The organism is Pseudoselenomonas caprae (assembly GCF_008271345.1).
GTDB lineage: Bacteria > Bacillota > Negativicutes > Selenomonadales > Selenomonadaceae > Selenomonas_A > Selenomonas_A caprae.
Genome location: NZ_VTOZ01000027.1, coordinates 1 through 43,244, shown reverse-complemented (window position 1 = coordinate 43,244; position 43,244 = coordinate 1). Strand labels below are relative to the sequence as shown.

Below are 43,244 nucleotides of genomic sequence, written 5' to 3'. Positions count from 1 at the left end.
GTCGTAGGTATAGGCCAGCAGTATCCTGCCGCTGGCTTTCTTATTGAGCGGCAAGCCGTCTTTGTCGTATGTGTTACCTTTTTGATGAGGTTCCTTTCCGCATCGTAGAAAAGCCGTTCCACGCCGCCATCGGGATAGTGGGTACGGATTTTGCGGCCATCGGCATCGTAGTCATAGGTGGTGTCAGCCCCAGTCTTTGTTTCTTCTTCCCAGGATTTCGGATGGATCTCTTTGGTCAGGCGGCTTTCGCCGTCATATTCTTTGGCATAGATATATCTACTACAATATGGTCAAATATATCACAGCAGAAACTGCGCTCTCCAAATTTACTTTTGATGTCCCTAAGTAATGTAATTGCTCCGCGTCTCATGGGCCGATTGAAATAAAAATACTTGCTGCCTGTTATTGGATAATATCCTAATATTATAAAAAGGCCACAAGTCTTCTTATGGCCTTTTATAACATTTTTCAAGAACTATTTATTCATTTTCATTTGTCCTAATATAAAGTCAATGCTTCGGCTAAACATATCATAATCTTCATCTTTTATTTCTTCCAGCAAATCAATTATATACTTTCTATTTTTTTGTGGTAAAGCATCCATTACACTTGGAACCTTTTTTATTTCCTCCTCATCATTAAGTATTCTGTATAAAATAATCTTACTCCAATTTCTAGCTTCCTTCATATGCTCTATCCCCACAAATGTCCAATATAAATTATCTCCTCCTATACTTTCAATCGCATGAACCAACCCAAACATTACTTCCTCATCTTCAGTATCATCATAAAATCCAATGCACATATTAACAATATATTTAGGATTATTATATGAACATATTTCTGCTATTGTTTTTTCATATAATGCAACATCACTCTCTGTCATCAGTTCTCGAGTTTTATATAATATCGTTTCCATTTCTTTAATATCCAAAAACATCATCCCTATTTCTTTTAACATCTTATACGCGACGGATTTCTACACGTTAATATTACATGCAATTCCCTTTATCATTTTAAATTATATTAGAATTTAAATCTTTACACCAAGTAGGCGTAATGCTATCAAGTCTTACTTTATCAGCAACAATTATCAAGCCATTACCTGCTTCTAATAAAACACAACTTCCTTTTGTTTCAATCTTAAAAGACTGTATTACATAAGTTTCCATTATTTCCACCTTTCTTATATTCTCCAAGCAAAGCCAATAATATACATATGTATCATTCAAATAACCATCTCGGGACATATCAACTGATTTTTTTATATATCCTCCAACCATAGCATTTCTATTTGAATATTTCACCGAATCTATTAGGCAATCTTCAATTAAAACTGGATTGATAAAAATGTCATGCAATGTTTTAACATCTTTACGCCCTGCTATTTGTTCCAATTCACGTATCAATCATAACACCTCTTATTTCTTTTATTGCCAAATAATTATTATCAATTTTTTCTCTTCTATTTTCCACATAATAAGAATACTCAACTGGGCATATTATCTCTCCATCCATCTCGCCATCTAGTTTTATAGTTATCTGACTTTCAGATTGTCCTATAGTTATATTACTTTCACATTCATCCGACGAAACAATATGAATACCTGATATTTTTAATATTTCTAATACAAGCTCTACCCCATTAACTTCCCTTGCTACCCACTTAGGCGGTATATTCTTGGGAACACCTTTTATAATCACACTCAACTGTGCAGATGAAATATATTTTTCATCTTTCCTAAGATTTACATTTAATGATTGTATTTTTATTCCTTTTAACTCAGGTATTTCTCCTCCATAAAGTTTTTCGATAAAAAAGTGTTTTTCAGTGATTTTATACCATAAGATTTCATCTTTTTTTATATCCATAATGTTTTAAAGCCCCCTCAACTGTACCTGTATGTGGATTATTTTCCGGCCTTACATTAAAATGAGGTCCTTGACTTCCCTTACCATCCACAAATACATGACCATCTTGATGTTCTTGTATTATAATCGTTTCACCACGATTGTTTTTATAATAATATTGGCGTGACCAAATAAGTTGACCATTCTTACCTTTTCTAGCTTCTCCAAATTCATCATAATATTTTACACGCTCAACTTTAACAGGCTGACTAGAAACATTAATCCCGGCATCTCGTTTAGCATGTCTGAACGCTGCTCTCCTTGATTCTTCAACAGGATTCTTATAATACCCACTCGGATCATAATAATCCACGGGGTTATTTGCGCAATACGCGTAGAGATTCAGCCCATCGCCGTGATATTCGTCTTCCTGCGTGAATCTGGCGATTGCGGGATTATAGAATCTTGCGCGCAGGTAGTATTGCTGGGTTATTGGGTCTAGCTGCTGGCCGGTGTATTGGTAGCGGTTTGGGATTCGTTCTTCCGCTTCTATTGTATTACCGAAAGCATCGTAGGTGTAGCGATTTTTTACTTTTCCTTCTGCATCCGTGAGGAAGATGGTACTTCCCTGTTCATCACTTGCATAGTGATACCATGTTTTCTCCGGTTCGGATTCCATAGCCCAAAGGTCACTTGTCCGAATCAGGCGGGTGATATTGCCGTCCTCTTTTTCTGCGATTACTTCCTTGTTCTCATTGAAGATAAACTGTACGAGTTTGCCGTTTTCTTCCATTTCGCAGCGCAGGCCTTCGGCATCGTAGCGGTTTATTTGCGTTATACCAGCTTTCGTCGTTACCTTGCTGGTTCTGCGGAAGGCGTCGTATTCGTAGATGTTGTTGCCGTCTTGGAGCAAATTACCGGCGTTATCGTAGCGATAGGTTTCAACCTGTCCGTTGACAGTTTGACTTGTCAATCGGTTGTTGACATCGTAGATATACTGCTCCTCGATGTCTTTCGCCGTTCTAGTCAGCCGATTCCCCGCTTGGTCGTAGCTGAATCGCTCCGTATAGGTCGGATATTCAGCCTGTTGTAAGCGGTTCAGGCTGTCATAGGTGTAGAGCGTCTTACCCGCAAGCTCACTTTTCTCGATGCGCTGGCCGTTGCCGTCGTAGCGGTAGGTGTTCTGCGCAAGGACTTTATCGGGCGTGGCTACCGTCAGGCTCGTTATATTCTTATCCGCATCGTAGCTTATATCCTGCCACATGCCGTTGGCGTGAGTTATCTTTTGGATGGCGCCATCGGCATCGCGGGTAAATTTGACAATTGACTTGTCAAGTTCGTTGCATATGTCAACGAGTTGATTTGACTTGTCAAATCGGTAGTTGACTTTTCGGCCCGTGATGTCTGTCTGACTGGTCTTGCGGCCCAGTTCGTCATAAGTATAGGCCAAAAGCGTTTTGCCGCTGGCTTTTTTGGCAAGCAGCAGACCGTCTTTGTCGTAGGTGTAGCGGTAGTCCATACCATTGGAGATAGCGGCGGTCAATTGCCCATTGGGTGCATATTCATAGCTATTGCGCAGATTGCCTGCCTTGCGCTCGATAAGACTGCCGTAGACATTCCACTGGTACTCATTCGTTATACCATTTCGGTCTTGGAATTGGATTAGTTTTCCGTCGGCAGTGAAAAGATACTGCTCCTGACTGCCATCTGGATAGGTTATGGCTTTCAGCTGGTTGTTGTCATCGTATGCATAGATGCGTTTATTGCCATTGCCATCCACGGCTTCGATGATATTACCCGCAAAGTCATAGGCGTAGTTTTCTTTGCTGCCATCCGCTTTGCGGATTTCCGTGATGCGGCCCCAGCTGTCGAGAACGTAGCTCGTTTCATTGCCGTTGCCGTCAACGATGCCTGTGACATTGCCCTGGGCATCGTAGTGATAGGCCTGGCTGGCACCGCCCTTAGTTTCGATTCTTGTCTGCCAGCCTGCGGCGGTGTAGGCGTAGCTTGCGCCACTGCCACCAGCGGTCTCCACCTTGATGCGGCGGCCCGCACGGTCGTAGGCGACGGTTTCGAGCAGCTTGCCATCCGTACCGATGACTGCTGTCAGCCTGCCAGCGCTATCGTATTGATAGCGGTACGACATATCTTGCGGCAGCTGCCGCTCCGTGATATTTCCTTCTTTATCGTAGACAATTTTCTGCGTGCGGCCTTCACTGCTGATTTCTTCGGTCCGCTGGTTCATCAGGTTGTAGGCGAATTTTTCGTCGCGGCCGCAATCATCTGTAATGCGGATGATGTTGCCTGCCTTGTCGTAGGCAAACCGCGTCGTATTTTGCTGCCCCGAGGCGTTATCCACTACCGTTTCGGAAATCAGCCTGTCCATAGCATCATAGGCGCGTTGGATTTTGCTGCCGTCGGGTAATTCTATCTCCGTGATGTTGCCATCGGCATCGTAGGCATAGCTGGTTATCGCCCACCACTTGCGGTTACGCTTGGGATTGCGTTTTTCTGCCCGCTCCAGCAGGCGGCCAGCGGCATCGTACGCGTACTTGATGTACTGCGTTTCTTCGCCGTTGATTTTCCTTTTCTCCTCCGTCCGCTTGCCGATGCTGTTGTAGGTGTATTTGACCTCCGCGCCAAGGTTGTCAGTCACGCGAACCAGCCGGTTCTGTGCGTCGTATTCCTTCCGGATAGTCCGCGTCAGGCCGCTGGCACTTGTTTCGCTTTGGGGCATCAGCCAGGTCTTTTCCTCCGTGATGTTGTTGTTCGCATCATAGAGCCAGCGCCGCAGGCTGTACTGGATGGCACCGTCTTTTTCGGTTACGGCTTTGCGCTCCTCCAGCTTGTTGCCGGCTAAGTCATAACGATACGTCGTAGCATAGACCATGCCCTCCCGGCTCGCCATAAGCTGGCCAGCATCCTGATGGTAGATACAGCGGCCTTTGGCATCATAGCGGGCCACCTCGATGCGATTGCCATCCGCATCGGTCACGGAGGTACGGTTGTTGCCTGCATCATACGTATAGGTGATACCGGCGCCATCATCTGTTTGCGCGTCATAGTGATTCGGCGTTACCTTTTTGATGAGGTTCCCTGTCGCATCGTAGAAAAGCCGTTCCACGCCGCCATCGGGATAGTGGGTACGGATTTTGCGGCCATCGGCATCGTAGTCATAGGTGCTGCCAGCCCCGGTCTTTGTTTCCTCATCCCAGGATTCCGGATGGATCTCTTTGGTCAGGCGGCTTTCGCCGTCATATTCTTTGATATAAACAATCCCCAGCGGACTTTCCGTGCGGATGGGGTTATCCATGCCGTCATAGGCATAGCGCCAGCAGCGCGAATCCTTGCGGGCATTTTCATTGGGACTGTATTCCCGGCACAGATTCCCCATCAGGTCGTAAACTGCCTCGTAGCTATTCCCCAGCGCATCGATATCCGCTACGATATGGTCGAACATATCATAGCCGAAACTGCGCTCTCCAAATTTGCTTTGGATTGCCATCAGCCGGTTGACGGCATCATACTCATAGCGGAATTCATCACCGCAGGGTGTCACCATGACATACGGCACAGGCAGGCTATCCTGATACTCATAGATTGTTTCCTGACCGTTTACCTTTTTGCTGCACATACGTCCCCTATAGTCGTATGTGTAGCTTTCCACCTGCCAGCTGCCGGCCGACTGCTTCGTGCGCTTCTCTTCCAGCCAGCCCTGCTTCGTATAGCGGCAGCAGATTTCCCCGCCCAGATTATCCTTTATATGCAGGCACTCTCCCTGTTCGCCATAGGTATATGTCGTAATCAGGCCATCCGGACGTTCCTCTTGGAGCAACTGTCCCTGCGCATTGTACGCGCGCCGCGTCTCACGGCCCAAGCGGTCTTTCTGATAAATCTGGTTCTCCCAGGCATCGTAGCCAAAGGCCTCAGTCGTACCATCGGGATAATCGATGGCCTCCACGAGCTGCTGCCGGTTATAGTGGATGGTCAGCCGCTGGCCCGTATGCACCTCAGTATAGGTATTCTGCCGGTTCTGCGGGTCGTAGAAATAGACATATTCACCGCCCGTTATCATGGCCTGACGCGTCACGCGGCCATCGCGGTCATAGGTGTTTTTTACATACGTCTTACCATTAAGATCCGTTACCGTCAAAATCCGCCCGGCGTCATCGTAGGTATAAACGAAACTGCCCCATTCGGAATAGATGACCTTCGTCAGCAAATCGCCAGCGTATTCATAGCGGAGCACGCGCCCCAAGGGATCTTTTATGGTATGTATCTTATCCTGCGCATAGGTAAACTGGACTTCCTGCCCGCAAGCCAGCGTGATATGGTCGATAAAATCGCCCCGATAGCTGATGGTCACCGGTGCCTGCTGATTCGTCTGCATCGACATCAGCTTGCCCTTTTCATCAAAGGTATAGCGTTTGCGCTTGGCAGGAACAGCCAGCTGATATCCCGCCTCAGTCTCTGTCAGCTGCAGGGCCTCACTGCCGCCGCGCTGATTCTGCCAGCTGCCGTCCGCCTGACAACGGAACTTCTCCAGATGCAGATCAGGCATCAGCACGGTAATATGGTCATCGCTTCTTGACAGGCACATGCCGACACTAATCAGCCAGCGGCTGCCGAGATGCTGGCCCTTATTCTCATATAGCGACTCATAGCAGCGGTTCAGGACGAAATCCTCGCCGAGATCTTTGAGCACCATATCGGTCATTTCTAAAACAAAGCTGCCAGTAACCAAATCAACAGGGTCGCCCCCCACCTTTTTAGCTATTGCCTTGGTTCCATTCCACACTTTCCCGGCTCCTTTTTTCACGCCGTTCCACGCTGACTTGGCGGCCTTTGCTACCTTTCCACCTTCCAATGCCCCTCGCAATTTCCCAGCTTCTGGCATAGATTTGACCGCATCTTTTACTGATTTCAACACATCATCCGCAGCTCTTTCCATCAGTTTACCAGTGTCTACAACAATTCCCTCAGCTCCCTTCATGACATGTTCAACGCTTTTCAAAATCCCCTTGACCGCATCATCGACCTTATTCATCACTTCGGCAGCTTTGACAAGCCCTTCGCCTACTTTCACCGCAGCTTTGCCGACCTTGCCGAATTTTTCTGCGGCCTTGAGTCCCTTCGCACCAGCCTTAAGGCCCTTGGCCATATTGCCCGGTCCCGGGATAGCACAAAAGGCGTCCAATGCAGCCATTGCCCAATCACCTTTTTTTATATCCTGATAGGCATCATAAACACTCATAAGATTGCCTACTACCGGAATCATACTGGCACCAGCCCACAGCAACTCCTTACCGACATCCAAAGCAACTTGATTTGCCTGCTCCGCATCCATATGGTCAGCGGCGATCTCATGCGCGCCTTTGATATAGCCACTCTGCTCGAATACCGGCGTATTGATTTCGATAACGCCTTCTTTGGCAATCACGATGCTGCTTGCTCCGACCTGCATAGCCACGGCGTCCTTGCCTGTCGCCTGGATGATGCCAGCAGCGGGAGTATCGGCTGCCTCGGGACTTGGTTCAGCCGCAGCATGTGTCGTACCCGTAGCGGCATCACATGCCTGCGCCTGCCCAGAGGCCACGACCGGCTCAGCAGCGGCACTGCTGGCTTTCAGCGCATCGACGTCGGCACCGATTTCGGCATCACTGCCCATATCGACGGGGATATTGTCCCCGCCATGAGCCGTATAGTCTGCCATGCCCTGCTCATAGTCTGCGGCTGGCTGGCCGTGCTGCTCCGGCGTCTTGCTTTGCGCTGCCTGTACCGTGATATCGCGGTCGGCCCAAAAGCTAATGTCCTGCGTCGAGTGAATGCTTATACCCGCTGAATCGCTCATATCGATTTCCGATGTATTGACACCCTGACGGCCAGCTTGCAGGATGACACTGCCTGGCTGGAATTGCAGCAGATTATTCGTGCTCGTCAGCGAGCGGTTCTCCGGCGTATCATAGTCGCTGTTGCCCTCCGTCGAGGCCCTATGACTGCCCTGCGCCATCTTTTTGCCATTTTCCTCAAAGTAGACAAATACCTTATCGCCCACATCGGGCATAGAGTACATATAGTTATTGACAACATTCTCATAGGGAATCCAGCAGGCCTCCTCCTCAGCCTGCTCTGCATCCACATCGAAATGCACCTTGACGTTCGTGCCATCCACGGCTAGAATCCTGCCGCCCAGGTACCTTCCCCGCTGTGCATCCCGTTGCTGCTCGTCGGCCGCCACACGGCAGCCTTCTTTATTGACGACCTCCAAATGGTTGACGAGCATTCCTGCCAAGGCCTCGATATGACTGCGCATGACGATTTGATCGCGCGGGCCATTTTTGATGCCATAGCCTGCCCCCAGCGTCAAATCTGGCGAATCAATCGTCGTCACCGTATAGTAGCATGGCGCGGTAAAATCATCGATATTTTGCTTTACGCCGCTGCATTTTCCCAGCAGCACCTGCTTACCCAGAACATGATCTTCGATAGACAGCTCCCTCTGCCGGAAGGGGATATAGCCCAGACTGATCCGTATCCCGCAGCTCTTGGCATCCGCAAAGGTATAGCGGCCTGTGCTCTCCGCCAAGCGGCACAGGAACTCCCAATCCGTCTGCTCTTCCTGATAGACCAAACGGGACACGGTTTCATCTGCCTGCACCTGCACGTCGGCTTTATACGGCGCAGCGATGTTGCCTGCAATGCTGCCCAGCGTCTTGCTCTCCGACTGGAAGGTACGCGACTGCTTCCCGATATCGAGCAGATACGAGCTCGTGTACAAGACCAGCAGCAAGCGATTCTCCCCCGCTTGACTGGTCAACTGGCAGCTGACGATGACACCATGAAAAAGCACCGCATCCCCAGCAGTGACCGTTACCGCTTGCTGCTCTAAACGCAAAACATCCTGATTCCCAAACGCTTCATCCATGCACAAAAGCAGCCGGCACTTGCCATGCTGCCCCGCCTGCTCGCAAATCTCTAACTCCTCAATTCTCCGATACGAAATACCTGAAAGCCTAACCCACCCCAGCGGAGTTTGCTCCATAATGAACCTTCTTTCTTGTGTACACGAAAATCTAATCCAAATAAACTACATTCCTTCTAGTCTTCTTCATCCTCATCTTCTAAATAAGGCGAAATGATATGTTCTATAAACAATCCGTTCTTATCGATAGATTTATAAATATCAATTATTGTACGAATGGTATAGTTTTGTTTGAACACGATATACATATAATAGTCATAGCCAAAGTGCACCTCGACATTATCATCGATTAATTTGCACCACAATTCTTCCCTTAGGATTGCTCTTGCCAGCCTGTCCACTCCGTCCTGGGTAATCGCATCATTTTCATGCCATCTATCATCATCTTCATCAAAAAGTTCCAAACCATTTATATGCAAAACCAATGAAGGATATATTTCATATAGCATCCTAATAACATTTAAGTAGCTATTTTCAACTGCCAGATACTGTTCCTCCGTCAGCACCTCGCCCCAAAACTCTCTACCAATGTCATAGTACGATATCCATTCCTCTCGCTGGTAAAACCCGTTTTCATCCCGATATTTCAAGTCATATTTTGATACTCTTATACTAATCATTACAATCCCTTATCAGCACCAACATACAATAAACTAACTTCCACAAATGGCATGTCATATTCTATAAAAATAGCCAAATTATCCCGTCGATAGTGAACACCATCTTTATTTTCTATCCGTTCCCATCCTGTCGATGTTAATTTCTCTTGATAATATTTTTCTATTTGCTCTTTCGCTTGACTGACTTTATATTTCTTTATTATCGCGATAGTTTTGTACTTTTCATAGCTCTTATCGCCTACTTCTATCACATCAGGCGGTATTGCACATTCTTGAAACATACGTCTCTCTTCTTGTTTGCGTGCATCATAAATATCATGATTAATAAATACTTGTCCTATCCCCGTCAAAGCCAAAAACAATAACACAGCAACTATATATTTCATTTTTCGACACCATCATTAAATCAACATACAAAAGGCAACCAACTCAAAGCCTCACATATACAAGCTTTACATTTTTCTATATATCTTTATCTTCTCCAACATACAGTACTCTAACTGTAACCTTTGGAATTTTGATATAAATCTTTATTCTTAAATCCCCACGCGTGTACACAATTCCTTTTTCTGTCACTTCTTTATTCCATCCATTAGGCTTGAACTTTTTGTCATAGTATTCTTCCAATGATTCTTTTGTGTTTTTTACGTGATATTCCTTTATAATATAAACTGACTTAAATCTATCAAAGCTATCATCTTTAATTTCCTCACTATCGGGAGGTATCGCATATTTTTGAAACGCTGACCATTCCTCTTGTTTACGAGCGTCATAAACATCACTATGAAATATTATCGTCCCCATGCCTTCAAATATGAACAGAATGAATATCAATGTGATAATATATTTCATTTTCTCAACTACCTCTTTCTGTATTCACACTATCCATCCTATCAACCTATCCGGCCACTCTTCCAATTTTACGTATTATATATCATTGTCATCTCCTATATAAACCAACCTTACCATTGCTTCTGAATTCTCGATATAAACTTTTATCTTTAACTCATCACGTACAAACCCTATACCTTTTTCTACCTTTACCTGTCGCCACCCCGCAGCTTGTAATTTCGTTTTGTAATATTTTTCCAATTCTTCTCTCGTAGCCTTTACACGATATTTTTTTACAATAAATACTGTCTTCAGCCTTTTTATACTGTTATCACTTATTTCCTCGCTATCCGGCGGAATTGCATATTCCTGAAACACTTGCCATTCTGCTTGTTTACGAGCCTCATATGTATCATAATGCAAAAGGACCGGTCCTATCCCTGTAAGCGCAAAAAAAACTAAAACTGTTAGTAAAATTTTCATATTTATTTCTCCCACTGCGACAATACATCATCATATTGAGTTCTTTCATATAAATTTCCAATGTATTCAACTTTTCTTACACTCCCATTTACTCCAATACTAGGTAAAGATATTTTCACTTCCCCTCCCTCAGGCCCTTCTGGCCAGGTTCCTGATATTCCCACTTGAATACCATTTGATTGGTCTATACCTATCGATGTCCCCTTTATTGTCGATATATAATCCTCAGTATCTACACATTTTTTTAATTCAGGTATGTTCCCCTCGCCAACCGATATTTGAACTTTTCCAAACGATACACCACGTCCTACACCTACTTCCCCCAAATCATATATATTACCTTTGCAATCATACATAACCCCCACACCAGCAGAAACATTGCCAAATACATTAGCACCAACTGTTGCCACACAATAATCGCCTGTCATTTCTTCAGGTTTAGGCGCCAGCCCCATTCCTATCATTTTTTTCAACGATTCTTTGACAAAATCCGCATGTCCCGTACCAGTTCTATCATTGTCTTCCCACTCACCAGTATCCGAGTCCATAGAATCCCCCATGCCGTCTTCGCCCATATAGCTGGAGTTTGAGTTTTCCTGTGCTTCTTGCAGTTCCTGCGCTTTTTTCTCGGCGTCTTCCTGTTCCTGCATTTTCTTCTGTACGTCTGCTGGCGGATCGCAGAACGATATGGTGCCACCGTACATGCATTTGAGCTTGCTGTTTTCGGTCAGCGCCGGGGCCCCTTCAATCAAATGCTTCTTAGCCGTCGATTCCCATACCTTTGGGGTCAGCGGCCGGCATTGGCCGATTACCTTGCAGGAGCAGTAGCCACGGATATTCTTGTTCTCGCCCTCGTATCTATGGTCGTTGGCATTGAGCAGCGGATAGCCTGTCGTCATGGAAATCACGCCGTGATCGACGGGCAGGTTGATGTACTCCTCCCGCGAGCCTTTGTCGCACTTGGTAAAGTGATACGCCGTCATATATTCCTCAGCCATTTTTTCACCTGCTTTCTACAGAAGTAATTGTCAGCCCCATTGCCCCCTGACGCAGAATGGCCTCCACGGCGGTCAGCGAGGCCAACCATAGCTGGCCGCCCGCCAGCGTGATATGCAGGAAGTGCCGGTTAGCGAGTTTCTCGCGCCGCAGGATGGGCGTAACCACCCGCCCCAGTTCCTGCTTGGTCTCCGCATGCAAGGCATCTTCCTCGGAGGGCAAAAACGGCACCCAGTAAAGCGGCATCGGCGCATCCAACCGGTTCTGCTCCTCAAAAAACTGCACCGACTTGCCGCGCAGCTCAGGCTGGAGCTGCTGCCATAGTTCAAACATTGCATTTTCCAGCATAAAAGTCGGTGCAAACAGGAAGTCGGGCATAAACATCGGTTCTTTGCGCGCATAATGCGTGACCGTATCCTCCAGGCGCAGAAAGCAATCGCCCCGCATGATGGGCGGATATTTCCTGCCCGTAAGTTCCGTTGCCTGTATCACATGATGGACAGACGTATCCTCTTGCAGCCAATACCACGGTTCAATCATCCTCTGCCTCCTGTTCTACCTGGATAAATCCTGCCTGCTCAAGCTGGCACTCGCGCAGGGTTACCTCATCCTGCCAATCATCGCTGAACCGCGCCCACTGCAAGTCACACCGGTCAAACACGCATTTTTTCCACTGGCACTGCTGCCAGCGTGCCCCTGGATATAGCCGTACCAAAGGCAGCGCCTTCGACTCCGGATTGGCGTTGCAGCCCGTAAAGGTGCAGTTATAGAACTGGCAGTCCTCAAACCGCACCGCAGCCAGACAGCAGTCCGTAAACGTTACATGATAAAACCGGCAGCCCACGAAAAGAGCATCCGTCAGATTCACCTGCTCCAGCTGTACCGTCTCCCAGCGGCATTCCCAGAATCTCGCCTCGGTCAAATCCTCCTGACGGATTTCCCGGCCGCGGTAGATGCACCGGCGAAAATCCACAGCCACCAGGCTTTTGGCCCCATGCAGGAAAATATCCTGAACCGGCACGGTGCGGTATAGCGGCTCCTGCCAGCCACGGTACTGGCCTAAAGACAGCTCGAAATTCTCCGGCCGTTCCAGCTCCGCCAGCTTCCCCTGCAGCAAAAGCTCTCTTGCCCAATAGTGCCAGTGACGGGTCAATAGATATACCACCTTTTCGATGGTCTTTGGGAACAACCGCTGTATCGCCGCAGCGGAATAATAGCGAGCAATCCAGCCCTCCCTAGCCAGTGCCTGCTGCACAAACGGCGTCCAATGCACCAGCAGTTCACTGACATCGATTGACGCCGTCAGCCATGGAGCATGCGAATACCAGGCCTCATCGCCAAAGAACTCCACGCGTACCTGGGGCTTTTCCAGATAGATAGAGCTATATAGCAACGAACAGGTCAGGTAGCGGCAGGGCAGGCTTTTGCCCGCCTGTTTTGCCTGCTGCTGCACGGCTGCTGCCTGATGCAAAATATCCGTCATGGCCGCCTGCCATTTCTGCCTGCACTTTGCCTCGCTGTCCCCGAGCCATTGATTCATCGCCTGCAGCATCTGCCGCTCGCTATCGTCATAGGATTCCTTTTTATATTCTTCCAGCGAAGAAAACATTGCCTTGCTCCTCCTTAGGTTATGATGACATTCTTGGCCCCTAGCACGACCTGGTCTTTCTTCATGGCCAGTTTCGAGTCGCCTGCCTGCAGGGTAATCCCCTCCTTGGCCAGCAGCGTCAGTTTTTTCTCCGCATTCAGCGTGACATTGGCATCTGACGACACATGGATATCCTGGGAAGAAACGATCTTGATGCCATCCCCCTGTGTGAGGTCGATAAAGATGCTCTGATGCTGGCACATGATGTAGATGCCGTCATCGGTCAATAGGATCTCCTTGCCCCCTGGTGCCTTGAAGCTCTTATTACGCGTGTTCGCCGGCGGCGAGGCGTTGATGGAGCTGGCCGCAAAGGCATCTGTCTCATTCTTGGAGGGAAACATGATGCGCACATAGTCATCCTTTTCCGGCATGACATACCAGCCGCTGCCATCACTGCTGGAATACGCCGTCGAGTACGGGAACCACCAGTCACTGCTGCTATCGTATTCCGGGTCGATTTCAAAGAGATGTGCCTGTATCTGGTCACGCTTGACGGCCTTGACCTGTGCCTTTAGCACACGGCCAGCGCAGTTGGTGTTCTTTTGCACAGGAGCTACGAACCCCGTCGCTGCGGTCAGCGAGTACGTCATCTGCATCAAGCCGTCTGTAAGCTCGGCATCCACCGTACGGATGCGGTATTCCTTGCCGCCCAGCTCGACCTTATCCCCGATCTGCCCATAGTCGTAAGAGCGCACCGTCAGCGCCGCAAAGTCCTGACGCATGACTTTGTTGCCATCCGCCAGATAGTTCTGGCTGACGCGTTGGAAATTCTTCTCCGAACGCCCATAGCTGCAGCTGGCCGTATCGATGGACAGCGTCCGGCGCGGCGCCGGCAGGCCAAAGTATACCAAGGGCCTCGCCGCTGTGATGTCTGCGACGACCGGCACGTTGAACCGCGACGCCATGCGTTTGGTGAACGCCCAGTTGGTTTCATCCAGCTGCAGGATCAAGCCGCCGATAGCCTGGTCACTGCCCGTCACCTGCAGGGTACCTGCCTCCCCATAGGCCTGCTGCAAAATATCACCGTACCCTTTGCCCGTATTCTGATAGCTGCACGAACACTTGCGGATATCCAGCTGATAGCTCTTGTCCATAGCCTCTGCCACGAGCTGGCAGTACTCTGCCTGCTGCTTGACCTGCAGCGAGGTAACGATGCCGTCAAAGAACGTCACCTTCTCCGCATCGCCGCTCACGATTTTCAGTTCCCTGCCAGCCTCTGCCCGCTTGATGTACCGCTGGCCCAGCTCCGCAGGCACCTCGCCCACCACGCGCGCCGTGCCATGCTCGTTAGGCTCATGGTGGATTGTCACCTGCAGGAGCCGCGCAAACTCAAGCCCCTCCACCTGGATATTGGTATGCTGGATGCTCATGATTCCCCGCCTTCTTTCTTCGTCAGATCACAATAGGAACCGATGATTTCCTCCGCCATCGGCAGCATCCACTCGCTGTCCTTGAGCGAAAAATGCAGACTGCCGACAAGCATGTGCCCACCCAGCGAACTCAGGAACATGATCTGATAGACCTTCTCCAAAAGCGTCTCATGCGCATACGCCAAAACGCCCAGCGGAGCATTCTGGGCCTGCATGATTTTTGCCGACAGCAGCTGGGCGTTATGGGCGCTATAGGGAAATACTTTTTTCATGATGTCCATGCCTGCATCGAGCTGCGCATCTGCAAGCCGCGTCCCGGTCAGCTTGAGCCCCACGACAAAGCAGCCCTGCTCGTTGCTATAAAGCTCGCCGGGTGCATCGCTTACCGCATAGAGCTTACGCCTAGTGGCCTCATCAAGCAGGACAAAATCTTCGGGCATGACCAGCGAAACCTTGCCGTCCAGGACAGTCTTTCGTGAAAAGACCGTCTTGCGGTCATGCAGCATTACGCATGGATCATAGATGGATGGTTTATTTACATTACTCATGTCTTCCTCCCGGAAATCGTATCTATCATAAGTGAAAGCATTTATCACCTTCCTATCGTACTACTGCATACCAAGAAAATTCTGAGAGCAGTATGGCATTTCGATTAAAATAAAAAAAGTGCTGATGCACAGTGAATCTTCACTTGTGCATCAGCACTTTTGTCTCTATCTATCGTCTTATGCTTCCTTGAGCTTGCGACGAATCTTATCCTGATTCAGTTTTGAGAGGCTGCCAGCCATCCCCAGCACGTACAGTCCATTCTTGAGCCTCAGCAGGATTCCTGTCCTGCCATTATCCGTCTCAATCACCCCTTTCATCTCGGAGTCCTCAGGTAAAGGTCTGTCGCCCCAGAACAACGACTTTGACATGTTTCTCACTTTGCTGATCCTCATACTGTAACCTCCCATAATTTAATTGTCCGGCAAGCATGTATCCTGCTTACCTGGTTACTCTTCGGCAAAAGATTTTGTTCTCCTGCTGTAACTGTCCTAATTCTAAAACGATTTACTGAATTCTGGCTGAATTTACGCTATAATGGAGATTAGAAAACACGAAAGGACTGTACGCATGAATATTGCAATCATTACCGGCGCCTCCAGCGGACTTGGCCGTGAGTACGCCCGCCAGCTCGCCCAGGATGACTCCATCGAAGAATTTTGGCTGATTGCCCGCCGCGAGGAGCGGCTTACGGCCCTCAAGGAAGAGCTGGCCCCGAAGGCCTGCCGCCTTTTCCCGCTAGACCTCACCCAGATGGACAGCTTCCCCCGCATCGAAAAGCAGCTGGCTGCCAAGACGGGCCTGGAAGTCCGCTGGCTCATCAATGCCGCTGGCTTCGGCCGCATCGGCAGCTGCTCAGAAATCGATACCGCTACGACCGCCCGCCTGGTCGATCTCAACTGCCGTGCGGCTGTCACGCTGACGCAGCTTGCTCTGCCCTTTATGTCAGCGGGCAGTCATATCCTTGAGATCTGTTCTTGTGCCGCCTTCCAGCCGATTCCTTTTCTCACGGCTTATGCAGCCAGCAAAGCTTTCCTGCTGAGCTACAGCCGTGCACTCGGGCAGGAACTTGCACCACAGCATATCGATGTCACGGCGGTCTGCCCGTACTGGATCAAGGATACGGAGTTCATCACTGAGGCCCGCAAGACTGACCGGCAGGGCCTTTTCCACAGCCTGCCTTTTGCCAGCACGCAGGCCGAGATTGCCGAGCGCTCGCTGCGCGCCGCCCGCAATCATATCAAAGTCTGCACGCCGGATGTCATCTCCTTCCTGCACCGCATCTTCGCTTCAATCCTGCCGCATAGTCTGTTGATCCAGGCCAGCGAGCTCTACCGCCGCCTCCGTTGAACAACAAAGAGGAGCCTGGGACGAAATGTCCCGGGCTCCTCTTTTGTTATCCGCTTATTTCTTATCCGTCAGGGAATGGCATCCCGAGCAGCAGCTGCAATCCGAGCTGCCACAGCAGTCTTCCTTGCCATCACGGAAATTGCGGTACACGTGACGAACGGCGAAGTACAGCGCTACGGCCAAAACCGCGCCGACAATATAGGTTGCCATATCTATCCCTCCTAGTCGAAATTTCGGTAACCTTTATGTTTCAGTGAGGATCAATCAAAAGCCCAGCAGACGGCCGCCCTGGTAAACCACGAGCGATACAGCCCAGGCAATCACGAACATATAGACAGCCGAGAATGCCATCCATTTCCAGCCGCCAGCCTCTTTCTTGATCGTACCAAGAGCCGTGACACACGGCGTATAGAGCTGGGAGAAAATCATGAAGGCAAAAGCCGACAAAGCCGTGAAGCTCGTAGCCATGCCCGTATCGAGCATCGTGCCAGCCGACTCAACAGCATCAGCTGCCTCCGTCGATACATCGGCAGCGCCATAGAGGACACCGATGGTTGCGACAACGGTCTCTTTAGCCATGATGCCCGACAGAAGGGCTGCACCAGACTCCCAAGTATCAAAGCCATGGAATACGAACAGCGTCGACATCCAGCCGCCCAGCGTAGCAAGAATCGACTCGTCGATCTCGCACGGGCCCTCGAAGTTGTAGTTCGACATAACCCAGAGCAGGACCGAAGCAGCAAAGATAATCGTACCAGCTTTTACGAGATACCCTTTACCTTTATCCCAGGTCTCAAGCAGTACAGATTTCATATCCGGCATACGGTACGGCGGAAGCTCCAACAGGAACGTCGACCCCTTATCCTTGAACAGCGTGGAGCCAAGCCCCTTGGCCGCTACGATTGCCATGACCACACCGATGATGTACATGGAGAAAACGATATTAGCCGCATTATCAGGGAAGAACATCGCCGCAAACAGTGCCATGATTGGCAGCTTGGCGCCGCAAGTCAAGAACGGCGTAACGAGAATCGAAACCATGCGGTCTTTCTCCGAATCGAGCGCCCTGGCACCCATGACTGCCGGAACACCGCAGCCAAAGCCCATCATCAGCGGCATGATGCCTTTGCCCGTAAGGCCGCAGCGGCGCATGATCGGGTCCATGATGAAGGCGATACGCGCCATATAGCCCGTACCATCGAGGAACGACAGGCAGAAGAACAGCACGAAAATCAGTGGTACGAACGTCAGGACTGCACCAACACCACCGATGATGCCATCGCAGACCAGCGATACCATCCACTCAGCAACGCCGGCATCCGTCAGCGCATCCGTTGCGAACTCAAGGAAATCCTCATTGATCAACGAATCGAGAGCATCCGCAATCGGCTGGCCAATCCACTCAAACGTAATCTGGAAAACAGCATACATGATAGCTAAAAAGAGCGGTAATGCCAAAACGCCATTGGCAAGGATGCGGTCAACCTTCTCCGAGAACGTTGCCCCCATGTTCTTGACCGTAACAGCCTCAGCCATAACCTGGTCAATCAACGCATAACGCGCCTCGATGATTGCTTCCTGCTTAGCATCAGCCGTCTTGTTGCTGGCCTCGATTTCCTGCACCTTGAGGATATGATCTTTGACGAGCTGGCTCGGCTCATAGTTTGCCATGACCGTCGACGTGAATACATCGAGCAGCTTTTTCGTGCTCTTGCTGCTGCGGCCAACAGTCTGGACGACCGGCATTCCCAGAGCATCCTCGAGCTTGCGGCAGTCGATCTTGATGCCGCGGCGCTCCGCATCATCCTGCATATTGAGGTCAATCAGGAGAGGAATGCCTTTTTCGAGCAGCTGTACCGTCAGGAACAGATTGCGCTCGATGTTCGAGCTGTCGACAACGTCCATGACGAGGTCAAGTTTATTGGTCGTGAGATAATCGATGACGATTTTCTCCTCCGGGGAGCGTGCGTTGACGCTGTACGTTCCCGGCAGGTCAACGATGGAAATCGCACGGTCATTGTGGCGGGTATAACCGACCTTCTTGTCGACCGTAACGCCCGGCCAGTTACCGATTTTCTGGCGGGCACCTGTGAGCTCGTTGAATATCGTCGATTTACCGGTATTCGGATTACCGGTCAATGCTACTGCTAATGTTGCCATTTTGTATCAATCGTCTCCTTTGAATTTCTATTTGACTGGTCAATTGACGGGTCAAACTCAGCCGACCTGCTCCACCGTAACCATCTCCGCATCCGCGCGGCGAAGTGCCAGATTGTAGGAGCGGACACCAATCGCGATAGGATCGCCCAGTGGCGCCGAACGCAGGACCTTTACCTTGGTTCCCGGCGTGAGCCCCATGGTCATAAGGCGTTCCTTCAGCTCACTGTCGCCAATCTGCTGGATTTTCAGCGTCATGCCAGTTTTGCCATCTTTCAAAGTCAAATCAAAAACCTCCCCATAAACTCTCATAGCCAGACACTATCGGCCTTGCTGATAATGATATTGTTTATCTTTGAGTATGATAACTCATATCATCTTCAATTGTCAAGGATTATCATTTATATTTGAGACATTTTTTCATTTTCTTTTCATTAAATTCTCATCAATACAAAATCCCCGCTGTTCTGGGCGCAAACACGCACAAAACAGCGGGGATCCGATTATTCGCTTCTATATATATGGCACAGGCCGTCAGTCTCTCACCAGGCCCACCGGCGATAACACCGCCGCTCCCTGACTATTCACGAAAACATCGGCCTTCACATGGAAGACTTCAGCCAGCATGTCCACGGTCAGGATGTCCTGTGGCCGCCCCTGCGCTGCTATGTGATGACCGGTCAATACGGCAATCTCATCAGCATACTGCAGCGCGTGGTTGATATCGTGCAGCACCATGATGACAGTCATGCCATAATCGCGATTGATTTTAGCGACTATGTCCATGACCTCCAGCTGATGGGCAATATCGAGATACGTCGTCGGCTCGTCAAGCAGCAGGATCTCTGGCTGCTGGGCAAGCGCCATCGCCAGAAACGCCCGCTGCCGCTCGCCACCTGATAACGTCTGCACCTGACGCGCCGCAAATTGCTCCGTATGCGTGACTGCCATCGCCCACTCGACCGCCTCGCGATCTGCCTTGGCATCGCTGGCACGAAACCAGCTGCGATACGGAAAGCGCCCGTAGTCTACCAGCTGCTGCACCGTCGTATCAGGCGGTGCCGTCGCGCCTTGCGGCAGGATGGCCAGCCTGCGCGCGATATCCCGCCGTGAAAGCCTGCGGATATCCACCGCATCAAGCTGGACACTGCCCGTATAGTCCGTGCGCAGCCCTGCTGCGGTCTTCAGCAGCGTCGACTTGCCCGCCCCATTCGGTCCGATGATTGCCGTGCGCTTTCCTGCCGCAAAGTCAATCGATAAATCATGCAGGATGTCCTTATGCGCAATCCTGACGCTCAGATTCTTGATGGAAAGTGTCATATCAAAGCTCCCTTCTGAGCAGGAACAGGAAGAACGGCGCACCGAGCACTGCCATGATGATACCGACAGGCAGCTCCACCGGTGCAAAAGCCGTGCGCGCAAACGTATCGCTAAACATCACGACCGCTGCGCCCAAAAGCGCCGCTGCCGGCAGCAGGAAGCGATAGTCCGAGCCCACCAGCAGCCGCGCAGCATGGGGGACAATAAGGCCGACAAACCCCAATAGGCCGACCACTGACACGGCACTTGCCGCGAGCAATGCCGCGACCGCCGTCGCCAAAAGCCGCGTCCGTTCCACGGACAGGCCAAGACCGCGGGCCAGCTCATCCCCGAGCTGGAGAATATTGAGCTGCCGCGCGAGTACCAGCGCCAGCACCAGCCCGGCCAGCGTATAGGGCCAAAGCAGCTCGACATGCGGCCAGCTGCGCGCCGACAGTCCGCCGACCATCCACATCAGCGCACTATGGACCCTGTCACTGTAAAAAATCATCATCGCCGAAATCCCTGCGCCGAAAAAGGCTGACACAGCGACGCCCGCCAGGATGATGCGGATTGGCCGGATACCGTTCTTCCAGGCCAGAAGATAGATGAGCATAGCTGCTCCCATCGCTCCAGCAAACGCCACTGGCATGATAAGCCAGCTGTGTTCTGGCAGTGCGAGCATGATGACAATGCCCGCCAGCCCTGCCCCCGATGATATGCCGATGATATGCGGATCAGCCAGCGGATTTTTCATGATGGCCTGCAAGATAGCTCCCGACAACGACAGATTGATGCCGACAAAGGCGGCAACGATAGTGCGTGGCAAACGGATATTCATCAGGATCTGCTGATGGGTGCCAGCACTGTCCCCTAAAAGCGCAGCGGCAATCTCTGCCAATGGAATGGGAACGGAACCTTTCATTATGCTGATGATGCCGCCCAGACATGCCAAAACGGCAAATACCACTAATAGTGATATCCGCCGCTTTACCAGACGGTCCGATTCAGCCGGCATTTTTTTCATTTGGCAAACACCTCAGGATAAACGCATCTGGCCATCGCCTCGACGGCCTCCGGATAATGGATGCCGGGGCTCAACAGGAAAAGATCCTGCGGCAAATAGTAGACACGCCCCTCACGTACAGCCGCGACCGACTGCCAGGCAGGGCTGCCCTTCATCGTTGCATCCATCTCGCTCTTGATGGCATCCAGCTTGCCCATGCTTGTGACAAAGATGAGCTCCGGATTCTGGGCGACGAGATTTTCCAGACTGTACGGTGCTGCATCGGGATTCTTCTCCAGCGGTGCCGTGCCACTGGCTACATTCTCCCAGCCCAGCATCTTCGCCACCGATCCGGCAATGCTGCCCTCAAGCTGCACCGTAAGGCCCTGGCTTGTACTATGGATGACAGATACGCGGCGCTTGTCCTGCGGAATCTTATCCTTGACCGACTGGATTTTCGCATCCATGTCAGCAATCAGCTTGTCGCCTTTGTCCTTGGCGCCCGTCACCTGCGCCAGAATGCCGACCTCGCGCTTGACATCCTCATAGCTCTTCATATCGAGCACCAAAGTACGGATGCCATTGCTCTCCAGCGCATCGACGAGCTTCTCGTTCATACCTTTATTGACAATGACAAGATCCGGCTCACAGGCCAGCACTTTCTCGGCATCAATCTGATAGACCTTACCGACGCTGGTGAGCTCCTTGGCGTAATCCGGCATCTTGGTCTTGGAATCCGGACGGCCGACAACCAATGCTGCGCCATCGACGGACTCCAATGGCTCCAAAAACGATGCTGAGGTCACGACAATACGCTTCGGCTTTTGGGGAAGCACGACCTCGCGGCCCAAATCATCGGTAATGACCGCATACGCCTTGGCGGAACTGCCGTCCGTGGCAGCAGGCTGCGGTCCACAGCCTGCTGCCAGCATAACCAGTGCCGCCATAAGCAAGAACAGGATTTTTTTCATGATAGAAAACTTCCCTTCTATATATCAACCATCCCGCTTAGTTTTTCCGCGTCAGGATAGTCGATAAGTAATTCAGTTTTTCCTCTTTATGCGCCTCGATGTCCTCGATGATGCGTTCATCGGGAAGACCTGCACGGCTTACGAGCACAGCCTGCTTGGCCATATCGTTGCGGGCCAGCATATCCGTGATTTCAGCGAAATTCTTGTACACCTTCATGAGCACGACATTATCGGCCGACTGCACAGCTTTTTCGACCTTCTCCGGCGAAGCTGTTGCCGGCACGATGCTAAGCACATCGTCGCCCTCAACGATCGGATACCCCATCTGGCTGCCGATTGCCGCAAATGCCGGAATGCCCGGGATTGTCTGGATTTCGATATCTTCATGCTCCAGCAAGCGGTAAACATAGATGTATGTGCTATAAAACATCGGATCGCCGAGCGTCAGGAAAGCCACATTCTTGCCCGCCTTCAAAAGTGCCAGGATTTCCTTCTTATTCGACTCCCAGGCATCGGTATTGTTCTCTGCAAACCCCTTGACCATCGGGAATACCTGATAGACAATCTCGATATCCTTCTTCAGATATGGTTTGGCAATCGAAAGCGCCACACTGCCATCCTTCTTCTCTGTCTTCGGTGCAATCAGCACATCAACCTTCTCGATGGCACGGATTGCCTTGATTGTCAAGAGCTCCGGATCGCCAGGGCCCACACCAATACCATAAAAAATTCCGCTCATACTTCTGATAACCTCCACCTGCTACTTGGTTTACACCATAAAAAAAGCCTTCTCCACGCAGAGAAGGGACTCCACTATACGCCGAATCCCCTCCCCATCGTTCGTAGGTGCGAAAGCCTGCACTTTCACGGTGATTTTCAGACTGGCAGTTCTCCTGACTCTGCCTCATCAAACCTCAAGCCTTCCCAGCAAACTGCCAGTGACATATTATGAGATTCTCCGCATTACAGTGGCGTGACCGTACCGGCATCGCACCGGTTTCTCTATTAAGCCTCACGGCACCCGTCCATTTACAAATTTTACACCGATGCATACGGCCTGTCAATCGACAGCACTGGCACCTTTATGTTCAAATTGCAGAGTGTCCGTAAGCGCAGAAATCAGAAAGAACGCAGAAACCTGCAATTCGGTAAAGCAAAAGCCCGCTGACTCATATCTTGAATCAGCGGGCTTACCTATTCTATGAACTTATTTGAGCATAGCCAGCATCGTACCAGCAGCTACTGCCGTACCGATGACGCCAGCAACGTTCGGGCCCATGGCATGCATGAGCAGGTAGTTGCCCGGTTTTGCCTTCATGCCAACCACCTGGCTGACGCGTGCTGCCATCGGCACTGCCGATACACCAGCCGAGCCGATCAGCGGGTTGATCTTCCAGCCGGACACACGGCACATGATCTTGCCGAACAGGACACCGCCAGCCGTACCAGCGATGAAAGCCACAAGGCCAAGGCCGATGATCATGAGCGTCTGCGGAACGAGGAAGTCATCGGCATTCATCGTCATGCCAGTACCCGTTGCGAGGAAAATCGTAACGATGTTGCAGAGCGAATTCTGCGCCGTATCCGAGAGGCGGTCCATGACGCCGGACTCACGGAACAAGTTGCCGAGCATCAAGCAGCCAAGCAGCGACGCGATTGGCGGCAGCAGCAGGCTGATGACGATTGCAGCAACGATTGGGAAGCAGACACGCTCGAACTTCGTAACCGGACGCAACTGCTCCATGGCCACCTCACGCTCTTTCTGCGACGTCAAGAGCTTCATGATCGGCGGCTGGATCAGCGGAACCAGCGACATGTAGGAGTAAGCGGCTACGGCAATCGCGCCCAGGAGGTGCGGTGCCATCTGGATGGAAAGATAGATAGCCGTCGGGCCATCAGCACCACCGATGATGCCGATAGCGCCAGCTTCCTGTACGTTGAAGCCCAGGAGCATTGCGCCGACGAGGGCGACGAAGACACCGATCTGTGCAGCTGCCCCCAGGAGCAGGGTAACCGGGCGGGCGAGCAGCGGGCCGAAGTCCGTCATCGCACCGATGCCCAGGAAGATCAGCGGCGGGAAAATCTCATTGGCGATACCATAGTGGATAGCCTGCATAAGGCCCGGCTCCGTGAAGAAGCCCGTGCGCGGGAAGTTTGCCAGCACGCAGCCGAAGGCGATCGGCCCCAGGAGCAGCGGCTCAAACTCCTTGACAATGGCCATATAGAGCAGCAGCAAACCCACGAGGATCATGATGCCATTGCCCATGGTGAATGCCGAAAAACCGCTGTCAGCCCAAACCGACTGCAGGGAAACGGCAAATGCATTCAAAAGTTCCATAATATTTCCTCCTTCCCTGCCTTAGCCCCGGTTTGCCATCTGTGCACGGCCGGAATTTTTCCAAGCATCACGCGGCAACGGGCGAATCGCACGAACCTGCTCCATGCCATAGCCATAGCTGGCAATCGCTGCAGCGATGACGGCGACGATCTCCGGGGAAATCCCCTCCTCGGCAGCTGCCGTCCCGGCTGCCGGCGCGCTTTCCACAGGCGCAGCAGCTGCTTCTGCCGGTGCGGGTGCGGCCTCTTCCTGCTTTTCCTGTTTCGGTTTCGTCGGATCGATGATGTGGATCAGATTGATGACAAGACCCAAAACCGTCAGAACCAGGAATACGACCGTCATGTTGATCAGCATGATGATCAAAGGATTCGTTGTTACTGGATGTGACATACACTCACCTCATTCAAATTAAACGATAATGCCTATATTGGGGGCTGTTGGTTAATTTATATTATAGAGGAATTTTCAAAAAATAAAAATATTTATATCGAATTCATATGATAGCCGAAAGTTATCCGAAAATTCCTCTTATCTTTTACCATTTGACTGCTGCCAGCGCCTGGCGCACCTTCTGGGCATAGAGTGCCCGGAAGGCTGGATGCTCACCCAGGCCGCGCATATCCGTCCGCACCGCAAAGCCTGCTGCCACGAGCTGGCTTTGCCAGGAGTCCGGATTGCTGCCGGCCATATCACGCGTGACATGGCTACCGCCGGAGAGGAGCAGCGGGGCCAGCAGCAACTTCCTGCTGCCGCGCTGCCGCAGGCGCTCCCTGACCATCGCCAGGTTCGGCGTATCCATCGGCTCCAGCACGCCGACATGCACCGGCAGCTGGCGGTCATCTGCCACCTGCTGCAGACGCTCATAAACCGGATTGTGCCGGTGCGGCGAGCCATGCCCGAACAGCACGAGCTCTTCCCCAGGCATCAGGCCCAGCGCCGGCAGGACAGCATCCAGCACGCGCCCATAGTCAGCCGGTTCTGCGAACACAGGCTGGCCGACGGCAAGCCCCGCAGGAAACAGCGCAGTTGCCTCATCGGCGGCCGCGCAGACCTTGTGGTCAAACTCCTCGCCAGGCGTCAGGTGAGACGGCTGTACCAGCACACGCGCAAAGCCAGCATCTGCCAGCTGCGTCAGCAGCTCCGGCAGGCTGAAGGCCTGCACGCCCGCAGCCACAAGACGCTTGCGGATAAAATTCGACGTGTACGCCTGATATACCTGCCAAGCGGGAAATTCCTGCTGCAAAAGCGCTGCCGCTGCATCAAGGCTGGCGGCACGCGCAGCTGCATCGCTGACGCCAAAGCTGGCCAGAACCAGCGCCTGTTTCTGACCGGTCAATTTCAGCCCTGCTCTTTCTTGACGACATCGGCGATGCGATGGCAGATGACATCAAGCTGTGCCTGATCGGGGCCTTCCGCCATGACACGAATCAGCGGCTCGGTACCGGACGGACGGACGAGGATGCGGCCATCATTGCCGAGCTCCTTGTTGCCTTCTTCGATAGCAGCCTTGATGGCCTCATTATCTTCCCAGCCCTCTTTCGTTGCGACGCGGACATTTACAAGCAGCTGCGGATACGTCGTCATGAGATTCGTGAGATCCGATGCCTTACGGCCGCTGCGCTTGACCGAAGCCAGCACCTGCAGCGCCGTGATTGGGCCATCGCCCGTCGTGCTGAAGTCCGTGAAAATGATATGACCGGACTGCTCGCCACCGATCTTGTATCCGTTCTTGAGCATGTTCTCAAGAACATAGCGGTCGCCGACCTGCGTGATTTCAACGCGGCCGCCAGCTTCTTTGATGGCCTTGTGGAAACCGATATTGGCCATGACCGTCGACACGACCGTATTGTACGGCAGCGTGCCCTTCTTCATCATATCCTGTGCACACATGACAAGGATGTGATCGCCATCGATGATCTGGCCTTTCTCATCCACACAGAGGCAGCGGTCCGCATCGCCATCGTGCGCAATACCGAAGTCAGCACCGTTTTCAATGACAGCCTTCTGCAGTGACTCCATATGTGTCGAGCCACAGTTCTCATTGATGTTGACGCCATTCGGCAGCGCATGGATGACCTTGACCTTCGCGCCGAGCGAACGAAGCACTTTCGGCATGACCTCATAGGCTGCACCATTTGCACAGTCAAGGACAATCTTCATGCCATCGAAACGCTCCTGGCAGGTGCTCTCGACAAACTCGATGTACTGGTTCAGCAGATCCGTGCGGTATTCGATATGACCGATGCGGTCGCCAGTCGGACGGGCAAAGTTATCATCGTTCTCCAGCTGATGCACGATGACCTCGAGCTCATCCTCGACAGCATCCGGCAGTTTGTAGCCGTCGCCACCGAAGAACTTGATGCCGTTGTCGTGGAACGGGTTATGGGATGCCGAGATGACAATACCGGCTTTGGCCTTGTGGCGGCGAGCCAGATAAGCGATAGCTGGCGTCGGAATGATGCCGGCGAGCATCGCACGGCCACCAGCCGAGCAGATACCTGCCGTAAGTGCCGCCTCGAACATCTCACCGGAAAGGCGCGTGTCGCGGCCAATCAGGATCAGCGGCTGCTCCTCGGAATCCTTGCCGAAATAAATCGTAGCTGCACGGCCAAGGCGATAGGCCATCTCCGGCGTCAGAACCGAATTTGCCTCACCGCGGACACCATCCGTACCAAACAATCTTGCCATAATATAATATCCTCCTATTTCGCAATAAGAAATCGCTATTTAGTATCAACTCTTAATAGTATGCACATTTTTGTCTAAAAATGCAAGTGCCGCTTTCATTCCGTCAACAGCCGCACTCATGATGCCGCCTGCGTAGCCAGCTCCTTCACCCATCGGATAGAGACCCGGCGTGGCCTCAGCCACAAAACTCACACGGTCGCGGCGGATACGGCAGGGCGCCGACGAGCGCGCCTCGATGCCCGTCATGACCGCTCCTTTGTCGGCAAAGCCCGGAATCTTGCGGTCAAACCACGGCAGAGCTCCCGTGAGCGTCTGCGCCATATAATCCGGCAGCAACGCGTGCAGGTCAACGGCCTTGACCCCCGGCTGATAGGTCGGCGTCGTCAGGAACTGCGTGGAGCCTGACGTGCCCCCCAGGAAGTCGCCCACCGTCTGCACGGGGGCATGGTAGTTGCGTCCGCCCAGCTCGAAGGCCAGTGCCTCGAGCTTATCCTGCAAGGCCATGCCCGCCAGCACCTCCTGCCCGAAATCGTCGGGGCCCACCTGCACTAGCAGGGCACTGTTGGCGATGCCCGAATCACGCTTGTAGTTGCTCATGCCATTCGTGCAGACATGTCCCTCAGCCGACGTCGCAGCGACGACCTGCCCGCCCGGACACATGCAGAACGAGTACGCTCCACGGCCCGTCACAGGGTCCTTGTAGGTCAGTGCGTAATCAGCGACCGGCAGGCGCGGATGACCGGCATCCTCGCCATACTGCGCCCGGTCGATGAACTCCTGCGGATGCTCGATGCGCACGCCCATGGCAAAGGGCTTGGCCTCCATGCGGATGCCCTTGCCCAGCAGCATCTTATACGTATCGCGGGCCGAATGGCCGATGCCGAGGAATACCGATGCGGCAGGCAGCCGCTCCTCGCCGTTGACGATCAGCGCTTCAACAGCCCCGGCCGCCGTGAGCTCGATATCCGTAACCTGAGCGCCAAAGCGCACCTGCCCGCCAAGCCGGATGATTTCCTGCCGGATGTTCTTGACGATGCCGCGCAAGAGATCTGTGCCGATATGCGGCTTATGCAGGTAGCGGATTTCCTCAGGAGCCCCCGCTGTGATGAACGCCTCGATGACATCCTGCATATGTACGTCGTTGATGCGTGTCGTCAGCTTGCCATCCGAGAACGTGCCGGCACCGCCTTCACCGAACTGCACATTCGACTGCACGTTAAGCGCCCCGCCCTGCCAGAACCGCTCGATATCAGCCTGCCGCGTATCGACATCCTGACCGCGCTCCAGCACGAGGGGCTGCCAGCCTGCCTTGGCCAGTGTCAGCGCCGCAAACATGCCCGCGGGGCCGAAGCCGACCACCACCGGACGCAGCTCCCTGCCCGTGAACTGGCGCAGAGCCGGCGCCGGCGCCGCTTCGTTCTTGACCACTTCTACGTTCTTGTCGCGCTTGAGGCGCTGCAAGACCTTCTTTTCCGGCTCTGCTACTGCTACATCGAGCACGTAGACAAACTGCACCGGCGCCCCATGATAACGGCGCGCATCTACAGCCTTACGCACAATTACCACCGCAAGCACAGCCTGCGGTGGTAATTTCAAGCGTCTGGCTGCAAGTTCCTCCAAGCAGGTCGCATCGGTGAATGGGACCTGAAAGTTTCTTATGCGAATCACTTGTAACCTTCACTCCAATATCTATTCACTTATCTTCTTTCGCCTTGACGACAAGATGGACTACTACGTCCGGATTCGTGACGGTCACGCCATCCGGCAGGATGAGCTTGACCGTCTTATCCATATTCTTCGTCACATCAGCCAGCGATATCGGCTCTGTCGACAGGGACGATACCGTGCTGGTCTTGGCCTCATCGCCGGCAATCTCGATCTTGACGGGGTCTACCTTGGCGCTGACCAGTTCCAGCTCACCGTTCAGGCTTCCCGTCAAGGCCGGCTTGACCGTGACGATCTTCGTCCGCAGGCCGCGCGCCATCTGTACGGTCACATACATGGACGTCGGATTCACAGTGACGCCCTGTACCTCACGGCCATCCACATTGATCGGCGTCAGCGGTACCTGCAAGGCAAAATCACTGTCGTTATTGCCATTGAGACCGATATAGCCGATCACGCGGTCGACCTCATTGACTGCTGACTCCGGCCCCTCGATGACTACCTTCGAGCTGGCCTGATTCACCTTGGCCACCGTGACTCCTGGTGCCGGGACACCATTGACGTTGATGGTCGCCCGCACGCGCCGCTCGATGATGCGGTCCAGCGTCACATCGATCGATCCCGGATTCTCCTCGACGACCTCAAAGCCCTGCGGCGTCTCCACATGGACCTTATAGGAATGCTTGCCATTTTCCGCATCCTTGAGGTCAACATACGCCTTGAAGTCCTCTGCCGAACTGTTCACGAACAGCGACCGCGCGGCGCGTACCTTGACCTTCACCGTCGGCGTCCCCTGCGTGATCTTATAGCCATCCGGCGCATTGCGGAGCTGCACCTGCACGGTGAAGCTGCTCTCGATAGCCGGATTCTGGTCATTCATGACATAGCCCCAAAGCACGATAGCCGATACCACGGCCACGATTTTGGCGACCAGATTGTGTTGTATCATATGGCGAAACGTTGAAATCATTTCTTCTTCCTCCAATTTCGCACCATATCCCGGATGCTTTCCTGCGGTGATGCAAAGGCCGGCATAAGCACCGCCCGCAGCGTGTCGATGTCGAGATGACGCATGATATGGCCATTTTCGGCCACCGAAATCGTTCCGGTCTCCTCACTGACGACGACCACCAAGGCATCGCACTGCTCCGACAGGCCGATGGCCGCGCGATGACGCGTGCCCAGCTCTGTCGACAGCGACCGGTTCTCGGTCAGGGGCAGCAGGCAGCCTGCTGCAATCAGGCGGTTGCCGCGGATCACGGCAGCACCATCATGCAGCGGCGTATTGACGATGAATACATTGAGCAGGAAGTCCGCCGAGATCAGGCCCTCGATGCGTATGCCGGTCGCACTGATGTCGTTGAGGCCCATATCGCGCTCGATGACCAGCAGCGCGCCTGTCTTGGTCGCCGACAGCTGCTTGACCGCTTTGGTGAGCTCATTGACGACCGAGCGCGCCTGCTCATCATTGAGCAAGGTCTGCGCCCCCCAGAAAGAGCCCTGTCCCAGATGCTCCAGTGCGCGCCGCAGCTCGGGCTGGAACACGATAGGCAAGGCGACAAACAAGAGCGTCACAGTCTTTTGCAGCAGCCACGAAATGACATGCAGCTCAAACCAGCTGCAGATCAGCGTCACCACGAGCAGCACCAGCACGCCCTTGACCAGCGTGATGGCCCGCGTGTCCTTGAGCATCACATAGATCTTATACAGGATCACGGCCACAATTATAATATCGAGCACATCGAACCAGCCGATGGTCGACAAAATTCCATGAAATTGTATCGGCATGGTTATATCAAACGGCATACGCAAAACTCCCTAACTTACTATCTTGTCTCCCTATCATAAAAACTATTCGTGTTCTTGATAAAGAATTCCTTGTTACCGCTAAAAAATTTTAGTACTAAAGTCTTAAAACAAACTGAAAAAACAGAAAAGACCTGCTGAAAGCCAGCAGGTCTTTGCCAAAAACTTCTATGCGCTTATTTGATCTCGCGGATCCAGCCCTCCGGCGCCTCGATGGTGCCCATCTGGATGCCACGGAGCTCGTGGTACAGCTTCGTGAGTACCGGGCCCATTTCCTCCATGCCGCTTGGGAAGCAGATTTCCTCGCCATGGTTCACGACTTTGCCGACCGGACAGATGACGGCAGCCGTGCCGCAAAGGCCAGCCTCAGCAAAATCCTTGAGCTCGGTGAACTTGACCGGACGATGCTCGACCGTATATCCCAGCTTCTCTGCCAGCGTCACCAGCGAACGGCGCGTAATCGACGGCAGGATCGAATCGGACTTCGGCGTGACGATCTTGTTGTCCTTCGTGACGAACAGGAAGTTAGCGCCGCCCGTCTCCTCGACATAGGTGCGCGTAGCTGCATCGAGATACATGTTCTCATCATAGCCATTCTCATGAGCCAGGATATACGGATGCAAGCTCATGGCATAGTTGAGGCCAGCCTTGATGTTGCCCGTACCGTGCGGGGCAGCACGGTCAAAATCACTGACGCAGATCGTGATTGGCTTGATGCCATTCTTGAAATACGAACCGACCGGCGTACCGAACAGGCGGAACTGATATTCATCAGCCGGCTTGACGCCGATGACCGGGCCCGTAGCGAACAGGTACGGACGCAGGTACAGCGCACCGCCCGTCTCATACGGCGGGATCCAATCAGCATTCGCCTTGACCACCTGATCGACAGCCTCGAGGAACATCTCCTCCGGGACCGGCGGCATCACGAGGCGTTTGGCCGAATCCACCATGCGCTTGGCATTCTGGTCCGGACGGAACGTCACGACCTTGCCATCTTTCGTCTTATATGCCTTAAGGCCTTCGAATACTTCCTGGCAATACTGCAGGATGCCTGCGCACTCATTGATAACGACATTGGCGTCCTCCGTGAGTCCGCCTTTGCCCCATTTGCCATCTTTGTAGTTTGCTACATAACGTTTCGTGATCGGCTGATAGCTGAATCCAAGATTTGCCCAGTCAACATTTACATTTGCCATGTTCATGCCCCTTTTCTTTTATCAAAGTAACTATATTCTAGTCCTCAGCTATACAGATGTCAATATGTAAAGTGTCCTTTTATCCACTTCCTGCATCATTTTTTTATTTCCGTATTTCTTGTACGCACATTCGTTTATTGTTTATACTGCATCTCCCGCAATTTCATCCGGGCTGCCGGTAAGTGCTCACGAATATCCGACGCGATGAGCGCCTCGCCCTTCGCCTCTGCTGCCAGGTCGCCCGCGAGCCCATGTAGGTAGACACCCAGCAGCGGGGCCAGCCCGCTTTCCGTCTGCTTCATGAGCCCCGCAATCGTTCCTGCCAGCACATCGCCGCTGCCCGCTGTCGCCATACCCGCATTGCCCTTCGTCGTGAAGAACGCATCCCCATCCGGATATGCGACCAGCGTGCACTCGCTCTTGACCACGAAGACACACTGATACTCCGCAGCTGCCTCGCGGACAATCGGCAGCAGGGACTCCCGCAGCTCTGGCACCGTCACGCCCAGCAGGCCAGCCATCTCGCCGAGATGCGGCGTGAGTACCGGCACCTGCGGCAGCCGGCTCAGATCATCCGGCTGACGGCTAAACGCATAGATCGCATCAGCGTCAAGAATCAGCGGTTTGCTGACGCGGGCAGCAAAGAGGCGTACAAGTTCCAATGTTTCTGCCGCCCGCCCGAGACCCGGGCCGATGAGCACTGCATCATAGGATTCAGCCAGCGAGAGCAGCTGCCCCAGCGCCTCTTCGCCGCCCAGGATGCCCTCCTTCGTCTCTGCCAAGGGCACGGTCATGACCTCGGTGAGCTTCGTCTCCAGGATATCATGCACGCTCTGCGGCACAGCCAGCGTCACGATGCCAGCACCAGCGCGCAGGGCCGACGAAGCGGCCAGTGCTGCTGCCCCCGTCATGCCATGGGATCCGGCGACCACGAGGATGCGGCCACAGCTGCCCTTATGGGCAGCCCGGCTGCGTGGCGGCAGCAGCCCCGCCGCCATCGCATCATCGAGCAAGGCCTGCTTGATTGCCGCATCCTGCAGCAGCTCACCAGGGATGCCGATATCATCGACCAGCAGCTGGCCCGTGAACTCTGCGCCAGGGCTCAACAGCTGCCCCACCTTCGGCAGCCCCAGCGACAGCGTAGCTGCCGCCTGCACAGCCACGCTGGGAACCCGGCCCGTATCCGCCTCGACGCCGCTGGGGATATCAATGGACAGCACCAGCTTGCCTGCACTGTTCACTTCTTCGATCAGGCGCAGCGTCTTCTTGCGCAACTCGCCCTCAAAGCCCGTACCAAGGATACCATCCACGATGCCCTCCGTGAACTTCAAGGCAAAATGCAGCCGGTCCCAATCGCGGTCACTCTCCAGGACATGCATCTCCACGCCCATCGCGTTGAGCGCCTTATGCATCGCCGCTGTTGCCGGCGAGAAATGCGCCATCTCCCCCGCAAGGAAGACCTTGAGCTTCGCTCCCATATTGTGCAGGTGCCGCGCCGCCGCCAGGGCATCGCCGCCGTTGTTCCCGCTGCCAGCCAGCACGCAGACATTCCTTGCCGCCACACCTGCCAGCAGTCTGTCCACTGCTTCAGCCGTCCTATGCCCGGCATTCTCCATCAGCACCAGCGCCGGCAGCCCGTATTTCTCTGCCGTCAGCTTATCGATATTGCGCATCTCTGCCTTCAATGATACCTTCATGTCGTTTCCTCCATCACACATTGTGCCGTTGCATATTCCCTCGTGTGGCTCAGGGAGATCCATACCTTAGCGATTCCCCGCTCCCGTGCCAGCCCTGCAAAATGACCGGTCAGCCTGACCTGCGGGCATCCCAGCGCATCAGGCAGGATCTCAATGTCCTGCAGCGTGCCTTCCCGCAGGCCGGTGCCGAACGCCTTGAGCACAGCTTCCTTGCCCGCAAAGCGCGCGGCATAGCTTTGGGCCCGTTGGGCACCACGGCTCTCACAGTATTGCTGTTCTGCCGCCGTATAGACCCGCGCACAGAACCGCGGATTGGCGATTGCCTTTGCCACCCGCGCCACCTCAACGATATCTGTGCCAATTCCCCGTATCAATGCCTCATCACCTCAACTACCATTATACAACAAATTTCCTTTCCATAGTAAAACAAGCCGACCCGTAAGCCGACTTGTCATGATTCATGAGATCAGTATGAAGTTCCTGCGATCGAACTGCCAGCCGAGCCAGATGTCGACGGGATATGATTCGTCGTGCCACTGGTAGGCATGCCATCCGCACCGGTATCCGGCTGCTCCGTCTTGCCACCGGACTTCTCGTCCGGATTGAACCGGTAGTTGCGGGCAATGAACACCTCTACGCGGCGGTTCTTTGCCCGCCCCTCATCGGTCTTGTTGTCCGCCAGTGGCCGATACTCACTGTAGCCGATAGCGCTGAAGCGCGCCGGATTCATCGACGGGTTGTTGGCCAGCAAGGCCTTCATGAAATTCATCGCACGCGTCGAGCTCAGCTCCCAGTTGGACGGGAACTGCGCCGTATTGATAGGGACATTATCCGTATGTCCCGATACGACCACGCGCTCCGGCACCGAGCCTAAAAGCCCGGCTACCACCGGGATGATGGACTGTGCCTGACCGACCAGCTGTGCTGACCCCGACGGGAACAAGGCCCGTTCCTTGATGCGGATCATAAGCCCTTCTTCGCTGAGCTCCGTGCTCAGCTGATCGTCCAGCTGGTTCTGGTCGATATATTCCTGCATTTTCTTCTGCAACTCCTCGAGCTGCTGGTTCTCTACCACATACGCGTGATTACCCTTGTCCTCGTCGGAGGGCATCTCGGCACGACGGCCAGCATTTGGGCCCATCTGACTGAAAAACGAAGGGCCGCCCATGTTGAACGCCGAGCTGAAAGCCTGCGACAGCTCGGACATCTTCTTCTGGTCCGTCTGGGAAATAGCAAACAGGGCGATGAACAGTGCCAACAGGAGTGTCATAAGGTCAGAATACGGCAGGAGCCACGGCTCGCCTTCATGTTCCTCATGAGGCGCAGCATGTTTCTTTCTAGCCATCAAATCACTCCTTCTTCAAACCTTCACGCTCGCTCTGCGGAATGAAGACCATGAGCTTCGCCTCGATCTGCGTCGGCGAATCGCCGGCCTGCAGAGAAAGGATACCCTCGATGATCATGCGCTTCTCGCTGACCTCAGCCTTGGACAGGAGCTTCAGCTTGTTGGCCATCGGCAGATAGACAACGTATGCGGTGAAGATACCGAGGATCGTAGCAACGAATGCTGCGGCGATTGCGTGCCCCAGCTTATTGACGTCGTTCAAGTTACCCAAGGCTGCGATAAGGCCGATAACGGCGCCCAATACACCAAGGGTCGGAGCATACAGGCCAGCCTGCTCCAGCATCGCACGGCCTTCGGCATGGCGCTCCTGCATGACTGCCAGCTCCGCATCCAATACATCGCCGACAAAGTCCGGATCCATACCATCGATGACCATGCTCAATCCCGTCCGGAAGAACGGATCATCAATATCCTGTACCTTGCTCTCCAAAGCCAGGATACCTTCACGACGGGCAATCTGGGAAAGCTCAATGAAAAGAGTCAGCAGCTCTGCCTTCTCGTGAAGTGCCGGTTTGAAAAAAACCATCTTGACCAGTCCAGGCAGCTTCTTCAGCTGATTCATATTGAACGCTGTAAACAAGCAGGAGAAAGTACCGCAGATGATGATAAGGAATGCTGCCGGGTTGTTTAATGAGCTGATCGGTGCACCCTTGATGATCATACCTACGAATACGGAGATAAGACCGCCTACTGCACCTATGACTGTTGAAATTTCCAAAATAAAAGCCCTCCTATTTCTTCCAATATCTTCCGTTGATTCCTTGGAATGAAATCCCAAATCTCGCTACATCTACTACTATACACTATTATAATTCCATGTGAATAGAAAAAATCCTACTGCTCCTGCGATAAAAAAAATTTTATTTTTCATGATAAATTTTCATTATCATATCATATATTTGTCAAAAGTATGGTATAATAAAAATATAATAAGACTAATTTATACAGAAAGAAGCGATAACATGGAATTACGACAACTTGAATATTTCCAGATGGCCAGCCGTCTGCGAAATATCACCCGGGCTGCCGAACGGCTCCGTGTCTCTCAGCCAAACATCACTGTGGCCATCAAGAAGCTAGAGGCTGAGCTCGGCATCCAGCTCTTCGACCGCAGCCAGAAGCAGCTGTCCCTCACGCCCGAAGGCGCGGTCTTCCTGAATCGCGTCGAACTTGCCCTGCGCAACATCCAAGATGCGGTTCTTGAAGTCAATGACTACAAACAGTTGCAGAAAGGCACCATCAAGATTGGTATCCCACCAATGATGGGTGCTTATCTGTTCCCGAAAATCTTCTCGAGCTTCCAGCGCCGCTATTCGCATCTCGATATCTTCATGCATGAAGAAGGTTCGATGTCAATCCGCGAACAGCTCGAACGTGACGAGCTTGACTTCGGCATCATTATCATCTCAGGTGCATCAAATCATCTGCAGCTGCTGCCGATGTCCAAGAATCAGGTCGTCTGCTGTGTGCCGGAAGACAGCCCGCTCGCCAAGAAAAAATCCCTTTCGCTGCAGGATGTCGCTGACGCAAATGTCGTCATGATGAAAGAAGGCTCTTTCCTGCGTCAGACCATCTTGTCCAAGATGAGTGCCGAAAACATCACGCCAAACATCGTTTTGGAATCCAACCAGGTCATCACGCTCAAGGGTCTTGTCGCCAGCGGCGTCGGTGTTGCTTTCCTTTTAGATATGGTAGTCGAAGACACACCGGGTGTCAAGGCTATTCCATTGTCCGATCCCATCTATGTCGATGTCGGCCTCGCCTGGAAGAAAGATCGTTACATCTCCAAGGCCGCCCAGTCCTTCATTGACTTCTGCAAGGATCTGCTCAAAAAGAAACAGGAAGCCTAAAAAATGGCTGTGACAAACGGATTTGTCACAGCCATTTTTTCGGCTTATTCTGCCAACAACGGCACCGTCAGGCTGCCAGTCGGCATCAATATGTAGCTGGGATCATCGCCCACATACTGACGGGCCAGCTCCAGCGCCTCTGCCACCGTGTCGACAGCACCGTCGAACAACATATCCTTGGCCAGCTGCCGGTCAAGCCCCGTCACAAGGATGAAATGGGCCTTCTTCGTGAGGCGTGTGACCGCATAGGCCTTATTGGCGCCGATCACGAAGCGCTCTTTGAGCTTGGCCTCGATTGCATCGGCCGTCTTGAGCTCGCGGCAGGCATCCTCAAGGACCTTGCTGCCGCTTCCCTCTTCGCATTCCGCCAGCAGGATGACGACACCACCCTGACGCGTCGCGAGCACGGCGTTATCCATCGTCTTCTGCATCTGATAGACATTGATGTCCTTCGGATAGCCGCCGCAGCTGGCAATCGTGATATCTGCCTGCTTAGCGATCGGCACGCCATAGACTTCATCGACAAACTTGCAGGCTTCCTGATGTGCCTTGATATAGTCGCCAGCAAAAATCCGCAGGAAACGGTGCTCTGCATCGAGGATCGCATTGAACAGGATGACACTGCGCCCCTTCGCCCAAAGGGCCACGCCCTCCATCTGATCCTCATAGACCGGGTTGCCCTCAGTACGTCCCAGGCCAGCATTGGGGTCCATCATGAAGCTGTGGTTCTTGCGGACCGTCTCCATCGCCGCACAGCCCGGCAGTACCGCCTTGCGACCTCCGCCATAGCCGCTGAAATAATGGTGCACGATGGTTCCCGTCAGGATCACATGATCGCTGTGGCAGATATGCTTATTGATCAGCACTGGCGTGAACCGGCTCGTCGTGCCAAAGTACTCGAAATCCTCCGGCACATTACAGTCGCTGTTGAACATCTTCAGACGGCCTGCAATCTCCTTGCCCACACCTTCTTCCATTTCCTGCTGAGTCATCAAGCGATGCGTGCCCAGTGAAAAGACAATCTGCATATTGGCATCGGGCACCCCGAGACGATTCAGCTCATTGACGAGCACCGGCATGAAATCAAAGCTATTGGCAACCCGCGTCGGGTCATTGCAGATGAATGTCACCGTATCGCCGGGTTTGATGACCTCATCGATCGGCGGCTGGCCGATCGGATGGTATACAGCATCCAGCACTGCCTGGGAGATATCCGTCAGCGGCTCCACCTTAGGCATCTCAATGACCTTGAGTACCTTTTCCTCATCGAGTTGAAATGATTTGGTTCCATGTCCATAGTGAAATTCATAATCCTTCATCAAAGCCTGCACCTCCAACAGTCCTCATATAGAAAAAGATGACATTTTTCAATGTCATCTTTTTCTTTGCTATCCAGCAATCGATCAATAGAGAATATGAGCCAGTACATAACCAACGCAGCAGCCCGTGAATACGCCCAGCAGACCTGGGATCATGAAGCTGTGGTTGAGGATGTATTTACCAATCTTCGTCGTACCCGAACGGTCAAAACCGATGCAGGCAAGGTCAGACGGATAAGTCGGCAGGAAGAAGTAACCATAGATTGCCGAGATGAAGGAAATGATGACAACCGGATCGGTGCCAATACCCAAAGCCATCGGGACAACGATAGATACAGCAGCTGCCTGCGAGTTAACGAGTTTCGAAGTGAAGAAGGCAATCAGTGCATATGCCCACGGATAGGTCTGTACAGCCGAACCAAGGACTTCCTTGAGGAATGCCATATGGTTGGAGAAGTACGTATCTGCCATCCAGGCAACGCCGTATACCGAGATGACTGCAACCAGACCAGAACGGAATACCTGGCTGTTGCCAACATCTTTTGCCTTGATCTTGCAAGTGAAGAGAATGATCGCACCCATGAACAGCATGATCATCTGGATGACCGTCGTCATGGAGATGGCCTTCATGACACCCTTAGCATTCGGGAAATGCGGCAGGAGCTGCGGGTTATTGCCCAGGAAGGCAATAACGATGATGCCGATGAAGAAGATGTACATCGCATGATAATACGAAGACGGGAGATCTTTGTCGATGAGACTTTCCGTATCACCATAAACGTACTCTTTAGCCTCCGGATCCTTGATGAGTTCCTGGAACTCCGGATCGTCTTCCAGATCCTTACCACGGGAATAGCTGTACATAGCGGCAACAATTACACCGCACAGCGTAGCCGGAATCGAAACCATGAGCAGGTTCAGTACCGTGTACGGCAGGCCAGCAGCGGAGAAGAAACCGATGAAGCCGACCAGTGCAACCGATACCGGCGATGCGCTGATACCCATCTGCGAGGAAACCGATGCAACAGCCATCGGACGCTCCGGACGGATGCCCTCTTTGATGGCGATATCATAGATGATCGGGAACATCGTGTAAACAACGTGGCCCGTACCGCAGAGGATCGTCAGCAGCCAAGTCGTGATTGGCGCATACAGCGTGATGCGTTTCGGATTGCTGCGCAGGAATTTCTCTGCGTACTTCAGCATGACCGTAAGACCACCCGACGTCTGCAGGAAGCCGGCGCAGGTAACAACCGCCATGATCGTGAGCATTACGTCAACCGGCGGTTTGCCCGGCTGATAGCCGAACACGAACGTGAAAATGATAAGACCGATAGCACTGACAACAGCCAGGCCGATGCCGCCATGACGCACGCCAACAATCAAGCATGCGAGCAGCACCAGAAAACCAAGAAGCATTTCCATAGTGAAAACTCCCCTTCCTAAAAAAAATAAACACAAAAACTCTTCCGTGCCCATTGCCTTACCTAACTGTCAAGCTCCCTACTCAACCATAGATAAGACCGACACAACATCTAGATCGATTGTATCGAATCCCCCTTGGCATACTAATTCTGCATAGCCTTCATATTTCCTGCTTCCATAAAAAATATTTTATCAACTATTCAGAAAAGTGCCAACTGTGATACATTCGGTCTAACCCTTGCTTATTATACTACAAAGTAATTTTATAAGTAAATACTATTTATTATAAAATTATTTAATGATTATTGGTATTTATCTTAACTTAAGTATCATTAATCATACTCAGTTACAAAAGAGCAAACTAAATCAAGCAAAGAAAAAAATTTCGATTTATTTATTGAGAATGCATATTAATGTGTTATAATATGCTAAAAAGTTATATTAGTAAACACATACTTCAGGAGGTTTTATTTATGGCATCTATTAATGATAACTATCTGAAATTGCCAGGAAGCTATCTTTTCGCCGAGATTGGACGCCGGGTTGCGGCATTCAAGGAGGCACATCCCGAGGCAGACATCATCCGCCTCGGCATCGGCGATGTTACCCAGCCGCTGCCAGCAGCCTGCATCGAGGCCATGCACACGGCCGTCGATGAGCTTGCCCATGCCGATACGTTCCGCGGCTATGGCCCAGAACAGGGCTATTCCTTCCTGACTGATGCCATCATCGAGCATAATTATACCCAGCGCGGTATCCATATCGATTCCGATGAGATTTTCGTCAGCGATGGCTCCAAGAGCGATTGCGGCAACATCCAGGAGATCTTCGGCCTTGACAACAAAGTCGCCATCACGGATCCTGTATATCCGGTATATCTTGACACCAACGTCATGGCTGGCCGCACGGGCACGTTGCAGGCAGACGGTCATTTCGAGGGCGTGACCTACCTGCCTTGCGACGCCAGCAACGACTTCGCACCTGCCCTGCCGGCCGAGCGTGTTGACATGATTTATCTCTGCTGCCCGAACAATCCGACGGGCACGACGCTTTCACGCGCCGAGCTCAAGAAATGGGTAGACTATGCACGGGAAAACCAGTCTGTCATCCTCTTCGATGCTGCCTACGCAGCCTACATCACGGAAGATGACGTTCCCCGTTCCATCTACGAGATCGAAGGGGCCAAGGAGGTCGCTATCGAGTTCCGCTCCTTCTCAAAGACGGCCGGCTTCACCGGCACGCGCTGCGGCTATACGATCATCCCCAAGACGGTCAAGGGACGCGCTGCTGACGGCACGCTTGTTGAGTTCAACAAGCTCTGGAACCGCCGCCATACGACGAAGTTCAATGGCACGGCCTACATCGTCCAGCGCGGCGCTGCTGCTATCTATACGCCGGAGGGCCAGCAGCAGGTCAAAGAGCTCGTCGGCTACTACATGGAAAATGCCCGCATCATCCGCGAAGGACTTGAGACGGCCGGCATCAAAGCCTATGGCGGCGTCAATGCTCCGTACATCTGGCTCAAGACCCCGAATGATATGCCGTCGTGGGACTTCTTCGACAAGCTGCTCACAGAAGTCAATATCGTCGGCACGCCAGGCGCAGGCTTCGGTCCCTGCGGCGAGGGCTACTTCCGCCTCACGGCTTTCGGCAACCGCGAGAATACGCTGCGCGCCGTGGAACGCATCAAAACAAAATTCCATATCTGATTTTCCTTGCAGATACAAGAAAAGACAGGCCTCAACAGCCTGTCTTTTTTATATGCTCAATGAAAAATGAAATTCATCAGCAGCCATGCCACAATGCCTACCCCAGCCAAGACCAGCAGCACTGGCATGACGGCAAAGACGAAGATGCCTGCCACCGCCAGCAGGACCAACACGATAGCGATCCGTGTCAGCCAGGTGGAATTGCTGAAAAGGAGATCCTTCCAGCTCAGCGTGTGGAACGTGATCCGCTGATACGGATCTTGCTTCGGTGCCTCCTCAGCACCAGTATTCTCATCAATGGTTACACCATCATAATCATTCCGTTCGGAATTCGACATGACGCGAACCTGTGGATTCTTATCTTCCATTCACGTACACCTCCATGAAAAGGCATCACATATACTATTCCCAATACAGGGAGCGGATAAAACCTTCCTCTGTCAGGTACCTGGGATCGAACCGTACCGTCCCCAGCTGTACCCGCACATCATCCATGCAAGCAAATACATCCTCTGCCGACGTGCCTAAAAACTTGACGATCTCAGGGACCGAAACAACATCAGAGCCATTGATCTCCGCAAACTTCAGGAACACCGCCGTAACCAGCACCGACTTATCGACCAGCTCATACGCCTGCCCCAAGGCAGCGATATAGTCCGAAAACAAACGGCAGACAAGCTGGGCCGAATATTTGCTGATGCCAAACTTCAAGGAGAAGCGCACCAGCCCCCGGCGATCTTCCTCTGACAGCTGCCAGATCACATTTCCTGTCCGCTTTACCGGCGGCTTGACCACATGGTTCGGTACAACATTTAGCTGCGCGAAATGCGCCAGGATATTCATCGTATGGCGCACAGCCCCTGCCTCACGGACTAGAAAGGCTTCGAGGGTGGCCTCAGGCTGCTGGTATTTGAAGAGTTCGTACTGCTTGAAGATCTCCTGGCGCATCCGCCGCTGCAGCTTGCGGCTGGCAGGAAGTATCGTGACATAGTTGAGCATCATGACACCCTTGTTGTGGACATGTCCATACAACAGGCAGTCATCGATGCCGCCATCCATCAGGATCGGCATCGGCAGCTCTATGGGTTCATCCGTAAGCAGATTATGGCAGGAAACAAAATCGACATCATAATAATCGATTGCATAGATCCCAAACTTTGCCTGCATCAGATCCAATAAGATATCACATTCCGCCGCCGACAGATTCTCTTTCTCCAGGCGGTAGTAAAAACGGATCGGCGTCTCATCCGAGGCCAGCATATGATAATCAAACAGGAAGAAATCCCAGAAGCCTATCCAGAAGGACTGCTGGTCTTCCTCCGGCAGCCTGCTGTAAGTATCACCATCCGGCCCCACAAACATTGTCATGGCCCGGTCCATATCGGAACGATACTTCGCCTGCTGGAAAAAATCGTCCATGCGATGCAGCAGGGCATCCATCATCTGATTCAGCTGCTGCATGTCTTCATCGGAAACCTCGTCCTGATGCTCCAAGGAATTATAGAATTCGTCCTGCATGCGGCGCGGCGGCATGACAAAGTTTTTCTGCAAATAAAAGGACTGTTTCACATCGTGCAAGAACGAACGCAGATCCTCTTTAGGGCTATTCTTGCAGGCAAAGCTGAAAAAATCCTCAATAAGCGCCACGATTTTCATCACTGGCGCCTCTTCCAGCACAAATTCCTTGTCGTCCTGCGCATAGCGGTAAATCACCTCGTGAAGATCATTGATGGTCAATGACTCCAGCGAGTAGAGATGCAGCTGCTCAACATAGGAAAGCAACAGCGAGATAAGTACCCAAATCCGTCTGAGTTCCTCATCATCAGCCCCCTGCCAAGCCTTGCGGCGCAAATATTTCTCGACGACATTTTGAGGCAAGATCATATCATAGTTGAAATCGCTTTCGTAGAAGTGCTCTACCAAAACATATACATTACTCATAACTGCGAGTCCCCAATATATATATAGTCACAAAGTGTATTATAACATAATGGATGAAAAAAAGACACCCGCCATGCGGATGTCTTTTGCTT

At 52.4% G+C, this 43,244-nt stretch carries 40 protein-coding genes and 1 riboswitch; of the genes, 3 read left to right on the top strand and 37 right to left on the bottom strand.

Annotated elements, in window-relative coordinates; translation table 11 throughout:
- Window positions 1–475 precede the first annotated feature (475 nt).
- From FZ041_RS11580 to FZ041_RS11515, 14 genes are all read right to left on the bottom strand, one after another.
- On the bottom strand, window positions 476–934 hold the full coding sequence (locus tag FZ041_RS11580; protein ID WP_187626370.1) for an Imm30 family immunity protein: 459 nt from the start codon (window positions 932–934) through the stop codon (window positions 476–478).
- Window positions 935–1,016: 82 nt separating this feature from the next.
- Entirely contained in the window at window positions 1,017–1,409 is a 393-nt protein-coding gene (locus tag FZ041_RS11575; protein ID WP_075443032.1) for a hypothetical protein, read from the bottom strand.
- A complete protein-coding gene (locus FZ041_RS11570) occupies window positions 1,399–1,872 on the bottom strand; it encodes an Imm50 family immunity protein (RefSeq protein WP_149189670.1) in 474 nt (157 codons plus the stop codon). The genes FZ041_RS11575 and FZ041_RS11570 overlap by 11 nt, the downstream gene beginning before the upstream one ends.
- Window positions 1,853–8,893: an RHS repeat-associated core domain-containing protein gene (locus FZ041_RS11565; RefSeq protein ID WP_149189669.1), complete on the bottom strand. Its 7,041-nt coding sequence runs from the start codon at window positions 8,891–8,893 to the stop codon at window positions 1,853–1,855. The genes FZ041_RS11570 and FZ041_RS11565 overlap by 20 nt, the downstream gene beginning before the upstream one ends.
- 56 nt (window positions 8,894–8,949) lie before the next feature.
- On the bottom strand, window positions 8,950–9,453 hold the full coding sequence (locus tag FZ041_RS11560; protein WP_149189668.1) for a hypothetical protein: 504 nt from the start codon (window positions 9,451–9,453) through the stop codon (window positions 8,950–8,952).
- A complete protein-coding gene (locus FZ041_RS11555; RefSeq protein WP_149189667.1) occupies window positions 9,453–9,839 on the bottom strand; it encodes a hypothetical protein in 387 nt (128 codons plus the stop codon). The genes FZ041_RS11560 and FZ041_RS11555 overlap by 1 nt, the downstream gene beginning before the upstream one ends.
- Window positions 9,840–9,915: 76 nt before the next feature.
- Complete coding sequence (locus tag FZ041_RS11550; protein ID WP_149189666.1) at window positions 9,916–10,305, bottom strand: hypothetical protein; 390 nt, start codon at window positions 10,303–10,305, stop codon at window positions 9,916–9,918.
- Between the two features lie 75 nt (window positions 10,306–10,380).
- Window positions 10,381–10,767, bottom strand: coding sequence for a hypothetical protein (locus tag FZ041_RS11545; RefSeq protein WP_149189665.1), 387 nt, complete (start codon window positions 10,765–10,767; stop codon window positions 10,381–10,383).
- 2 nt (window positions 10,768–10,769) lie between these two features.
- The gene (locus tag FZ041_RS11540; protein ID WP_149189664.1) at window positions 10,770–11,765 is read right to left on the bottom strand and encodes a DUF4280 domain-containing protein; all 996 of its coding nucleotides are present in this window, start codon (window positions 11,763–11,765) and stop codon (window positions 10,770–10,772) included.
- 4 nt (window positions 11,766–11,769) lie between these two features.
- Window positions 11,770–12,303 (bottom strand): hypothetical protein, encoded by a 534-nt coding sequence (locus FZ041_RS11535; RefSeq protein ID WP_075443014.1) that lies wholly within the window; start codon window positions 12,301–12,303, stop codon window positions 11,770–11,772.
- The gene (locus FZ041_RS11530; protein ID WP_149189663.1) at window positions 12,296–13,372 is read right to left on the bottom strand and encodes a pentapeptide repeat-containing protein; all 1,077 of its coding nucleotides are present in this window, start codon (window positions 13,370–13,372) and stop codon (window positions 12,296–12,298) included. The genes FZ041_RS11535 and FZ041_RS11530 overlap by 8 nt, the downstream gene beginning before the upstream one ends.
- Window positions 13,373–13,386: 14 nt before the next feature.
- Window positions 13,387–14,781 (bottom strand): DUF2345 domain-containing protein, encoded by a 1,395-nt coding sequence (locus FZ041_RS11525; protein ID WP_149189662.1) that lies wholly within the window; start codon window positions 14,779–14,781, stop codon window positions 13,387–13,389.
- Window positions 14,778–15,329, bottom strand: a complete 552-nt coding sequence (locus FZ041_RS11520) for a hypothetical protein (protein WP_149189661.1) — start codon at window positions 15,327–15,329, stop codon at window positions 14,778–14,780. Before FZ041_RS11520 ends, FZ041_RS11525 begins: the two co-directional genes overlap by 4 nt.
- A 177-nt stretch (window positions 15,330–15,506) precedes the next feature.
- On the bottom strand, window positions 15,507–15,722 hold the full coding sequence (locus tag FZ041_RS11515; protein WP_075442953.1) for a hypothetical protein: 216 nt from the start codon (window positions 15,720–15,722) through the stop codon (window positions 15,507–15,509).
- 175 nt (window positions 15,723–15,897) lie between these two features.
- Here FZ041_RS11515 and FZ041_RS11510 point away from each other — a divergent pair, with 175 nt between their 5' ends.
- Entirely contained in the window at window positions 15,898–16,677 is a 780-nt protein-coding gene (locus tag FZ041_RS11510; protein ID WP_149189660.1) for an SDR family NAD(P)-dependent oxidoreductase, read from the top strand.
- 54 nt (window positions 16,678–16,731) lie between these two features.
- On the opposite strand, the gene FZ041_RS11505 is transcribed toward FZ041_RS11510, so the two are convergent.
- The 19 genes from FZ041_RS11505 to motA form a co-directional block, all read right to left on the bottom strand.
- Complete coding sequence (locus FZ041_RS11505; protein ID WP_075442949.1) at window positions 16,732–16,887, bottom strand: FeoB-associated Cys-rich membrane protein; 156 nt, start codon at window positions 16,885–16,887, stop codon at window positions 16,732–16,734.
- A gap of 54 nt (window positions 16,888–16,941) precedes the next feature.
- Complete coding sequence (gene feoB / locus FZ041_RS11500; protein ID WP_149189659.1) at window positions 16,942–18,837, bottom strand: ferrous iron transport protein B; 1,896 nt, start codon at window positions 18,835–18,837, stop codon at window positions 16,942–16,944.
- Between the two features lie 57 nt (window positions 18,838–18,894).
- Window positions 18,895–19,119, bottom strand: a complete 225-nt coding sequence (locus FZ041_RS11495; RefSeq protein ID WP_149189658.1) for a FeoA family protein — start codon at window positions 19,117–19,119, stop codon at window positions 18,895–18,897.
- Window positions 19,120–19,368: 249 nt separating this feature from the next.
- Window positions 19,369–20,154 (bottom strand): ABC transporter ATP-binding protein, encoded by a 786-nt coding sequence (locus FZ041_RS11490; protein WP_149189657.1) that lies wholly within the window; start codon window positions 20,152–20,154, stop codon window positions 19,369–19,371.
- Between the two features lies 1 nt (window position 20,155).
- Complete coding sequence (locus FZ041_RS11485) at window positions 20,156–21,160, bottom strand: FecCD family ABC transporter permease (protein ID WP_255449385.1); 1,005 nt, start codon at window positions 21,158–21,160, stop codon at window positions 20,156–20,158.
- On the bottom strand, window positions 21,157–22,110 hold the full coding sequence (locus tag FZ041_RS11480; RefSeq protein ID WP_149189656.1) for an ABC transporter substrate-binding protein: 954 nt from the start codon (window positions 22,108–22,110) through the stop codon (window positions 21,157–21,159). Before FZ041_RS11480 ends, FZ041_RS11485 begins: the two co-directional genes overlap by 4 nt.
- Before the next feature lie 37 nt (window positions 22,111–22,147).
- Window positions 22,148–22,849: a precorrin-2 C(20)-methyltransferase gene (gene cobI, locus FZ041_RS11475; RefSeq protein WP_149189655.1), complete on the bottom strand. Its 702-nt coding sequence runs from the start codon at window positions 22,847–22,849 to the stop codon at window positions 22,148–22,150.
- A 127-nt stretch (window positions 22,850–22,976) separates the two neighbouring features.
- Window positions 22,977–23,150: riboswitch (cobalamin riboswitch) on the bottom strand.
- Between the two features lie 167 nt (window positions 23,151–23,317).
- Window positions 23,318–24,448, bottom strand: a complete 1,131-nt coding sequence (locus FZ041_RS11470) for a sodium ion-translocating decarboxylase subunit beta (protein ID WP_149189654.1) — start codon at window positions 24,446–24,448, stop codon at window positions 23,318–23,320.
- Window positions 24,449–24,469: 21 nt separating this feature from the next.
- Entirely contained in the window at window positions 24,470–24,838 is a 369-nt protein-coding gene (locus tag FZ041_RS11465) for an OadG family protein (RefSeq protein WP_075442937.1), read from the bottom strand.
- Window positions 24,839–24,983: 145 nt separating this feature from the next.
- Complete coding sequence (locus tag FZ041_RS11460) at window positions 24,984–25,784, bottom strand: sirohydrochlorin cobaltochelatase (RefSeq protein ID WP_149189653.1); 801 nt, start codon at window positions 25,782–25,784, stop codon at window positions 24,984–24,986.
- Between the two features lie 2 nt (window positions 25,785–25,786).
- Window positions 25,787–27,136: a phosphoglucosamine mutase gene (glmM, locus tag FZ041_RS11455; RefSeq protein ID WP_149189652.1), complete on the bottom strand. Its 1,350-nt coding sequence runs from the start codon at window positions 27,134–27,136 to the stop codon at window positions 25,787–25,789.
- Between the two features lie 45 nt (window positions 27,137–27,181).
- The gene (locus FZ041_RS11450; protein ID WP_149189651.1) at window positions 27,182–28,804 is read right to left on the bottom strand and encodes an NAD(P)/FAD-dependent oxidoreductase; all 1,623 of its coding nucleotides are present in this window, start codon (window positions 28,802–28,804) and stop codon (window positions 27,182–27,184) included.
- Window positions 28,805–28,829: 25 nt separating this feature from the next.
- The gene (locus FZ041_RS11445; protein ID WP_075442928.1) at window positions 28,830–29,771 is read right to left on the bottom strand and encodes a CdaR family protein; all 942 of its coding nucleotides are present in this window, start codon (window positions 29,769–29,771) and stop codon (window positions 28,830–28,832) included.
- On the bottom strand, window positions 29,768–30,607 hold the full coding sequence (cdaA, locus tag FZ041_RS11440; RefSeq protein WP_075442926.1) for a diadenylate cyclase CdaA: 840 nt from the start codon (window positions 30,605–30,607) through the stop codon (window positions 29,768–29,770). Before cdaA ends, FZ041_RS11445 begins: the two co-directional genes overlap by 4 nt.
- Window positions 30,608–30,783: 176 nt before the next feature.
- Window positions 30,784–31,806, bottom strand: coding sequence for a branched-chain amino acid aminotransferase (locus FZ041_RS11435; protein ID WP_149189650.1), 1,023 nt, complete (start codon window positions 31,804–31,806; stop codon window positions 30,784–30,786).
- 134 nt (window positions 31,807–31,940) lie between these two features.
- Entirely contained in the window at window positions 31,941–33,503 is a 1,563-nt protein-coding gene (locus FZ041_RS11430; protein WP_075442922.1) for an NAD(P)H-hydrate dehydratase, read from the bottom strand.
- Window positions 33,500–33,877, bottom strand: coding sequence for a holo-ACP synthase (acpS, locus tag FZ041_RS11425; protein ID WP_075442920.1), 378 nt, complete (start codon window positions 33,875–33,877; stop codon window positions 33,500–33,502). The genes FZ041_RS11430 and acpS overlap by 4 nt, the downstream gene beginning before the upstream one ends.
- Window positions 33,878–33,969: 92 nt before the next feature.
- The gene (locus tag FZ041_RS11420) at window positions 33,970–34,848 is read right to left on the bottom strand and encodes a flagellar motor protein MotB (RefSeq protein ID WP_075442918.1); all 879 of its coding nucleotides are present in this window, start codon (window positions 34,846–34,848) and stop codon (window positions 33,970–33,972) included.
- 4 nt (window positions 34,849–34,852) lie between these two features.
- Entirely contained in the window at window positions 34,853–35,626 is a 774-nt protein-coding gene (motA, locus tag FZ041_RS11415) for a flagellar motor stator protein MotA (RefSeq protein WP_075442916.1), read from the bottom strand.
- Window positions 35,627–35,870: 244 nt separating this feature from the next.
- Here motA and FZ041_RS11410 point away from each other — a divergent pair, with 244 nt between their 5' ends.
- Window positions 35,871–36,758, top strand: a complete 888-nt coding sequence (locus FZ041_RS11410) for a LysR family transcriptional regulator (protein ID WP_149189649.1) — start codon at window positions 35,871–35,873, stop codon at window positions 36,756–36,758.
- Between the two features lie 44 nt (window positions 36,759–36,802).
- Here FZ041_RS11410 and FZ041_RS11405 read toward each other — a convergent pair whose 3' ends face one another.
- Both FZ041_RS11405 and FZ041_RS11400 read right to left on the bottom strand, forming a co-directional pair.
- Entirely contained in the window at window positions 36,803–38,077 is a 1,275-nt protein-coding gene (locus tag FZ041_RS11405; protein WP_149189672.1) for a nickel-dependent lactate racemase family protein, read from the bottom strand.
- Window positions 38,078–38,161: 84 nt separating this feature from the next.
- Complete coding sequence (locus FZ041_RS11400; protein WP_075442910.1) at window positions 38,162–39,502, bottom strand: anaerobic C4-dicarboxylate transporter; 1,341 nt, start codon at window positions 39,500–39,502, stop codon at window positions 38,162–38,164.
- Between the two features lie 473 nt (window positions 39,503–39,975).
- Here FZ041_RS11400 and FZ041_RS11395 point away from each other — a divergent pair, with 473 nt between their 5' ends.
- Window positions 39,976–41,211, top strand: a complete 1,236-nt coding sequence (locus tag FZ041_RS11395; protein WP_149189648.1) for an LL-diaminopimelate aminotransferase — start codon at window positions 39,976–39,978, stop codon at window positions 41,209–41,211.
- 56 nt (window positions 41,212–41,267) lie between these two features.
- Here the strand turns inward: FZ041_RS11395 and FZ041_RS11390 are convergent, their stop codons facing one another.
- Window positions 41,268–41,579: a hypothetical protein gene (locus FZ041_RS11390; protein ID WP_075442906.1), complete on the bottom strand. Its 312-nt coding sequence runs from the start codon at window positions 41,577–41,579 to the stop codon at window positions 41,268–41,270.
- 34 nt (window positions 41,580–41,613) lie between these two features.
- Window positions 41,614–43,152 (bottom strand): hypothetical protein, encoded by a 1,539-nt coding sequence (locus FZ041_RS11385; protein WP_149189647.1) that lies wholly within the window; start codon window positions 43,150–43,152, stop codon window positions 41,614–41,616.
- Window positions 43,153–43,244 lie beyond the last annotated feature (92 nt).

Coding starts and splice junctions, on each gene's coding strand:
- FZ041_RS11545 (WP_149189665.1), bottom strand. CDS start 10,767: ATGAAAATTTTACTAACAGTTTTAGTTTTTTTTGCGCTTACAGGGATA.
- FZ041_RS11510 (WP_149189660.1), top strand. CDS start 15,898: ATGAATATTGCAATCATTACCGGCGCCTCCAGCGGACTTGGCCGTGAG.
- FZ041_RS11570 (WP_149189670.1), bottom strand. CDS start 1,872: ATGGATATAAAAAAAGATGAAATCTTATGGTATAAAATCACTGAAAAA.
- FZ041_RS11395 (WP_149189648.1), top strand. CDS start 39,976: ATGGCATCTATTAATGATAACTATCTGAAATTGCCAGGAAGCTATCTT.
- FZ041_RS11565 (WP_149189669.1), bottom strand. CDS start 8,893: ATGGAGCAAACTCCGCTGGGGTGGGTTAGGCTTTCAGGTATTTCGTAT.
- FZ041_RS11550 (WP_149189666.1), bottom strand. CDS start 10,305: ATGAAATATATTATCACATTGATATTCATTCTGTTCATATTTGAAGGC.
- FZ041_RS11515 (WP_075442953.1), bottom strand. CDS start 15,722: ATGAGGATCAGCAAAGTGAGAAACATGTCAAAGTCGTTGTTCTGGGGC.
- FZ041_RS11430 (WP_075442922.1), bottom strand. CDS start 33,503: ATGAAGGTATCATTGAAGGCAGAGATGCGCAATATCGATAAGCTGACG.
- FZ041_RS11485 (WP_255449385.1), bottom strand. CDS start 21,160: ATGAAAAAAATGCCGGCTGAATCGGACCGTCTGGTAAAGCGGCGGATA.
- FZ041_RS11540 (WP_149189664.1), bottom strand. CDS start 11,765: ATGGCTGAGGAATATATGACGGCGTATCACTTTACCAAGTGCGACAAA.
- FZ041_RS11535 (WP_075443014.1), bottom strand. CDS start 12,303: ATGATTGAACCGTGGTATTGGCTGCAAGAGGATACGTCTGTCCATCAT.
- FZ041_RS11445 (WP_075442928.1), bottom strand. CDS start 29,771: ATGATTTCAACGTTTCGCCATATGATACAACACAATCTGGTCGCCAAA.
- FZ041_RS11420 (WP_075442918.1), bottom strand. CDS start 34,848: ATGGCTAGAAAGAAACATGCTGCGCCTCATGAGGAACATGAAGGCGAG.
- FZ041_RS11530 (WP_149189663.1), bottom strand. CDS start 13,372: ATGTTTTCTTCGCTGGAAGAATATAAAAAGGAATCCTATGACGATAGC.
- FZ041_RS11435 (WP_149189650.1), bottom strand. CDS start 31,806: ATGGCAAATGTAAATGTTGACTGGGCAAATCTTGGATTCAGCTATCAG.
- FZ041_RS11385 (WP_149189647.1), bottom strand. CDS start 43,152: ATGAGTAATGTATATGTTTTGGTAGAGCACTTCTACGAAAGCGATTTC.
- cdaA (WP_075442926.1), bottom strand. CDS start 30,607: ATGCCGTTTGATATAACCATGCCGATACAATTTCATGGAATTTTGTCG.
- FZ041_RS11490 (WP_149189657.1), bottom strand. CDS start 20,154: ATGACACTTTCCATCAAGAATCTGAGCGTCAGGATTGCGCATAAGGAC.
- FZ041_RS11505 (WP_075442949.1), bottom strand. CDS start 16,887: ATGGCAACCTATATTGTCGGCGCGGTTTTGGCCGTAGCGCTGTACTTC.
- FZ041_RS11560 (WP_149189668.1), bottom strand. CDS start 9,453: ATGATTAGTATAAGAGTATCAAAATATGACTTGAAATATCGGGATGAA.
- FZ041_RS11405 (WP_149189672.1), bottom strand. CDS start 38,077: ATGAAGGATTATGAATTTCACTATGGACATGGAACCAAATCATTTCAA.
- FZ041_RS11470 (WP_149189654.1), bottom strand. CDS start 24,448: ATGGAACTTTTGAATGCATTTGCCGTTTCCCTGCAGTCGGTTTGGGCT.
- FZ041_RS11520 (WP_149189661.1), bottom strand. CDS start 15,329: ATGAGTAATGTAAATAAACCATCCATCTATGATCCATGCGTAATGCTG.
- FZ041_RS11410 (WP_149189649.1), top strand. CDS start 35,871: ATGGAATTACGACAACTTGAATATTTCCAGATGGCCAGCCGTCTGCGA.
- FZ041_RS11465 (WP_075442937.1), bottom strand. CDS start 24,838: ATGTCACATCCAGTAACAACGAATCCTTTGATCATCATGCTGATCAAC.
- FZ041_RS11525 (WP_149189662.1), bottom strand. CDS start 14,781: ATGAGCATCCAGCATACCAATATCCAGGTGGAGGGGCTTGAGTTTGCG.
- FZ041_RS11480 (WP_149189656.1), bottom strand. CDS start 22,110: ATGAAAAAAATCCTGTTCTTGCTTATGGCGGCACTGGTTATGCTGGCA.
- cobI (WP_149189655.1), bottom strand. CDS start 22,849: ATGAGCGGAATTTTTTATGGTATTGGTGTGGGCCCTGGCGATCCGGAG.
- FZ041_RS11390 (WP_075442906.1), bottom strand. CDS start 41,579: ATGGAAGATAAGAATCCACAGGTTCGCGTCATGTCGAATTCCGAACGG.
- glmM (WP_149189652.1), bottom strand. CDS start 27,136: ATGGCAAGATTGTTTGGTACGGATGGTGTCCGCGGTGAGGCAAATTCG.
- FZ041_RS11555 (WP_149189667.1), bottom strand. CDS start 9,839: ATGAAATATATAGTTGCTGTGTTATTGTTTTTGGCTTTGACGGGGATA.
- FZ041_RS11400 (WP_075442910.1), bottom strand. CDS start 39,502: ATGGAAATGCTTCTTGGTTTTCTGGTGCTGCTCGCATGCTTGATTGTT.
- feoB (WP_149189659.1), bottom strand. CDS start 18,837: ATGGCAACATTAGCAGTAGCATTGACCGGTAATCCGAATACCGGTAAA.